The 53,791-nt window shown below is 50.2% G+C and carries 55 protein-coding genes and 2 pseudogenes (1 of these 57 only partly in view); 22 read left to right on the top strand and 35 right to left on the bottom strand.

Going from position 1 to position 53,791, the window contains the following annotated elements; translation table 11 throughout:
- Positions 1-1,172 precede the first annotated feature (1,172 nt).
- Complete coding sequence (locus BLW34_RS02440) at positions 1,173-1,964, top strand: carbonic anhydrase family protein (RefSeq protein WP_090575112.1); 792 nt, start codon at positions 1,173-1,175, stop codon at positions 1,962-1,964.
- A gap of 83 nt (positions 1,965-2,047) precedes the next feature.
- On the opposite strand, the gene BLW34_RS02435 is transcribed toward BLW34_RS02440, so the two are convergent.
- Both BLW34_RS02435 and BLW34_RS02430 read right to left on the bottom strand, forming a co-directional pair.
- Positions 2,048-3,184 carry a PilT/PilU family type 4a pilus ATPase gene (locus BLW34_RS02435; RefSeq protein WP_090575109.1) on the bottom strand — a complete coding sequence of 379 codons (1,137 nt, stop codon included), beginning with the start codon at positions 3,182-3,184 and terminating at the stop codon, positions 2,048-2,050.
- A gap of 33 nt (positions 3,185-3,217) precedes the next feature.
- A pseudogene (locus BLW34_RS02430) lies at positions 3,218-4,260 on the bottom strand (type IV pilus twitching motility protein PilT).
- Positions 4,261-4,467: 207 nt separating this feature from the next.
- On the opposite strand from BLW34_RS02430, the gene BLW34_RS02425 reads away from it, so the two are divergent.
- Positions 4,468-5,184, top strand: coding sequence for a YggS family pyridoxal phosphate-dependent enzyme (locus tag BLW34_RS02425; RefSeq protein WP_090544131.1), 717 nt, complete (start codon positions 4,468-4,470; stop codon positions 5,182-5,184).
- On the opposite strand, the gene BLW34_RS02420 is transcribed toward BLW34_RS02425, so the two are convergent.
- The 3 genes from BLW34_RS02420 to rsmD are packed head-to-tail and all read right to left on the bottom strand — an operon-like array spanning position 5,153 to position 6,461.
- A complete protein-coding gene (locus tag BLW34_RS02420) occupies positions 5,153-5,422 on the bottom strand; it encodes a YfhL family 4Fe-4S dicluster ferredoxin (RefSeq protein ID WP_090544129.1) in 270 nt (89 codons plus the stop codon). The two genes, BLW34_RS02425 and BLW34_RS02420, sit on opposite strands and share 32 nt — an antisense overlap.
- A 15-nt stretch (positions 5,423-5,437) precedes the next feature.
- Positions 5,438-5,917: a pantetheine-phosphate adenylyltransferase gene (gene coaD / locus BLW34_RS02415; RefSeq protein WP_090544127.1), complete on the bottom strand. Its 480-nt coding sequence runs from the start codon at positions 5,915-5,917 to the stop codon at positions 5,438-5,440.
- Entirely contained in the window at positions 5,910-6,461 is a 552-nt protein-coding gene (gene rsmD / locus BLW34_RS02410) for a 16S rRNA (guanine(966)-N(2))-methyltransferase RsmD (protein WP_090575106.1), read from the bottom strand. The genes coaD and rsmD overlap by 8 nt, the downstream gene beginning before the upstream one ends.
- Before the next feature lie 179 nt (positions 6,462-6,640).
- Here rsmD and BLW34_RS02405 point away from each other — a divergent pair, with 179 nt between their 5' ends.
- Both BLW34_RS02405 and lolD read left to right on the top strand, forming a co-directional pair.
- Positions 6,641-7,888, top strand: coding sequence for a lipoprotein-releasing ABC transporter permease subunit (locus BLW34_RS02405; protein ID WP_090575103.1), 1,248 nt, complete (start codon positions 6,641-6,643; stop codon positions 7,886-7,888).
- Positions 7,881-8,555: a lipoprotein-releasing ABC transporter ATP-binding protein LolD gene (lolD, locus tag BLW34_RS02400; protein WP_090544120.1), complete on the top strand. Its 675-nt coding sequence runs from the start codon at positions 7,881-7,883 to the stop codon at positions 8,553-8,555. Before BLW34_RS02405 ends, lolD begins: the two co-directional genes overlap by 8 nt.
- 133 nt (positions 8,556-8,688) lie before the next feature.
- On the opposite strand, the gene BLW34_RS02395 is transcribed toward lolD, so the two are convergent.
- Positions 8,689-10,323 carry an FAD-binding oxidoreductase gene (locus BLW34_RS02395; RefSeq protein WP_090575100.1) on the bottom strand — a complete coding sequence of 545 codons (1,635 nt, stop codon included), beginning with the start codon at positions 10,321-10,323 and terminating at the stop codon, positions 8,689-8,691.
- A 154-nt stretch (positions 10,324-10,477) separates the two neighbouring features.
- On the opposite strand from BLW34_RS02395, the gene BLW34_RS15995 reads away from it, so the two are divergent.
- Positions 10,478-10,627 carry a hypothetical protein gene (locus BLW34_RS15995; protein WP_177165932.1) on the top strand — a complete coding sequence of 50 codons (150 nt, stop codon included), beginning with the start codon at positions 10,478-10,480 and terminating at the stop codon, positions 10,625-10,627.
- Between the two features lie 324 nt (positions 10,628-10,951).
- Positions 10,952-12,400: a porin gene (locus tag BLW34_RS02390; protein ID WP_090575145.1), complete on the top strand. Its 1,449-nt coding sequence runs from the start codon at positions 10,952-10,954 to the stop codon at positions 12,398-12,400.
- A gap of 215 nt (positions 12,401-12,615) precedes the next feature.
- On the opposite strand, the gene BLW34_RS15430 is transcribed toward BLW34_RS02390, so the two are convergent.
- The 5 genes from BLW34_RS15430 to BLW34_RS02365 all read right to left on the bottom strand — a co-directional run bounded on the left by BLW34_RS15430 (position 12,616) and on the right by BLW34_RS02365 (position 18,677).
- Entirely contained in the window at positions 12,616-12,837 is a 222-nt protein-coding gene (locus BLW34_RS15430; protein WP_143037844.1) for a hypothetical protein, read from the bottom strand.
- 37 nt (positions 12,838-12,874) lie between these two features.
- Positions 12,875-13,045, bottom strand: a complete 171-nt coding sequence (locus tag BLW34_RS15990) for a hypothetical protein (RefSeq protein WP_177165931.1) — start codon at positions 13,043-13,045, stop codon at positions 12,875-12,877.
- A 414-nt stretch (positions 13,046-13,459) separates the two neighbouring features.
- Positions 13,460-14,212: an N-formylglutamate amidohydrolase gene (locus tag BLW34_RS02380; RefSeq protein WP_256203537.1), complete on the bottom strand. Its 753-nt coding sequence runs from the start codon at positions 14,210-14,212 to the stop codon at positions 13,460-13,462.
- Between the two features lie 181 nt (positions 14,213-14,393).
- Positions 14,394-16,610, bottom strand: a complete 2,217-nt coding sequence (locus BLW34_RS02375) for a RelA/SpoT family protein (protein WP_090575094.1) — start codon at positions 16,608-16,610, stop codon at positions 14,394-14,396.
- A gap of 495 nt (positions 16,611-17,105) precedes the next feature.
- Entirely contained in the window at positions 17,106-18,677 is a 1,572-nt protein-coding gene (locus BLW34_RS02365; protein WP_090575088.1) for a lipase family protein, read from the bottom strand.
- 276 nt (positions 18,678-18,953) lie between these two features.
- Between BLW34_RS02365 and BLW34_RS15985 the strand changes: the two genes are divergently transcribed.
- From BLW34_RS15985 to BLW34_RS15965, 5 genes are all read left to right on the top strand, one after another.
- The gene (locus BLW34_RS15985; RefSeq protein ID WP_177165930.1) at positions 18,954-19,130 is read left to right on the top strand and encodes a hypothetical protein; all 177 of its coding nucleotides are present in this window, start codon (positions 18,954-18,956) and stop codon (positions 19,128-19,130) included.
- 12 nt (positions 19,131-19,142) lie between these two features.
- Entirely contained in the window at positions 19,143-19,340 is a 198-nt protein-coding gene (locus BLW34_RS15980; protein ID WP_177165929.1) for a hypothetical protein, read from the top strand.
- Positions 19,340-19,549, top strand: a complete 210-nt coding sequence (locus BLW34_RS17310) for a hypothetical protein (RefSeq protein ID WP_177165928.1) — start codon at positions 19,340-19,342, stop codon at positions 19,547-19,549. The genes BLW34_RS15980 and BLW34_RS17310 overlap by 1 nt, the downstream gene beginning before the upstream one ends.
- Positions 19,542-19,787, top strand: coding sequence for a hypothetical protein (locus BLW34_RS15970; protein WP_177165927.1), 246 nt, complete (start codon positions 19,542-19,544; stop codon positions 19,785-19,787). The genes BLW34_RS17310 and BLW34_RS15970 overlap by 8 nt, the downstream gene beginning before the upstream one ends.
- Before the next feature lie 71 nt (positions 19,788-19,858).
- Complete coding sequence (locus BLW34_RS15965; protein ID WP_177165926.1) at positions 19,859-20,023, top strand: hypothetical protein; 165 nt, start codon at positions 19,859-19,861, stop codon at positions 20,021-20,023.
- On the opposite strand, the gene BLW34_RS17305 is transcribed toward BLW34_RS15965, so the two are convergent.
- A complete protein-coding gene (locus BLW34_RS17305) occupies positions 20,014-20,202 on the bottom strand; it encodes a transposase (protein ID WP_371263904.1) in 189 nt (62 codons plus the stop codon). The two genes, BLW34_RS15965 and BLW34_RS17305, sit on opposite strands and share 10 nt — an antisense overlap.
- A gap of 696 nt (positions 20,203-20,898) precedes the next feature.
- Here BLW34_RS17305 and BLW34_RS02350 point away from each other — a divergent pair.
- From BLW34_RS02350 to BLW34_RS02330, 4 genes are all read left to right on the top strand, one after another.
- Positions 20,899-21,426 (top strand): peroxiredoxin, encoded by a 528-nt coding sequence (locus BLW34_RS02350; protein ID WP_090575085.1) that lies wholly within the window; start codon positions 20,899-20,901, stop codon positions 21,424-21,426.
- A gap of 51 nt (positions 21,427-21,477) precedes the next feature.
- Complete coding sequence (gene gorA, locus BLW34_RS02345) at positions 21,478-22,830, top strand: glutathione-disulfide reductase (protein WP_090575082.1); 1,353 nt, start codon at positions 21,478-21,480, stop codon at positions 22,828-22,830.
- A gap of 505 nt (positions 22,831-23,335) precedes the next feature.
- Entirely contained in the window at positions 23,336-23,473 is a 138-nt protein-coding gene (locus BLW34_RS02335) for a DUF1840 family protein (RefSeq protein ID WP_371263903.1), read from the top strand.
- A 45-nt stretch (positions 23,474-23,518) separates the two neighbouring features.
- A complete protein-coding gene (locus BLW34_RS02330; protein WP_177165925.1) occupies positions 23,519-23,839 on the top strand; it encodes a transposase in 321 nt (106 codons plus the stop codon).
- 43 nt (positions 23,840-23,882) lie between these two features.
- On the opposite strand, the gene BLW34_RS02325 is transcribed toward BLW34_RS02330, so the two are convergent.
- From BLW34_RS02325 to BLW34_RS02305, 4 genes are all read right to left on the bottom strand, one after another.
- Positions 23,883-25,187, bottom strand: a complete 1,305-nt coding sequence (locus BLW34_RS02325; protein WP_090575073.1) for a M18 family aminopeptidase — start codon at positions 25,185-25,187, stop codon at positions 23,883-23,885.
- A 401-nt stretch (positions 25,188-25,588) separates the two neighbouring features.
- The gene (locus BLW34_RS02320; protein WP_090575070.1) at positions 25,589-25,942 is read right to left on the bottom strand and encodes a DUF488 domain-containing protein; all 354 of its coding nucleotides are present in this window, start codon (positions 25,940-25,942) and stop codon (positions 25,589-25,591) included.
- Between the two features lie 217 nt (positions 25,943-26,159).
- Positions 26,160-26,396 carry a hypothetical protein gene (locus BLW34_RS16325; RefSeq protein ID WP_218138740.1) on the bottom strand — a complete coding sequence of 79 codons (237 nt, stop codon included), beginning with the start codon at positions 26,394-26,396 and terminating at the stop codon, positions 26,160-26,162.
- 245 nt (positions 26,397-26,641) lie between these two features.
- The gene (locus BLW34_RS02305; protein ID WP_090575065.1) at positions 26,642-26,980 is read right to left on the bottom strand and encodes a Rieske (2Fe-2S) protein; all 339 of its coding nucleotides are present in this window, start codon (positions 26,978-26,980) and stop codon (positions 26,642-26,644) included.
- A 713-nt stretch (positions 26,981-27,693) separates the two neighbouring features.
- Between BLW34_RS02305 and BLW34_RS02300 the strand changes: the two genes are divergently transcribed.
- Complete coding sequence (locus BLW34_RS02300) at positions 27,694-28,017, top strand: DUF4156 domain-containing protein (RefSeq protein WP_090540056.1); 324 nt, start codon at positions 27,694-27,696, stop codon at positions 28,015-28,017.
- Here the strand turns inward: BLW34_RS02300 and BLW34_RS02295 are convergent.
- Entirely contained in the window at positions 28,007-28,303 is a 297-nt protein-coding gene (locus BLW34_RS02295) for a hypothetical protein (RefSeq protein WP_090575062.1), read from the bottom strand. The genes BLW34_RS02300 and BLW34_RS02295 overlap by 11 nt on opposite strands.
- A 220-nt stretch (positions 28,304-28,523) precedes the next feature.
- On the opposite strand from BLW34_RS02295, the gene BLW34_RS02290 reads away from it, so the two are divergent.
- Positions 28,524-28,856: a hypothetical protein gene (locus BLW34_RS02290; protein ID WP_090575059.1), complete on the top strand. Its 333-nt coding sequence runs from the start codon at positions 28,524-28,526 to the stop codon at positions 28,854-28,856.
- Between the two features lie 140 nt (positions 28,857-28,996).
- Here BLW34_RS02290 and BLW34_RS02285 read toward each other — a convergent pair whose 3' ends face one another.
- The 3 genes from BLW34_RS02285 to BLW34_RS02275 all read right to left on the bottom strand — a co-directional run bounded on the left by BLW34_RS02285 (position 28,997) and on the right by BLW34_RS02275 (position 32,326).
- A complete protein-coding gene (locus tag BLW34_RS02285; protein WP_090575057.1) occupies positions 28,997-29,221 on the bottom strand; it encodes a hypothetical protein in 225 nt (74 codons plus the stop codon).
- Positions 29,222-29,486: 265 nt separating this feature from the next.
- On the bottom strand, positions 29,487-31,415 hold the full coding sequence (locus tag BLW34_RS02280; RefSeq protein ID WP_090575054.1) for a S9 family peptidase: 1,929 nt from the start codon (positions 31,413-31,415) through the stop codon (positions 29,487-29,489).
- 116 nt (positions 31,416-31,531) lie between these two features.
- Positions 31,532-32,326 carry a nucleotidyltransferase family protein gene (locus BLW34_RS02275; protein WP_256203536.1) on the bottom strand — a complete coding sequence of 265 codons (795 nt, stop codon included), beginning with the start codon at positions 32,324-32,326 and terminating at the stop codon, positions 31,532-31,534.
- Positions 32,327-32,657: 331 nt separating this feature from the next.
- Here BLW34_RS02275 and BLW34_RS02270 point away from each other — a divergent pair, with 331 nt between their 5' ends.
- Positions 32,658-34,373, top strand: a complete 1,716-nt coding sequence (locus BLW34_RS02270; protein ID WP_090575048.1) for an ABC transporter ATP-binding protein — start codon at positions 32,658-32,660, stop codon at positions 34,371-34,373.
- Here the strand turns inward: BLW34_RS02270 and BLW34_RS02265 are convergent.
- The 5 genes from BLW34_RS02265 to BLW34_RS02245 form a co-directional block, all read right to left on the bottom strand.
- Positions 34,325-35,521 (bottom strand): glycosyltransferase, encoded by a 1,197-nt coding sequence (locus BLW34_RS02265; RefSeq protein WP_218138739.1) that lies wholly within the window; start codon positions 35,519-35,521, stop codon positions 34,325-34,327. The two genes, BLW34_RS02270 and BLW34_RS02265, sit on opposite strands and share 49 nt — an antisense overlap.
- A gap of 1 nt (position 35,522) precedes the next feature.
- Positions 35,523-36,701: a glycosyltransferase gene (locus BLW34_RS02260; RefSeq protein ID WP_218138738.1), complete on the bottom strand. Its 1,179-nt coding sequence runs from the start codon at positions 36,699-36,701 to the stop codon at positions 35,523-35,525.
- A 92-nt stretch (positions 36,702-36,793) separates the two neighbouring features.
- Positions 36,794-37,783 (bottom strand): NAD-dependent epimerase/dehydratase family protein, encoded by a 990-nt coding sequence (locus BLW34_RS02255; RefSeq protein WP_090575040.1) that lies wholly within the window; start codon positions 37,781-37,783, stop codon positions 36,794-36,796.
- A 10-nt stretch (positions 37,784-37,793) separates the two neighbouring features.
- The gene (locus tag BLW34_RS02250) at positions 37,794-39,125 is read right to left on the bottom strand and encodes a UDP-glucose dehydrogenase family protein (RefSeq protein WP_090575037.1); all 1,332 of its coding nucleotides are present in this window, start codon (positions 39,123-39,125) and stop codon (positions 37,794-37,796) included.
- Between the two features lie 170 nt (positions 39,126-39,295).
- Positions 39,296-42,181 carry an alpha-mannosidase gene (locus tag BLW34_RS02245; protein WP_256203539.1) on the bottom strand — a complete coding sequence of 962 codons (2,886 nt, stop codon included), beginning with the start codon at positions 42,179-42,181 and terminating at the stop codon, positions 39,296-39,298.
- Positions 42,182-42,390: 209 nt separating this feature from the next.
- Between BLW34_RS02245 and BLW34_RS02240 the strand changes: the two genes are divergently transcribed.
- A complete protein-coding gene (locus tag BLW34_RS02240) occupies positions 42,391-43,659 on the top strand; it encodes a glucose-1-phosphate adenylyltransferase (protein WP_090575031.1) in 1,269 nt (422 codons plus the stop codon).
- Here the strand turns inward: BLW34_RS02240 and BLW34_RS02235 are convergent.
- The gene (locus BLW34_RS02235; RefSeq protein ID WP_090575028.1) at positions 43,647-43,868 is read right to left on the bottom strand and encodes a hypothetical protein; all 222 of its coding nucleotides are present in this window, start codon (positions 43,866-43,868) and stop codon (positions 43,647-43,649) included. The two genes, BLW34_RS02240 and BLW34_RS02235, sit on opposite strands and share 13 nt — an antisense overlap.
- 6 nt (positions 43,869-43,874) lie before the next feature.
- Positions 43,875-44,413, bottom strand: a pseudogene (locus tag BLW34_RS02230) (phage protease); the annotation flags it as partial.
- 543 nt (positions 44,414-44,956) lie between these two features.
- Here BLW34_RS02230 and BLW34_RS02225 point away from each other — a divergent pair.
- The 3 genes from BLW34_RS02225 (at position 44,957) to BLW34_RS02220 (ending at position 47,532) form a co-directional block, all read left to right on the top strand.
- Entirely contained in the window at positions 44,957-45,946 is a 990-nt protein-coding gene (locus tag BLW34_RS02225; protein ID WP_218138737.1) for a restriction endonuclease, read from the top strand.
- A gap of 220 nt (positions 45,947-46,166) precedes the next feature.
- Positions 46,167-46,319: a hypothetical protein gene (locus tag BLW34_RS15960; RefSeq protein ID WP_177165924.1), complete on the top strand. Its 153-nt coding sequence runs from the start codon at positions 46,167-46,169 to the stop codon at positions 46,317-46,319.
- A gap of 325 nt (positions 46,320-46,644) precedes the next feature.
- Complete coding sequence (locus BLW34_RS02220; RefSeq protein ID WP_090575018.1) at positions 46,645-47,532, top strand: AbiJ-NTD4 domain-containing protein; 888 nt, start codon at positions 46,645-46,647, stop codon at positions 47,530-47,532.
- 335 nt (positions 47,533-47,867) lie between these two features.
- Here the strand turns inward: BLW34_RS02220 and BLW34_RS02215 are convergent, their stop codons facing one another.
- From BLW34_RS02215 to BLW34_RS02175, 8 genes are all read right to left on the bottom strand, one after another.
- Positions 47,868-48,587, bottom strand: a complete 720-nt coding sequence (locus tag BLW34_RS02215; protein ID WP_090575016.1) for a phage head morphogenesis protein — start codon at positions 48,585-48,587, stop codon at positions 47,868-47,870.
- Positions 48,588-48,747: 160 nt separating this feature from the next.
- Positions 48,748-49,467, bottom strand: coding sequence for a 2,3-bisphosphoglycerate-dependent phosphoglycerate mutase (locus BLW34_RS02205; RefSeq protein WP_090575010.1), 720 nt, complete (start codon positions 49,465-49,467; stop codon positions 48,748-48,750).
- Between the two features lie 22 nt (positions 49,468-49,489).
- A complete protein-coding gene (locus tag BLW34_RS02200) occupies positions 49,490-50,530 on the bottom strand; it encodes a fatty acid desaturase family protein (protein ID WP_090575007.1) in 1,041 nt (346 codons plus the stop codon).
- Positions 50,531-50,540: 10 nt separating this feature from the next.
- Positions 50,541-50,984, bottom strand: coding sequence for an HIT family protein (locus BLW34_RS02195; protein WP_090575004.1), 444 nt, complete (start codon positions 50,982-50,984; stop codon positions 50,541-50,543).
- Between the two features lie 3 nt (positions 50,985-50,987).
- Positions 50,988-51,812, bottom strand: coding sequence for a phosphocholine cytidylyltransferase family protein (locus BLW34_RS02190; protein WP_090575137.1), 825 nt, complete (start codon positions 51,810-51,812; stop codon positions 50,988-50,990).
- A gap of 152 nt (positions 51,813-51,964) precedes the next feature.
- Positions 51,965-53,119: a cysteine desulfurase family protein gene (locus tag BLW34_RS02185; RefSeq protein WP_090575001.1), complete on the bottom strand. Its 1,155-nt coding sequence runs from the start codon at positions 53,117-53,119 to the stop codon at positions 51,965-51,967.
- 70 nt (positions 53,120-53,189) lie between these two features.
- Positions 53,190-53,438: a hypothetical protein gene (locus tag BLW34_RS02180; protein ID WP_090540011.1), complete on the bottom strand. Its 249-nt coding sequence runs from the start codon at positions 53,436-53,438 to the stop codon at positions 53,190-53,192.
- Between the two features lie 341 nt (positions 53,439-53,779).
- Positions 53,780-53,791 carry the 3' portion of an alpha/beta hydrolase gene (locus tag BLW34_RS02175; protein ID WP_256203535.1) on the bottom strand. Its footprint extends 813 nt past the window's final position, so only the last 12 of its 825 coding nucleotides appear in the window; its start codon lies beyond the right edge, outside the window — the gene reads right to left on this strand; its stop codon occupies positions 53,780-53,782.

Raw genomic sequence — 53,791 nt, 5'->3', positions numbered from 1 at the left:
CTTACACTTTCCGCGAGAAGAAGCCTTCCCTTAATATTAGATTTTCTCAGGTTCTTCCAGCCGTGGTGTGATGATTTTAATGTCGAACTCACGTTCAATAAGTTTGGCATATCCATGTTGTTACCGTCGATGGTAACTTCAAGCTTCACTTCATATAGTCTGATCAATAAAATTTATCTTCACATTTTTTTTAGCTTATGTAATGTACTTTATATACATAAGATACTAAATAAGCAATAACAGAGACAGAGGGGAAGCTTGTTGATACTACGACTTTTACTTACTGGATTCATGTTGATATTTATTACTATCCGGCCTGACTTGACTGTCGTTAATCACTGACGGCAATGAAGATTACGCTATAGAACAAGTCATTATTAAGCTGATCCCCTCGTAGATAATGGACACATCGAAGTCAAGGAATACGCTATCGATGCAACAGTACGGCTCTTATCCAAAGATACGCTTTCCATGTTTTTAGATTCAGATGGTACACAAGAATTCGAATGACACTTAGCCTATGTCCTTGGAGAAAAACAAATGCAAATTAACAGTACTTCTCCTACTTTCTCATTTTTTATTTGTCACGTTTTTTTCACAACAGGGAAGTTCTATGTTTATTAGAAAATTGTTCTGCTAGTAAAAGCATTGCTGATCCGTTAGGACTAAAGGTTATGTATTCGTAACTCCTCGTGTTAGTTGAACGGAAAATTAATTACCCAGATTAATAAAAAGATAACTGGAGGACTTAGATCACTAAACTTTAATCAAATAAGCTTTTATTGTATTTACCTCAATAAAAGTTATTCACGATGCAAAACATTGGTTAAATGCAAATGAATTTTAGTATTTGAATAAGCATTTATTTTTATAAATTCTTCTGATACACAAGGACCTTATTATGCTTACTAAAGTTTTGTTAATTACTATATTAAGTTTCAGTATTTCGTGTTTCGCCGACTCGACAAAAAATAAATCAAATTCATCAACAGACGCAAATAAACTGATACTGCCAGTACAGTCTGATTCGTCAACTAAAAAACAAACCTCACAATCGACACAAGATATTAACTCAAGACAAGAATCCAGCCCTAAAAAGCAATCGCCAATGATTGAATACTGCAGAAAACATACTTGTTAGTCTAATAATAATTTCCAATCTGGAGTAATAAATGAAAAGAAGAATATTAGATAATTTACTATCAGTTGTTATTGCATCCTACGCAACAATTGCTTTTTCAGGCTCACCGCACTGGGGACATGAAGAGCAATCAACATGGTGGGCCATTGAAGACACATCTCAGCCATTTCCACCACTAAGATATCCCTTTGCAGAATGCGGTGTAGGGAAGCATCAATCTCCTGTCGATTTGGATTCTGCGGAAATTAATAAAATCCCACTTAATCCGATGGAGATTTTGTATGATGTTGATGCACCCGCTTTTTACAATAGCGGTCATGGGGTACAAGTCAATACATCGCTCGATTACACTGGTGCGCTGAAGATTGGAGATGAATCTTTCCCGTTAATCCAATTTCATTTTCATGAACCTAGCGAACATGTCTTGGGTAATACAAGATTTCCAGCTGAATTGCACTATGTTCATGTTCAAGATGATGGCAGAATTGTCGTTTTGGCGGTTGCAGTCAATGTAGGAGATGAAAACCCAACATTCCAAGCCATTCTAGATAATACACCCCATACTGCAGGAGAAAAAAACGAAAATTCTGGCTTGCAAATCAATCCCGCAGCATTACTTCCGCCACTTGATCATCCGATCAAATATTATACCCTAGCCGGATCTTTAACAACGCCGCCCTGCAGCGAAGGCGTTCAATGGTATATTCTGCCAAAAGCGATCACCATTTCAGGAGCGCAACTTGATCAACTTAAAAGTATCTACACTCACAATGCGCGTTTACCTCAAAATTTAAATGAACGATCCTTATTGACGATACAATAATCCTGAACCGGCAAATTGAGCAATGTTCGATTTGCCGGAAAAACCAGAATAAGCCAATGGAACGTGACCTCATTTTACCTAAATCAGGTAATCGTCAAGTGCTCAATCCCTGCATTGATGTCTGTGTGCTTCGCTTCTGAACCATGAAGCTTGATTTGCAAGCGCAGTTCATTCATGGAATCCGCATTTCTCAGCGCATCTTCATAACCGATCTGGCCGGCCTCGTAAAGCTCAAATAGCGCCATATCAAAAGTCTGCATGCCAAGCTCTCGCGATTTTTTCATGATTTCTTTGATTTCATGTACCTCACCCTTAAAAATCAGATCTGAGATCAACGGGGAATTCAGCATCACTTCAATCGCTGCCACCCGCCCCTTTCCTTCTTTCTTAGGAATCAATCGCTGCGCGATCAATGCTCGCAAATTTAATGATAAATCCATCAGAAGCTGCGCCCGCCGTTCTTCGGGGAAGAAATTGATAATACGGTCAAGCGCCTGATTGGCGCTATTGGCATGCAGTGTCCCCATGCATAAGTGGCCTGTCTCAGCAAACGCGATCGCATGCTCCATCGTTTCACGATCACGAATTTCACCAATCAGAATGAGATCGGGCGCCTGGCGCAGAGTATTCTTGAGCGCCGCCTCCCAGGAATCGGTATCCACGCCGACTTCCCGTTGCGTGATAACGCAATTGATGTGCTCATGCACGTATTCCACCGGGTCTTCAATGGTGATGATATGGCCATAGCTATTCTGGTTACGATGACCGATCAAGGCGGCAAGTGATGTTGATTTGCCTGACCCCGTGCCGCCTACGAAAATGACCAAACCACGCTTGCTCATCACCACATCTTTCAGTACTGTTGGTAGCCCCAAATCATCGAATTTTGGAATTTGTGTGGTAATCGTTCGGATCACCAGTCCGGCTCGCTGCTGTTGAACAAACGCATTGACACGGAATCGCCCAATCCCATGCGGATGAATGGCGAAATTGCACTCCTTGCTCGCCTCAAACTCTGCTGCCTGTTTGGCATTCATGATAGCGCGCGCAAGCTCAGCCGTATGCTGGGGTGAAAGCTGCTGCTGTGATACTGGCGTCATCTTCCCGTCAATTTTAAACGCGGGGGGGTAGCCTGCCGTGATAAACAAATCGGAAGCCTTTTTGCTGAGCATCAAACGCAGCAAATCGTGCATAAATTTTATTGCTTGCTCTTGTTCCATGATAGATTTCCCAATCCTTCTGAATCAGGGATATCAACCCCGAAAATTATCCTTGTTCATTGCTTTGGCCCTTGCCTCTGGTATAGAAATGATATTGCGCTTCACCAGATCAGCCAGGTTCTGATCGAGCGTCTGCATCCCTACATTCCCACTGGTCTGTATGGTTGAATACATCTGCGCCACCTTACCTTCCCGAATCAGATTACGGATGGCCGGTGTGCCAATCATGATTTCATGTGCCGCCACTCGGCCCGTCCCATCCTTTGTCTTCAGCAATGTCTGAGAAATGACCGCCCGGAGGGATTCAGACAACATGGCGCGCACCATTTCCTTTTCTTCGGCAGGGAAACATCGATGATACGATCGATCGTTTTGGCAGCCGAGCTGGTGTGCAGCGTGCCAAATACCAGATGGCCTGTTTCTGCAGCGGTCATCGCCAGACGAATCGTCTCCAGGTCTCGCATCTCACCGACCAGAATAATATCCGGATCTTCTCGCAAAGCTGCGCGCAACGCATTAGCGAAACTATGCGTATCTCTGCCGACCTCACGTTGATTGATAAGACATTTCTTACTTTCATGAACGAATTCGATCGGATCCTCCAGCGTTAGGATATGACCATACTGATTCTCATTGATATCATTGATCATCGCAGCCAATGTAGTTGACTTACCAGAGCCAGTCGGACCCGTCACTAGCACCACGCCACGTGGTTGCTGAGCAATTTCAGCAAAAATCTTGGGCGCTTTGATCTGTTCCAGCGTCAGCACTTTTGATGGAATCGTTCGCATGACAGTGGCTGCACCACGATGGGTATTGAATGCATTTACCCGGAAACGCGCAAGATTAGGAACAGCAAAAGAAAAGTCGCATTCCAGATGCTCTTCATAGAATTTACGCTGACTGTCATTCATGATGTCATAAACCATATCATGAACATCTTTATGCTCCATTGCGGGTAAATTGATGCGCCTGATATCGCCATGCGCGCGTATCATTGGCGGCATCCCGGCAGATAAATGCAAGTCAGAAGCGTTATTCTTGACCACGAAGGCAAGTAGTTCTACTATGTTCATCTTTGTTCCCTAGATTCTGAGTAGGTCATACTGGTCAACACAAATTGTTCTTGGTTTTCCAGCTCAAAGTAAAAACCTGTTTGTTTATCAACGGTAGGGATTAATAAAAATTAAGAAGATATTGAGTTGTCGACTGCCTATCTTGGCGAGCGCATTTTTTCCCAACGAGTGCCATTTCATTGTTTTTTTCATAGCCATTAGTAAATCATGACTACCATTGCCACACGCCTGCAAACAGTCAAATCCTGTATTGCAGAAGCTGCCAGGAATGCCGGACGAAAACCCGAAGACATTCTGTTATTGGCTGCCAGCAAGACCAATCCGCCCGAAAAATTAAGAGAAGCCTGGGAGGCAGGGCAAACTGTGTTTGGAGAAAACTATCTACAGGAAGGATTGATAAAAATTCGTGCCCTTGCCGATTTGCCTATTGAGTGGCATTTTATTGGTCCGATCCAAAGCAACAAAACAAAATCCATTGCAGAAAACTTTTCCTGGGTACACAGCGTCGACCGTGAGAAAATTGCTGTCCGCCTGTCTAATGCCAGGCCGGAATCACTCCCTCCACTGCAAGTCTGCGTACAAGTCAATGTCAGTGGAGAAGTCACCAAAAGTGGCATAGCTCCTGAGCAAGCAGCGGAGCTCGCTGCCTTTGTCAATCAGCTACCTCATCTAAAATTACGTGGCTTGATGGCGGTTCCCGAGCTTACTTCTGCGACGGCCCTCCAGCGGGAGCAATTCCAAATGATGCGGAAAATATTTGATCAGCTCAAAAAGGATGGATTCGATATCGACACGTTATCAATGGGAATGTCTGAAGATATGGATATTGCGATTGCAGAAGGCGCAACGATTGTACGCGTAGGCACCGCAATTTTCGGGCCAAGACGCTACGCTATTCCTGAGGAGCTTGCCCCGCGTCAGTAATCAGCGCATGGTATTTAGCGAGCAGCTGCTCGCGGCTCTCGATCACATCCGGATTGGTGATAATACAATTGACCGGGCAAACCTCAACGCATTGGGGCGTGTCATAATGCCCCACGCACTCCGTGCATAAATTGGGATTGATGACATAAATTTCCTCGCCTTGCGAAATGGCCCCATTAGGACATTCCGGCTCACACACATCACAATTGATACATTCATCGGTAATTATTAACGCCATATCAACCTCAACAAATCAGTTCTTCATTTTTTTACGTAACTGCTCCGCAACAATGGGATGCACAAATTTAGCCGCATCCCCCCCTAATCTGGCAATCTCTCGGACAATTGTTGCGGAAATAAACATGTATTGCTCGGAAGGGGTCAAGAAAACAGTTTCAACATCAGGATACAAGCTACGATTCATTCCTGCCAGTTGAAACTCATATTCAAAGTCAGATACTGCCCGCAAGCCGCGCAGGATGATCCGGGTATTTTGCTGCTGTAAGAACTCGGTTAACAGACCAGAAAACCCCATCACCTCAATATTTGGACAATCCTTCAGCACTTCCTGTGCCATTTTGATACGATCGTTCAACGAAAAAAAGGGCGCTTTACCACTATCGGCAGCAACGGCTACGACAACCCTATCAAATAATTTTGCCGCACGGCGCACCAGATCTTCATGACCGCGCGTCATGGGGTCGAAAGTACCGGGATAAACGGCTTTATCCATTTTTGTTCAATTTCAGTAATTGATAGTAAACCTTGCCTGCTCGTCCGCTTCGCCAGACGAGCCATTGTTTATCAAGCTCGGCGCCATGATCACTTTCGACATAAACCAGACCGTCTTTTGTAAGACGCGAAGGAAGGTAAGTGATCAATTCGGGCAACAGATCAAACTGGTAAGGAGGGTCTAAAAAAATGACATCATATTGCCTGGCATCAGAGGCAATAAACGCCATCGCATTCATCTGCACTAATTCCACTTGCGCTGCACCCAGTTTTTCCTGGGCACCATGTAGCCACCGCAAGATGCTTTTATTCAATTCCACCATCACGACATGCTCCGCTCCACGTGATGCGGCCTCAAAACCCATCGCCCCGCTTCCCGCAAACAAATCCAGGCAGCGCTTGCCGGTTAACTCCTGTCCCAGCCAGTTAAATACCGTTTCACGTACCCGGTCAGGCGTGGGCCTTAAATACGGGTCATCGGGAAAAGTAATCACCCGACTGCGCCACTTGCCGCCAATAATCCGAACTTTTCCCTCACGCAACATAAGTCAGCACACCCTATGCCAAATCCTGTTTTTCTAGAAATCAATTATACTGGAGACTTGAAGCGCTTTCTGTAATTTGGCAGTAATCCAGATTTCATCTGAAAATTTCCTGTCACTTACTCATGTAGGTTCATTAGAATATGACACACGCTAAAACTCATTTCTCCAGGAAAAAATTCGTGTCACCCTATGAACTGTTAATCGGCTTACGCTACACACGCGCAAAAAAGCGCAATCACTTTATCTCCTTTATTTCCCTGATTTCTTTACTGGGCATCACGCTGGGCATGACCGTGCTTATCACGGTCATGTCCGTAATGAATGGCTTTCACAAGGAAATTCGGTCACGGATACTCGGCGTGGCTTCACACGTTCAGATCAGCAGCATCAATGGCATTTTAACTAACTGGCAGCAAGTTGCTGACACGGCAAGCAAGCACCCCCAGGTAGTCGCGGCAGCCCCCTATGTCAACGCACAAGGTATGCTCTCGCATAATCAGGTCGTACGGGGTGTCATGGTGCGCGGGATTTTACCCGATACTGAAAATCACGTCGCCGATTTCGCACAAATGATGGTGATGGGCGAACTTACTCAGTTGGCCGCAGGGGAATTCGGTATCGTCATCGGTATCGAACTGGCGCGCAGCCTGGGTGCCTTCCCGGGTGACAAGATTGTTCTGATTTCACCGCAAGGCCAGGTGACGCCCGCCGGGATATTACCTCGTCTAAAACAATTCACCATCACGGGTGTTTTTGAAGCGGGTCATTATGAATATGATTCGGGTTTAGCATTGATTCACATGGCAGATGCCCAGAAACTCTATCGCATGGAACCCAACCAGGTTTCTGGGGTCCGACTGAAACTGCAGGATATGTTTCAGGCGCCACAAGTTGCACGAGACTTGTCATTGGTGATTTCAGCTGATAATTACATCAGTGACTGGACGCACCAGCACGCCAATTACTTCAGAGCCATCCAAATCGAGAAGCGCATGCTGTCACTGATTCTCGCATTAATCATCGCCGTCGCCGCCTTCAACATCGTCTCCACGCTGGTCATGGCCGTGACTGATAAACAATCGGATATCGCCATTCTCCGTACCCTGGGTGCCAGTCCTGGCAGCATTATGAAAATATTTATCGTCCAGGGAACGTTAATCGGCGTTCTTGGCACAGTGCTGGGCCTCATTGGCGGGATACTGCTGGCTTATAATGTCGGTGAAGTGGTCGCATTCATCGAGCAGCTATTTAACGTGCAGTTTCTCTCACAGGAAGTTTATTACATCAGTGAAATACCTTCTGATCCCCAGCTTGATGACATCGTGACGGTGGCAGCGGTATCCTTCATCTTGACACTGCTGGCCACGCTTTACCCAAGTTACCGGGCAGCAAAAGTTAATCCGGTGGAGGCGTTACGGTATGAATAATACGGTCATCTCATGTCAGAATCTCTATAAAAGCTACTTTCAGGGCAAGCTGGAAGTACCCGTATTACACGGCGTCAATCTAACGCTGAACAAGGGTGAAATGATTTCGATTGTCGGGGCCTCCGGTTCAGGAAAAAGCACGCTACTGCACCTGCTGGGCGGGTTGGATTCACCGAGCAAAGGACAAATTCTGCTGCTGGGGCAAGACATCACCAATATCAGCGAAGAAAAAAGATGTCAGTTGCGCAATCAATCACTCGGTTTTATTTATCAGTTCCACCATCTGCTGCCGGAGTTCAGCGCACAGGAAAACGTCGCCATGCCGCTGCTGATCCGGCGCTTGAATAAACGGGAAGCAATGGAGCGCGCAGCAGAAATGCTACAGCACGTTGGCCTGGGTCATCGCCTGACTCACACGCCAGGTGAACTCTCTGGCGGAGAACGTCAGCGGGCAGCCGTGGCGCGCGCGCTAGTAACCCAACCAGCCTGCGTGCTGGCTGACGAACCGACTGGCAATCTTGATCGCCATACTGCCGAAGGGGTGTTCAATTTAATGCTTGAGCTCAATCGCAAAGTCAATGCTACGCTTGTCATCGTCACGCATGATGCACAACTTGCCAACCAGGCGGAACGGGTTTTGCAACTGATTGATGGCGTGCTGGTGTAAGTATGGGGTCTTGTTAGCGCGGTAACCCACCCTTCGTTGCAGGAGGCAGCCTGCGGCTTATAGCCGTCTTGCCTCACACCCGGATCACCGCACGCCACATCTCGTCCAACTGCGGTTTCTGGGTTAAATCTCATCAGATAATCGTCTTACGCGAATTGAAATGATTGTAGGGATCTTTTACGTGGATATGCTTTATTTTTACCAGCTCGTTGTAGCTTTTATCAAAGTAAGTTTTGGTAGGCACCGAACTGTCTTTGAAACTGATGAAAGCGCCTGAGGTATGGGGAATATCGTAATCGCGGCAAATCTCCATCCAGTCAAGTGCACGGTTTACGCGGGTGTACACATGGTTGTTCTGGCCTTCCTCCTTTTCTTTTTCAGTTTCATTCCACCAAGTTTGGTACTGTATGGTGAATAGCTTGTCTTTGTAAGGGAAGGCGCTTTTTATTTTCTGCTCCGGGGTAATTACATGTTGGTAATAATTACCGGTAATGGCACCCAAGGTAATGTAGGTAAACAGTCCCAGGTCTTTGTTGCCGGGTAATACGAGCGGAGAAGTAAGGCTTTCCAGTAGCTTGTAGTGCCCTTGTTCGCCAAGGCCCTCTGCATTTACCAGGCGCGAGGTGATTTTATGGGGCGCTGGCTGGTCTTCATCAGGTGGAAATGGTATGCCTTGCAATCCCTGCTTCAGCAAGTTCATATTGTGAAACGAATAACGATCCCAGGAACTCATCAGGTGATCGCCATAGCGTAAATGTTTGTGGTTGCGTCCGGCCTTGCCCAGAATGGTAATGGTGTAGCTGCCGGTGTGTCCAAAGCGTTGATGTATAAACTCCCGCAAGCTGTTTTCGTCTCCCTCCCAGTAACCATACATCACGCAGTTGTGACTTACAGTATGGGGATTAAATGGCTCATTTTCACTGGCGTGTTTAGCAGATATTTTCAGATTGGTCCCCACCAACTGATTGGCCGCCGGACCAGTAGAAGCAATCACCTTTTCCCAGGTTTGCAGCACAGTGAGAGTGGGCGTGGCGTCGCGTATGGCAAACAGCCCGTTTTCAGGCACATACTGGAATTTGTTCCACTCGATCTGAAACTTGATCATCTCAAAGGGCAACTCAAAGGTTTCAATCACAAACTCGGTAACGATGCCGTAGCTAAAACCGCCTCCGCCTTTAATGGCCCACAGCAATTCTCTTTCATCATGGCCTCCGCCCATACTCAGTTTTCGTATGCTGCCATCGCCCAGTACCAACGTGGCGCCTACCACGCTTTCGCAGCACATGCCATGCTTGCGGGTCCAGGGACCCCAGCCTCCACCCATGGTGTAACCCGCTATGCCCACTGTGGCACAAGTGCCATGTGGAATCATCACATCCTTATCAGCCAGTTGCGTGGTAAGACTTTTAAACCGTATGCCAGGCTGTATGCGAGCAATCCGGCGTACAGGATCAATTTCCACCGTATTCATTTCTGAGAGATCAACCAGAATGGTATCAGTACCTGAGCACTCCCCTTCATGGTCGTGTCCGCCCGAGCGCACGCGTAAAGGCAGGGCATGTTGACTAGTAAATTTAACCGCCACACTTACCTGGTCGGCAGTAACACACAGCACAATAGCGGCGGGCATAAACTGAAACCAGCGATTAAAGATCTGGCGATATTGCTCATACTTTTTCTGATTCACCGAACAATTACAGAGAATTTCGGGGACTGGCACGCCATGTGAGCGATAAGCTTCTCTGAGTTTTTCAGCAATGGTGTTCATATGTTTGATAATAGGTTAAAAATTTCTATAAATAAGCAGAATTATCCCCGACCGGGCTAATGGCTCATTAGCGATTAACCGTACACAAACTGGTTATTTTGATTCTTTAAGTTTGAACAAGAGCCCGCAGAATTGAATAAGAGATTATCAAGGCTTGATGCATATAGCATGGAATTGTGAATTTCATATAGTCATCATCCCCAAAAAAGAAGAACACAATTTTCGAGATGACACGGAAGCGCATATTGGACAAGCTGGCGAAGCAGAAAGGCTGACAGATAGCGGAAAAATACCTGATGCCTGATTATGTGCCCATGTGTATTGGCCCACAACAGTGGTTATCAGTGCCCACCTTCCAAAAGAACAAATTTTCATCCGAATATTAGGGAACAGGTCTAGATAAATTCTTCGGTCATCATCGGTAAAGAATACATTTTTTCGCCGATTTACTCACCGAATGATGTGTGCGATATTTCGACAAATACGGTTCTGCTTAGCCCTGGCATGCATTAACTATAGGCTGAGTTCAAGGAAGGGTATAGCGTCCCCTTCTCTCGAAGGCTGTTTGTTGACACTGACTGAAGCTGACATAATTAGCCTCCTTGATAGTAAAGAAAGTGTGCAATCCATGAGCAAGCAATTTCCCTTCCAACGGGTGTCTCACGCAGCTAAATGGGTGTTGTCTGGTCTGATTCTGATCGGCCCCGTTTCAGCGGAAGAATTGAAAGATCCCGAACTTTATAAGCAGGAGCTTCTGGCCATTGAAAAGCGCTTGGATGCAAAACTGAAGGCGCTGGATGAGAAACTGGAACGACTCGAAAAATTGGAATCGGCAACGACTACCGTTACCGCGCCAGTGGCGCCTGACAGTGCAACGCAGGTAAAAACTGAAGAAATTAAGCCTGTCCAAGCTGCAGAGGAAAAAAAATCTGACAAGGCGGAATCTAAATCACAGGACCACTTTGCCAATGTCAGTTATGGCAAGAACGGGTTTGAATTCAGAACCGATAATGACAAATTCTCGCTGGCCATCCAGAACCGGATTCAAGTCAGGTATGCCGATCCATTTGACAGCGATCCGCGCTCAGTCAGCGATCTGGAGCGCGATGAAAGTTCATTCATGATCCGCCGGGCGCGGACCAAACTCAAAGGGCACGCCTACTGGCCATGGCTGCAATATTATTTGCAGTATGACTGGTCTCAGCCGGTGTTGCGTGATTTAAGCTTGACCATGGATAAATTCAAATGGGCTAAATTGTGGGTAGGCCGCGGCAAGGTCTTCTATAACGACGAGCGGGTCAGCTCCTCCGGCAATCAGCAGTTCGCCAACCGCTCTATCATCAACGATATTTTCACGGTAGACCGGCAGCAGGGAGCGCAGATATTCGGCAATCTGTTTCCCGGCAGCTGGCACGATATTAGCTATTATACCGGCGTCTTTACTGGTCTGGGTGTAGGCGAACGCAGCAATGACGATGATCGTATGATGTACTCTGGCAGACTGCAGTGGAATGCGCTGGGCGGGGAAATGCCCTTTTCCCAGTCTGATATTGAATTTCATGAAAAGCCAGCGCTCAATTTCGCATTCGCAGCCGCCACTAACCGCAGCAAATGCACGGCATTCGAGACCGACAGCAGGAGTTGCCGGGATTTACCTGGCTTCAGCCCAGGACAAGATGGGCAGTACCGCATCAATCAGATGCTGGAGGAAGTCCGTTTCAAATGGCAGGGTTTTTCTGTTCAACACGAAATGCACTGGAAAGAAGTCGTCGATACCCGTAAAGAGCGAAGCGATCCTGCGCGAAAAACCAACCTTATGGGTGGTTTGGTTCAAGCTGGATACTTTCCCCACTACATTTTCCCGATCATACCCAAGAATCTAGAGCTCGCCGGACGGTATGCATTCGTTGATCCTAATGTCAATTTCAATAACGACGATCTGCAACAGGAAGCCAGCGGAATAATGACTTATTTCTTTAATGGCCATTTAAACAAGGTGAATTTTCAAGTCAGCCATCTAACCGTTGGCGACAAATCGAATCAGCGATACTGGCTACAATGGGATTTCTCGTTTTAAATCGCATTCATGAACAAAAAGGCTGCCAGTATGGTGCATTCACTGCAGCAAATGGATCTGCATACTTAAAAGACTGCAAACACTTTGGTTGTTTTTTGCAAATCTATTTTTACCAAAGACGCTCATTTTTTGATCAGTTTCTGTCCAAAATTCCTGTAAATCCTGATCCTTTGTTCTTATCTGCTTGTTTTAGGCGGATTTTGGACGTACCGTCCCTATGTGCGCGAAGCCGTCCACCCGCCGGTCAGACTTCCGATGCGCACCAGATCGTAATTCGCGGTAACAAACCGAAGCTGTCCGCTGACTTTCTTGCGCTCGGCCAACTTCAGCTTACGCATCCCGCCTACCGTTTTCATCCAGCCCAATACTTCCTCGATCCGTTTGCGAATCTTCAGACTGATCGCATAGCCCTCGCTCTGGCAAATATCATCCGGCACATGGCGCTGCCTTTGCGTTTGGCCGCCACATGCGGGATCATGCCCAGCGATCGCGCTGCTTTGATGTGCTCATCCACATCGTAGCCGCGATCTTCCCCCACTGTGGCTCCCGGTTTGACAAATGTTTGTCACTGCTCAGTTCCGCCCACTCCGGCGGTATCGAAGGACAGCCTTTCCTCGAGTAAACAGCACCAAACTGCTGATCCATTTGCTTGAGTATCCTATCCACCAGCACCTTTGGACGCCACAGCGCATGATTCAGTATAGTAAGGCTTATGCAAAATTTTACCGGAGCAAATCCGTTTTCCAATGACCTGCTAGTGATGAAGCTCTTTCCCAAAATCGTTTCATCATAAGAAATTCAGATTCCTTTTACAGCTTTTCTTACATCGAACTCACGTTAACCCGAATATTTCATAAATTCGCGTGATGATCACGCAGGATTTTGATTAATAGGGAAGTTTTGAGAAGGAGGGGTGTAGTGATTCATACACTCGACCGAGCAAAATCTTTCTTATTAATCAAAAGACAAGTGAGGGCACGTGCCAATTTATGAAATATTCGGGTTTAACCAGATAGTTCTTTATTTGCATTCGTGAAAATGCATATGCAACTCAATACTTCACCCAACGACGTCATGGAGCGCTGCTAGCACTAAATGACGCAGTGCCTGCCAGTGCCGCCTACCGCTGACCACATGTTTCTGGTTGATTTCCAGTTCGAGCCCCAGATATGCTTCTGCTGGAAACTGACGGCGCAAGGCGGTGGTCAAGCCATCTGCCTTACCAGCATAGGGATAATTACGTCGAATAGTTAAATCGGGCGCCATTGTTTTGAGGCTTGCCTGCCAGCGATGGCATAACGCCCGTTCGCCCGGTCTCGCGGGATCATAAAGCAAGCCGATATCAGCATGACGCATCTGCCCCTTGAGCACCGGTGTGAAACTATGCGATGAAATATGAATCACCCGGCTTCCACTACGGATTGCTTCAGCGATGGTTTGCTCAACTTGATGGCGATAAGGCAGATAATAATGCGTCAGAATCTCGCGCCGAATGGTAACCGGCACATGTTTTGTTACTTGGGAAAATAATCGTGGATGCCCGATAGAACGATTGAGATCGACCAGTAGACGGCTCGTGGTCGTCACAAACAAGGAAGCGCTCAGCGCCAAAGCGAGCTCTTTCGCCATGCGCAATGCACCCCGGTCATAACCACGATGGCTACGCAACAAGGGTTCGTAACCGCAAAAAAGGGTTTGATACTGACACGGGATGCGATTGCCGCCGTGTTCACAGGTAATAACAAAATGAGTCGTCGAGATCAAATTTTCTCCCTGTCTGATCTTTAACCCGAATATTTCATAAATTGGCACGTGCCCTCACTTGTCTTTTGATTAATAAGAAAGATTTTGCTCAGTCGGGTGTATGAATCACTACACCCCTCTTTCTCAAAACTTCCCTATTAATCAAAATCCTGCGTGATCATCACGCGAACTTATGAAATATTCGGGTTAACAGCTATTCTGAAACAGCCGTCATTTCACAGATAGGCTGTTACTCCCGCCGCCGCGCTGCGATAACGCCAGGCACTTGCTGAATCAGCGCCAGCAGGCGCTGCAGCTGATCCAGATCGGTGATCTCAAGCGAAAACTGCATCATCGCCAGGTTACCGCGGCTTAGCGTGTTGGCCTTGGTGGCGTTCACCTTCTCGCGCACGAACAGGTCGCTGATGTCGCGCAGCAAGCCTTGGCGATCATGGGCTTCTACTTCGATATCGACGCTGGCGACGAGATTTGTGCCGGCACCCCAGCGCGCCTGCAGTAGGCGACTGCGCCGCTCTTCTGGCAGGCGAGTGACGAAGGTGCAAGTCTGACGGTGGATGGTCACCCCGCGCTCACGCGTGACGTAGCCAACGATAACATCCTGCGGTGCTGGTTTGCAGCACTTGGCCAGGTTGGTGAGCAGATTGCCGATGCCCTCGACCACGATGCCCGACGGCGCCTTGGGTGCGTGCGTGCGCCTGGCGGTGAAGGCTGGGAGTGCTTCTGCAGGCTTGGGCGGCATAGTCTCTTGAATGGCAAGGGCAATCTGGTGCTCGCTGACATCGCCACGGCCGATGGCAGCGAGCAGGTCTTCAAGACGGTTGTAGTGTAACTTCTGCGCAAGTTTCTCCTGATTGACACTGCCAGCGCCGGCCCGATGGAATTCGCGGTCCAGCTTGGCACGACCGATTGCCACATTTTCCTCGAAATTCTGGTACTTGAACCAGTGGCGCACCTTGGCGCGCGCGCGTGGACTCTGCAGATAACCGAGTATCGGATTGAGCCAGTCGCGGCTGGGTGCGCCCATCTTGGAGGTGAGGATTTCCACGCGCTGGCCATTCTGCAACCGGGTGTTGAGCGGTACGATGCTGCCGTCCACCTTGGCGCCGCGCGTGCGGTGACCGAGATCAGTGTGTAGGGCGTAGGCAAAATCGATGGGCGTCGAGCCTTTGGGCAGGTCGATCACCTTTCCTTGTGGCGTGAGCACGAAAACCTTGTCCTGGAACAGCTCGCTCTTGAACTGCTCGAGCAAATCGCCGCTATCGCTGACCTCATCTTTCCACGCCAAGATCTGGCGTAACCAGGCGATTTTCTCTTCGAATTTGCTATCCGGCTTGCCGCCTTCCTTATAGCGCCAGTGGGCGGCTACGCCCAGTTCGGAATTGAGATGCATGTCGTAGGTACGGATCTGCACTTCAAGCGCCAGACCGCGCGGGCCGATCACGGCGGTGTGCAGTGAGCGGTAACCGTTGCTCTTGGGACGCGCAATATAGTCGTCAAATTCGCCGGGAATCGGCTGCCACAGATGATGCACCAAGCCCAGTGCAGCGTAGCAGTCCTTGACGTCATCCACCAGGATACGCACTGCGCGTATGTCGTAGAGCTCGCTAAACTCCAGATGCTTCCGGCGCATCTTATTGATAATGCTGTAGATGTGCTTGGGCCGCCCGCTGATTTCTCCCTTGATATCGGCTTGCAGCAGTTCCTGCCTGAGGTGGGCGAGTACGTCGTCAATGTACTGCTCACGATCTACGCGCCGCTCGTCCAGTAGGCGGGCAATTTCCTTATAGAGCTGCGGTTCTAGGTAGCGCAACGCGAGGTCTTCCAGCTCCCATTTGATCTGCCATACGCCCAGCCGGTTGGCAAGCGGCGCGAAGATACCGCGCGTTTCGCGGGCGATTCGCTGCTGTTGTTCGCGACTCGCGCCAGAGAGATGACGCAGGGTCTGCGTGCGCTCAGCCAGCTTGATCAGCACCACGCGGATATCTTGCACCATGGCCAGCAGCATCTGGCGCAGGCTCTCGATCTGCTGCGCTTGATCACCCGTGTTGCCTGGCGCGTGCAGCTGCTCAATTTCGCTGAACTGGTGGATCTGCTCCATGCGTGCGATGCCTTCCACCAGGCTGGCGACGTTGGCGCCGAATTGGCTTTCCACCAGTGCATGCCAGTCATCCAGATACTCAGCTACCGCATGCAGCAGGGTGGCGGCGACGGTCTCGGCATCCATGCGCATGCCGATGAGGATGGATGCCGCACCTATCGCATGCTGCAGCAATGGCGTTCCGGTCAGCGTATGCTGCTCGCTATACAGCGGTGCGGCCATCGTGCATGCCTGGCGCAGCAGCCCGATTTCGTTTGGCGTAAACTGTGCGGCCAGTTCATTCAGCCAGGCTTCGGTGTCGGTGTAGTCTGCGGCGGACGGGAAGGACTTGCTGCGTATTGAAACCATGAAATGCTTACTGACCCTCCAAATAGAAGCATTCTTGCCTGCCGGGCGCAAAGCGTGCAAGGGAAATAGTCAGCTCAATCATCAAGAGAACTGAAAGGACGAGACCGGAATCAATAAGCTGGAAAGATCGCAGACTTTTCCAGAGTTGATCGAATCGGTGTCCGGAAGGTTGAATCTTGGCCGAGAAACTAAAACGGCTAAGCACTCCATGAATTCCAGCGGAAACATAACAAATAAATTGTACCATCTTGACAAGATATCTTCAGCGCCAAAGCGAGCCCTTTTGCCATGCACAATGCACCCCGGTCATAACCACGATGGCTACGCAGCAGGATTCGGAACCGCAAAAGAGGGGATGGGTACTGACGCGGGATGCGATTGCCGCCGTGTTCACAGGTAATACCATACACCATACAAGCCTGTCGAAGGCCGATCAGTTGCTTAGCGGTTCGATAAACTCACCGCGAACGGTAAAGGTTTTACTGGAACGATCGACTAGACAACAAAACCCAGCGGATCAAAAACGATCCCGGTTTCTCTCAATTCGGTCAGCGCTATATTGGCTTGATTGATCGGGTGTTCTGCCGCGAACACACCTAGTTCTCCAATGGATGTGCCTGAATTCAGCATGTCAATGTAGGGCTGTGCCTGGTCCGCTGTTGGAGGCGAGCCGACGACATTGCTCCATAATAACGAGGTCACTTGCTCGGGTGTATTTGCACCGGTTGCGGCGATTGCGAAGGCAGCGAGATCCTCATAGCCTGTACCTTTATCCAGCTCGGAGAGTCCGATTGCCACGTAATGGGTATTCGAGACGCCTCCAGCCCCAAAAACAGCTCCAATCAATTTTGCAACCCTGCCAGCCGAACCATCCACATCGAGCGCAAAAGCCATATCAGTGAGAATGATCCGCTCAATATCTTTAAGCGTATCAGTTCCTTCATTATTCGGCGTTGTTCGTTGATCAATCACGATGAACTCACCGGCAGGCGAGATTTGGTGTGTAAAATCAGATCGGGCTCCACTGTATAGGGCATAATCAATTCCTCCGCCACCATGAATGGTGTCGTTACCCAAACCACCTTTGAATATCTGAACATGTTGCTCGCCTGACACCTCACCTGTCATGCTGTCAGCGCCATTACCACCCAGCAAAACTTCAACATTCTGGCCTTCTTTTGCATTCAAATTGTCATCCCCATTGGTGCCAGGAACAATATTCATGTCCCGGAACAAAGTTTCCGCATCCAATTGAGAGGTTATAAATTCAACGCTTCTGCGGTAGCTGATTTTCGAGTCATCCAGTGGAATAAATAATATGTGCTCTAATAGTCCGTCTATCCCAGAATCTTCCACCCGTATATTGATAATCGAGCCACTGACTTCATATCCCCGCGCATCTCCTGCGATCACTGCTTCATCGTCATTATGACGAATATTGGCAAAGCGTTCTTCCGGTAATGTTTGAAAACGATTCGTTCCGGGCGATCCAAAAGTTACACCGATATATCTGGCATCTGTGACACCATAGTCTTGCATGAAGAACTGCGCCGCTGCTCCCCCCAGGCTATGGCCGGTGACGAGCACCTGTTCTATACCATTAGCGTTAATATAGTTCACTATCGATTGAAGAAAACCGATTTCGTTATCGTTGTCAGCATCATTTAGAAGATCATAGTATCCCTTAATACTGAAAACATTATGATTCCAGTCCTTCAGGCCGTTTTCTGTAGAAATGTCATTGGAACCCTCAAATGAAATGCCTAATGTGCGTTTGCCGTCCAGTATGGTTAAACCAACGGTTGCCGAAGCATTTTCATTGACATATCGCAACAAACTCCCGCCTATAATGCTAAATCCAGGATCATTTCCTGCAAAACCCAAGGTTGGGGCTTCTAAGGGCGTCCAGCTTTGAATACGTGCATTCACCGCGTCGATGACCGGCTGATCATCAAGATGCTTGTCGGAATAGGCTCGTGCGGAAAGATTGAGCGCAGCAAGCATAATGTTGTCGGGAGTTGTTTCAAGCTCAGGAATGGAATGGGCAGTTCCTACTGTCATTGGCATCTTTTATTCTCCTTTATATAGAATTTCGATAACGGTTACCTAAGAGTATATAACCTACCTATAAAAAGTCGGTGAACTTAAAGTTTAGAATTCATCCTATTTTCCTCAATTGAGCCTATAAAAACAGCCGTAAACGTAGTACTGTAAAGGTTTTACAGTTGAAAGAAGGAGTCACCCAATGGGTGAAAAGGATTTTGATGAAAAAGAAGAAGAAGTAGTAAAGGTGGTAGAAAGTGCCGTGCAGGAGATGGAGCGAGCTGCACACAGGAGATGTGTTTGTTGACTCCTGGTGGTCGATTTCACGTACGCTGGGACGAAAACGGAAGTGCTACGGCTTTGGGTCAGTTGGCATTTTTTGCTGAGTTTTTGGAAGTTAGTGGTTTATTTAGCCGCCGGGTAGAGGGGTGCCCGCTCCCTTACACGAGTCCTAATTCGCCTGCGGTGGTTGATTGACTGGGCACTTGGTTGCTCTCCATTCTTGATGGGCAGCGACGTTACGCGCACATAGCCGGACTACGAGGAGACGAAGTTGCGCCTGAGATACTCGGCATGGGCAAGATCATGAGCGATGAGAGCTTACGTCGCGCGCTGAGCGCGCTTGCGCCAAGTTTGCCCAAACGTTGTGTGATGACGCGCAACGTGCTGCCTGCCTGGCTCAGCTGATGAAGAGTACGATCTGGATGGACACAGCGCTAAGTGAGAGTACTCGTGAGGCCTTGAATACTGCTTGGATTCTCGATGCTGATAGCAGCGTCAAGCTGTTGTATGGCCGTCAAATAGGTGCTGAGATCGGCTACAATCCCAGGAAGCCAGGGCGACCAAGCCACACCCTGCATACTTTACTTAATCGGCAATGTTCGCCTGGTGCTTGATGTCGAAGTGCAAAGCGGTAAATCCCATGCCGCCAAACATAGCCTACCCCGTCTGCGGCAGCTGATCGAAGGGCTTGCTCCTGAGAAGCGGCCTGCTCTGGTGCGCGGCGACAATGCTTTTGGCAATGAAGGAGTGATGGCTGAAATGGAAGAGATTAATCAGCGTTATCTGTCCAAGCTTCGTCAGACTGCTGGGATACTCAGTTTAATATGTCATGGAATGCCTGACTTGATCTGACCCGTGCTGGGATTGGCGAAGTAGAAGATCAAATCCGGCTGGCAGGCTGGCGTCACGCGCGGCGGATAGGGGTGCTGCGACGTCAGGCTAAAGGTAATCTGGCAGCCGAGGCGAGCTCCGATGCTCAACAGGGAACGCTGCACTTTGTTGACCATTCAGACAAGATCAAAGTGTGGGAATATGTGGTTCTGGTGACCAATGCTGATTATTCACTGGAAGCCCTGGGTCAATTGTAGAAAAGTGAAAAAGTTTCATAGTAGCGACCATACAGGATTTTCTTCTTGAAAAACTTCCAATAACGCTCAATTAAGTTCAGATTGAGTGCATACGGTGGCAAAAATACGAGTTTTATTTTTGAGTCGTTGAGATAGTCACTGATCAGTTGGGATGGATAATAACGCGCATTGTCACAAATAATGTAAATCTATGCTGCTGTTGGATGGTGATGTGGTGCTGATCTTGCTCATTCTGATGCTGTTGGGTCGAATCTAGTACCCTCATTTGATTGCGTAGCAAGCATAGAATCAAAGTAGTGATATGGATCGCACATCGGGGTTCTGTATTTTAATGCCCATAAGAAAAGAAGCAACTTGACGTATGAACAAGGTTGCGAAATGCCCTGTTGAATCAGATGGATCACGTAGCGATCATGTTGGGAAGCGATCGAGGCATAACAACATAGCCGGCAGCAGAACTGCTGTTGCACCTAATGATATCCGCTATGTCGGCAGAAAGGCGTAATTGAATTCCTGCTTCAGCAACTGCAACTTCAGTCGATAATCATGGCCCGCGCTCTGCACCACGATCAGCGTTCGAGAGGTACTAGAAAAAGCGCCAAGATTTATCAGCAAGAATTGCTATGATATTGTTCTATATGAGTAATTTATTTTTAATCTGTTAATAACAAATGCTAAAGGTGGTAAATTTTGAACGCTGATTAACAGTCATGTAGACCTAATCCCATATGTTCGTTGCCGCACCGACTGTGTTTAGTTTTGCGTGTGATAATTAAAAATGACGAGGTGAATATCATTTCATGTTTTGGTCATGACTAAATTAATTCTCAGGTGATATTCATTAACAAAGTTATAGTTAAACAAGGAGTTCCAATATGATTGTAACTGTGCCTGATGTAATTTTTAAAACACGTATTCGTGACGAAAGTATCGGTGGCGACAACCCCTTTCGCTGGCAGGATGTCAGCACTGATGACATCTTTAAAGGGAAAAAAATTGTTGTTTTGGCTCTTCCTGGCGCCTATACACCTACCTGCTCAAGCAAGCATTTGCCTGGATATGACGCAAAATATCAGGAACTCATTGCTCAGGGTGTTGATGAAGTTTATTGTCTGAGTGTAAATGATGCTTTTGTGATGTTTCAATGGGGCAAGCATCTGGGCATCAAGCATGTAAAAATGCTTCCTGACGGAAATGGCGATTTTACCCGAGTAATGGGCATGCTGGTGAAAAAAGAGAACTTTGGTTTTGGCAGTCGTTCATGGCGCTATTCAATGGTTGTCGAGGATAAAAAGATTATCAAATTATTCAGCGAACCCGGCAAAGTTGATAATTGCCCTGATGATCCATTTACTGTAAGCAATGTTGATACCATGCTGGATTATTTAAAGCATAACAAATGAGCCTGTATTGTTCTTAATCCCATACCTTTTATTTATAAATGAGAAACTTCAATGACTCAATATGACTATGACCTGTTTGTAATTGGTGCAGGTTCAGGAGGCGTGCGTGCAGCACGTATGGCATCGGGTCATGGCGTAAGGGTAGCCATTGCTGAACAGCGTTATATAGGCGGCACCTGTGTCAATGTGGGTTGTGTGCCCAAAAAACTGTTTGTCTATGCCTCCCAATTCAGAGATCAATTCGACGCGGCAGCAGGTTTTGGCTGGACGGTGGGCAAATCAACTTTCAACTGGCCAAGCTTGATCGCAAACAAAAATCAGGAGATTGAGCGGCTACATGCTGTCTACAACAACCTGCTGCTAAAATCGGGTGTCAGTATTATCACTGGCAGGGCAAATTTACTTGATGTTCATACTGTCGCTGTTGATGGCACAGAATATAGCGCCGAACGCATACTTGTTGCAACAGGGGGCTGGCCGTTTGTTCCTGATATACCCGGCAAGCAACACATCGTCACATCGAATGAAATGTTTTTCCTCGATCAATTGCCCAAACGTATCATTATTGCCGGTGGTGGTTACATTGCGGTGGAATTTGCCAGCATTCTTCATGGCCTTGGTGTGAATACCACAATTTGTCATCGTGGACACAAACTACTTAATGGTTTTGATGAGGATATACGTGATTTTCTGGCACATGAAATGACCAGGAAAGGTATTAATATTCTTTTCAATACCGATATTGAAGCAATAGAAAGCGCAGACGATTGCTTCGCAGCACAGCTTGTTGATGGCAGCAAAATAAGTACAGACCTGGTTATGTATGCCACTGGCAGAATACCGAATTCAACCGGATTTGGACTAGAAAAGCTTGGTGTTGAACTGGACAGCAAACGGGCGATTAAAGTCAACAGTGACTATCAAACCAATGTGCCATCAATCTATGCACTGGGTGATGTGACTAACCGTGTCAACCTGACCCCGGTAGCCATAGCAGAAGGCATGGCTCTGACAAATAAATGGTATGCCAATCAACCGATATCGGTGGATTACGACAATATTCCCACTGCTGTTTTTTGCCAACCCGCTATTGGAACTGTAGGTCTAACCGAAGCGCAAGCGCGTGAAAAATACTCGGACATCGACATTTACAAAACCAGTTTCACACCGATGAAAAATACCCTCTCCGGTGTGGATGAAAAAAACCTGATAAAGATGGTCCTAATACGCAGTACTGACCGCATCATAGGTGTGCATATGGTAGGGTCTGACGCTCCAGAAATTATTCAGGGCATGGCAATTGCCATTCGAGCCGGTGCAACCAAGGCGATCTTTGACTCTACTATCGGCATACACCCTACTACTGCCGAAGAATTTGTTACTCTGCGTGAGATAGAGACATGATCTGTCTTTCTCGCGATGGCAAATTGCATAACAAGGGATGCATCCAAAATAAGGTCAAGGGTCGAGAAACATTGTTCAGTTTAAGCAATATCGAGTGAGATTATCACTGTTACTTTTTTTACTACCAGCCGAAGAGGCTGAAATTAAAAAGGAGACCGCAATGCTAAAAACCAATTATTTTAGGCGCCTCGCGAAAGGCGTCGGTTCGTTGCGAATCACAACAGATCTGAAGAGGTGGCAAGAGGGAAAAATGGGTTACATTCTACTGTGGCTTTTAGGCGTCCCCTTACCGATCCTATTTGTCATCTATCTTTTGCGTGGCTGTGATTAGTTCACTCAATCAGGAAAGTAGATTTTGCAAAAGGTACTTTCAGAAACTACTTTAACCGGCATGTGGGTTTTTTGTCCCCGACACTTAATGACCAAACGGTAGCTATGCTGATTTCGATATCATAGCGATGACCACGTAGGCTTTCTCACTCTTGATTCATTCGAGGAGGATTATATGCTCGTGACATTTACAACTGATACTTATGCCGACATAACCATGTTTGGAGACGTTGCGCATACCATGCTTAAAATGATGGGACACAGTAAGATGCACCCGGCGCTATTCTGGCAGAAGATGTTCCTATGGCGCTGACACATCATTGTCGACCTTTATCCCAAAGCGACGGTGATCCGTGCGGTGCTCGACAACCTCAACACGCATAAGATGGCTTCCCTATACGAGGCTTTTCCTGCCGAACAAGCACGCGAGCTGGCGCGGAAATTGGAATTCCACTACACGCCGAAGCACGGCAGTTGGCCGAACATCGCCGGAATCGAACTGGCCGTGCTGTCGAATACGTGCCTGTCGCGACGGATACCGGACAAGGATCGCCTGCGCCGCGAGGTCGAAGCCAATGTCCAGGCACGCAATGTGAAGGCCATGCCGGTCAAATGGCGTTTTACCACGCAAGACGCACGACGTAAATTGGCTCGCCTTTATCCTTATGTTTCAGCATGACTGACTACTAGGAGGTAGCGGACAATAGAGAAAATTGTGGCACTTAATCGATAAAAAACCGCTTCAGTACCTTAATCATATGCTCATGGTCCCGCACGCCGGCGCTTTCCCTGATGCTGTGCATTGCCCACATCGGGCAGCCGATATCGACACTGCGTATGCCAAGCTTCGCCGAGACGATCGGCCCGATCGTGCTGCCGCAGGGCAGATCTGAGCGATGCGAGTAGCGTTGATAGGGAACACCGGCTTCTTCGCACCAATGGATGAAGCGCGCGGTGGAGAGGCTTTCGGAGCTGTAGCGGCGGTTGGCATTGGATTTGATTACCGGACCTTGGTTCACGAAGACTTTATGACCCGTGTCATACGCCGAGGGGAAGTTGGGGTGATAGGCGTGCGCCATGTCCACGCTGATCAGAAAGCTCTGAGCCAGCGCGCGCGCCGTGTCTTCACGCTCCGATGAGGTCGCGATGCTGATTCGCTGCAATACATCGGTTAAAAAACTGCCGGCAGCGCCGATATGGCTTTCGCTGCCGATTTCCTCATGATCGAAAAACGCGCAGACCAGCGTGCTGTCAGTGTGGTCTAGAACAGCATCGTCTAGCAAGGCTTGCAGTCCAGCGTGACAGGAAGCCAGGTTATCGATCTGGCTGTTGGCGTAAAATTCCTGATTCGCGCCCCAGAATGCACCTTTTTGGGTGTCGTAAACCGCCAGATCCCAGGACAGTGCTCGCGAGGCGCCGATGCCTGCCGCCTGTTCCAGCAGCGTCAGAAAATAAGGCTGCGGCAGTTGGTTATTGGTCAATTGTGCGAGCAGCAGCGGCAATTCGTTCTGTTTATGCAGCTTCAGGCCGTCTTCATTGACGCCCCGGTTCATGTGAATCGCCAGATTCGGCAAACGCAGCAGTGGCCGATCGAAGTGAACCAGTTTGTGCGCGAGGCGTTCCCGCTCATCGACATAGCTGACCCGCCCGGCCAGACTCAGGTCGCGGTCGGTAAGGGTCGCAAGGATCGGTCCGCCGTAAATCTCGACGCCGAGCCGCGCGATGCCATCGCTCGTGGTCGCGGCGTTTGGCCTGATCCGCAACCCCGGTGAATCGGTATGCGCGCCGACAATCTTGAAGCCCGATTCGGCAGGTGTTTTGTGTCCCAGCGCGAACAGCACGATCGATGAGTCGTCGCGCATCACGTAATAGCGCCCACCTGCTTGCAATGGCCATTTGGCCGTTTCGTCGAGCCGGACAAACTGAAATGCCTTGATCGCGGTTTCGATCGAGGCAACCGCATGCCATGGGCTTGGGCTCTTGTCGATGAAGTCCAGTAAATGTTGCACATGCTGTTTAGCTGTCATGATTTATATATTAACGTGAGTTCGACGTAAGAAAAGCTGTAAAAGGAATCGGGATTTCTTATGATGAAACGATTTTGGGAAAGAGCTTTATCGCTAGAGGAGTCAGATTCTAATGGATACTATAGCGATTTTTTGTGCGATTGACGACTTTTGCCAGGAGTTTGAATCGTGGTGGGGTTTCATCTGTCGGGTTACCGGACTAAGGACTATCACCTGAATCAGGTATTGAGGAATGAGCGGCCTTATTTTCCAGGTTGGTGAGTTACAATCGCTTTATTGAGCTGTTGCCTGGTTCGCTGGCGTCTTTGAGCAACTCTGGGAGGAGGAGAAGAATCTAGCAATCTGTTTCTCACATAGCCAAAAACTGTGGTCTGTCCTCTGTTCTGTTGCGCGCTATCCAACTACGATAAAACCATGTCTATATATTCTTTTAGGGCAACAGCATTATTATGTAGCTGCTCTTTTGTCGAATATAGGAATGTTACTTTGCCTTTTTTGATGTACTCAAATAGCTCACTTAAAGCTTCCTTTTCAGCATCAAGCTCAGAAAAATACCTTTTTTTGAACTCTGGCCACTTTTGAACATCGTGCTGGTACCATTTGCGAAGATCATTTGATGGGGCTACTGATTTTAACCAAACATCAATCTTCGCATCTTCCTTTGACAGCCCTCTCGGCCAAAGCCGATCAACCAGCACCCTCAACCCATCTCCTGGTTCTGGTTCTTCATATACTCGCTTTATTGAAATATTCATAGTTTGACTTAAGCGTACAACGGTTGTACTCAGCACCGCATGGAGCGTAGCGAAGCGGTCGGATGCAGCACATTGCTAGCAATCATTCACATCTATGGACTGCAAGGGAAATGAATTTTCATAAATAATCACGCCTCTCTCTACCTTAAATGGACCATGTGCCTCTCCAAGCAGCCTAGAAGCATAATAACCGGCCTCTAATCACATATCAAACGCTTCATCGTACAACCGGACCCGAAATCACAAATATTTCTTCCGGGCAGGCGTGCGCTTCGCCGCCAAAGACACCCGTATAATAACCGTCTTTAAACCATGTTAATCTGGTGTAATCACCGCTTTCATGGTCTATGGCCAACGTGATTTGCTTCAAATTCCCATGCGAACCCTCAACTTCTTCCCACATCTCCGAGTTGATCGGATCCAAGGGATTCCAGTAGGTCATAGTTGTTTTCATAGGTCGCTACAATCTCGTTCAGTGGCTAACGTTTGAGCTCAAGCCACGCACTTCGCGTATTCCCGGAGAATAGCGTGTTACCAAGAGAAATAATGAATTTTCCCTTTTCTGCCAATGTCGCGTCTCTTCGAAGATAGCTTCCGGCATATACCTCGGCTCCGGCATCCTTCTTAAAGTAGACAATGACATACTCGAAGGATCTTTCTGAGGTGCCCAGGTGGTTTTTTTTCACAGCCTCTGAGGACTCAATCGCTGACCGTTATTTCATCTCCTTCCACCGAGACCTGATACACGGGTTCATTCTTTTTCATGAAAGAGGTGATCGCGCCTATAATCGGGTGCCCACCTACCCAGGCCACCACCTTGCCGTCTGTGATGTCAAACTTTGAACCGTGGCAGGCGCAGGTCACTATCGTGCCCTCTAAGGTGCCATTGCAAAGAGAACACCCCATGTGGGTACACTTATCCCCAATCGCATAGAAATTCCCGCCCACCATGGCGACCAGAACACCTTTTCCTGCTATCTCCACCCGCTTGGGCTGACCCTCGCGGAATTCTGCTATTTTCAATGTTGTCTTTGGCATCACTACCTCCGATCTTTCGCAAAAGATTGTCTTGTCTTCGACGCGTATAGGAAAAATCAACACCTTCCTGCCAGAAATAAATACATGTGAAACATGAATCCAAGGGATCAATCTCGATTGTTTCAGGAAAATTAATCGGCAACGTCACCGGCGCCCTGATAAATCTCTCTTCCCTCATTCTTAAAAATATCGAAAAATAGAGAGTAAATAAATACGTGCAAACACGTAGGGGCAATAATCCATAATAGGGGATAGACCACTGTTTTACTGACAGGCAGAGGGCTTACCGCGAGCTGTTCCGTTATGAGCTGGAATCGGGGCTGGTGGATGAGATCCGGCGGGCAACAAATAACCGTGGTCTGTCCTCTATTCTGTTATGGCATGTGATCATAAAAGTCTCATCTGTCAGCTATAATTCTTGTGTGGCCGCATTCAGCACCAGGAACACAAAGTCTGCTTCCCCCTACCACGCAAATTCACGCTACCTGTTTTGCTTCGGCCTGGCGGTGTAACCTGGGCCGCCTGGGGCAATCGTAAGAATGAAGGGTAGAGGCAATTTCCCAATAGTAGCTGGGCATATTTAGATTCTATCAAGACGAGCAAATAGAGCGGCTTTGATTCCTTTCATGGAAAAAGATCACAGTGAACACTTTCCTGGATTAAAACAAATAAACTATTAAATAAAATTTTTTACCAATGACTGAGATTATGTAATGAGAAAAATCCTTTTTGCTGTTTGTAGTTGTTTAATACTATCTTCCTGTACATGGGTTAAGGTTACTTCGAAAGGTGAAGGCGTGCGTTTGGTGCAATCAGCCAGAGCTGTCGAGCCATGCAAAAAACTAGGAAGAGTTGAAACTAAAGTAGTCAGTAAAATAGTTCTTAACCGTGATCCAGAAAAAGTTGCAGGTGAACTTGCGGATCTTGCGCGTAATGAGGCGGCTTTGATTAACGGCGATACGATTGTTCCTGTTTCGGGGATTAATGAGGGAAGACGCAGCTTCAATGTCTACCAATGTTTTCCAGCTAGAACGTAATGATTGACACATTAATATCGATAATGTGTGACGGTAACAATAAGAATAATAGGGGACAGACCATGGTTTTACTGGCAGACAAAGGGCTTGCCGCGAGCTGTGCCGTTATGAATTGGAGCCAGGTCTTTGGCAGATGAAATCCGGCGAGCGGCGAATGGCACAACACGCTGGGTAATGAACGTTTCGCAGCGCAGGTATCGGCGGCCTTGAGGCGACGGGCAGCGCCCGGCAAGTCTGGACGGCCACGCAAGGTTGTAGAACCAGAATCCAGCCATCTGTTTCTCACATAACCGAAAACCGTGGTCTGTCTCCTATTCTGCACTAACGCAGAGCTAAGCCGACCGCTGGAGCGTAGCGGAAGCGGGTCGGCTTGAGCGAAATGTTAGGCCGCAGAATCCCATGTATTTTCCCCGTCAGACTTGAAATTTTCGTATCCAACACCACAACTAAGCGGTGCTCCTCCAACAGAGCCACCATGACTGATTTTTTTACTATGAGGTTTCAACATGTCAAAGCCAGAAAATACTGCCCATATTGTCACTGATATTGCCAATAACTTGATCGAAAAAGTTTCAAGCCCTGCTTCCCGTGCGGGCTCGGTTATTGAACGTGCCGGGAGAATGTGTGAGAAAGGCGTTTATCCCGATGTCATTGCACTACAAATGACAAGAAACAGCCCAAATTCTCAAACATACACGACAAATGATGTCGAGGCTTATTCGAAACTCTACCAAGACTCAAAAACTAAAGTCGTAATCACCTCAAAGCAAGCCCGAACTTTGATTAAAGACCAACATGAAATCAACCCTGCCTGCGATAACCTAATTTCTCAGTCCTGATTCCAAATATACCGATTAACAGAAGCCCACTCAAAGTGGGCCTTTTTATACATGCCTAACGCCAGAATTAAGCCGAGCCGCGAAGCGGCTTCGGCTTGAATGACTTGTTAGGCGAGAAGCTTGATCCGTGAGCTGAGTGATTAATCCGGGTCGGGGCCATGATCATCACACACATAGTTTTCGCCGTAGACACGGGTGGCCTGCTTGTCACAAAACTCACAAGTCTGTTGCGCAACACTACACTTGTAGCACAAGGGGTTGTCTGGATTGATCTCGTGGTCTATGTGTTCGTACATTGACTCGGTTATTTCATCGCCGCAGCCAATGCACTCATAAGTTACTTCAAACTCTTCGTCGTCCTGCATGATCAATACCTCCTTAGGGTGATAAGTGGCCTAACTAGAATTAGACCTCCGAAATGACGCAATATATTACGTCAAAAATGAAATCTAACACGGCAATCTGCATTGCTATCTCCTTATGTTTTATAGAATTGCATTGATTTAGCTGCCATCATAGCAAACCTTGTTAGATCCACAAATATGCTGAATAAATTACAATTTTTGGACTAGGCACAAGACCGACTCATTCTCAAGCATTATTATCGCTCCTTTATTCTGCCACCCGGCATCACAGGTTCTCAATCTGCACAGGCGCCATCTCTTCCGCCAGTTCAAACTTGAAGATGCGCGAGTAGAAATAGAGCTCTGCCTCCAGCGCACACTTGTTGTTCTCTGCCTTGACGAAACCATGCTGTTCTCCTGCAAAAGTGACATAAGCCACCGGCAATCCGCGGGTGCGCAGGGCGTCAAACATCATCTGTGATTGATTGGGCGGCACAATGGGATCATCGAGCCCCTGGATGAGGATCAGCGGGCAAGCGAGTTGCTCGATGTGATGAATGGGCGAGCGGGCGAGATAAAGGTCGCGTCGTTCTGGATAAGGGCCAACCAGACCATCCAGGTAGCGCGACTCGAACTTGTGCGTGTCTCGCGCCAGCGCCTCCAGATCGCTGACCCCATAGTAACTGGCTCCAGCCCTGAACAGTTTAAAGAAGGTGAGCGCGCATAGGGTCGCATAGCCGCCCGCACTGCCGCCGGTGATGGCCAGCCGGCTGCCATCCACCACCCCTTGGCTCACCAGATGGCGCGCGCCGTTGACACAATCAGCGACATCTGCGATGCCCCATTGACCTTTGAGCCGCTCACGATAGGCGCGGCCATACCCGGTGCTGCCTGCATAATTCACGTCCAGTACGGCAAAGCCGCGCGTCGTCCAATACTGAATGCTGTAACGAAAAATCGGTAGAGTAGCGCCCGTTGGTCCGCCATGACTCATGACCAATAGCGGTGGCAGCTCCTCCGGCATGCCGATAAAGTCTCGATTTTTTGGTGGATAGAAGAATCCATGCGCGGTAAAGCCCTCATCTGTCGGAAACTCAAGGGGCTGAGCAATCGAGCAATAGCTGGGATCGAGCGTGATCTCCTGCACACGCCGCACAACCTTGATTTGTTCGGTCACAAAATCAAACTGTACCAAAGCGACAGGTTCAGTTGCAGAGCCGGCGATGAAAAAGACCTGTCCGGGTACGACGCGTACATTGCTGATGACGGTGCAGGGAAGATCAAACGGCTGAAAATTCAGGGTGCGCGTATCGAGGGAGGCCAGATGGTAATAGCCCTTTTGGGAATACGCGCAGATTAACTTGTCGGCTGATGCAAACCCAAAGGTAGACATCCCGAATTTCCACTGCGACTCACCAAATTCAGCCTCCATCGGACACAGCGCTTCCACAGATCCGTTCTGTTCTTGCCAGCGATAGAGATTCCACCAACCTGTTCGGTCCGAGATAAAATACAGCATGCCATCGGGCGACCACTGCGGCTGGAATATCGATTCGGCTTTTCCCCCGGCCACCAAAGTGCGCCGACCCAGTGAACCATCCGCCAGCCATTCCGCGACCCACAGCTCAGTGCCATCCCATGGCATGTTGGGGTGGTTCCATGCCAGCCAGGCTAGCCGGGTGCCTTCCGGATTGAGGCGCGGCGTGGCGTAAAAGTCATTGCCAGAAACCAGAAGCTGCCCTTCGTCGTTACCTGTTGTGCGGATACTCACCAGTGCATTGACCGGCTGGGAAGCACCGGTGGTATGATCTTCGCGCACCACGATGATCCTGCCATGAACCTCATCCAGGATCGCATCGGCGTAGCGCATGCCTGGCAGGCGGGTAAACAGCTCTGGTTCGGCGCCCGGCACTTGCCGATACATCTGTTGATCCGCGAAGTTGGAAAAATAGATCCCCCCACCCGCAGCGAGGTAGTCACCCCCACCGTACTCATGTACTCGAGTACGCACATTGTAGCCAGCAGGCGTTAGATCCATTGCCTGCTGATCGGATGAGCGGCAGACTATCACAGTGCGCCCGTCTGGGCGAGATTCGCTCCAATACAGCCTATCTCCATCCAGTTGGATGCCTCTAAGGCCAACAGATTTGGCAAACACATCATCCGCTGTGATAGGGGATTTCCAGGAACCATAAGTAGCCATCTGAGATGCCATTGTTGTTTCCTCTCACTCAAGTGTGCATCGTTACGTTTATGGGGTGGCTGTCCGAGAAAGGGGGCGCTACCCTAAATTATTTTTTATTCTTTGGGCGTCCTGAGGGGCAGGATGCTTCATTGTTTATTTAAATGGGATTCCACCAGCAGTAAATCATCGGCCTTATCGACATCAATACCCGCTTCTGCAAAGGGGAGCCTGATCGCTTGTATCCTCACCCCGGTTCTTGCCGAAATATTTTTCAGCGCTTGCGTCAGCGTTAAATACCCAAACAGGTAACTCAATACGGCTCGCCAGCCAAGGACCCGGGCAATCAGTCGCCAAGGCCGCTTGCGTTGATCTTCAGCCCTTCGCCAAAATGAAATCAGCTCGCGGCCTTGATGATTAAAGGTATACAGGTTACAACCACAAAAATCCCCATCGCGTAAGCGTATGACTGTTTTCTTGCGATTGGGGAAAGCGGCTTTGATAATTTCATGATCGATCACACCCACCGTCACATCGCAATCAGCCGCACTCGATGCGCGCAGAAAATACCGCACAATTTCTGGCGTGAGTAACGCGTGGTCGGCTGTGGTCAGCAAAACGCGGGTCTGCTCATCCACTCTCGCCAGACCTTTTTCAGCACTGCGGCTAGGCGACGGCTCATTGGCGATCCAGGCGACCTGTCCGCTTTCGATACGCCTGACGAGCTCCGGGCATTGAGGCAGAAGCGCTTTAGGCGGGCCGCATAATAGGGTCGGTTGACTCATATGCGTCGCTGCCAATGCATCCAGCACACGAATAATCATCGGCGTGCCGCTAACAGGGGCAAATGCTTTACAGGTAACGCCTGCTTTGCTGGCAACCGCATCGTTTGTCGTGCGATCTGCAGCGAGCACTACAGCAGCATAGGATGTCTCTTGATTCACGCTCTCCCTCCAGTAATGAAGTGTTTTTTCATAAAGCCGGCATCGCTCATATTCCATGCTGCCATTTAAGCTGAATATTTCATCAAGTGTTTCATGGCAACAAGTTTTTATAAGGACCTACCCGATAATTAAGGTAGGGTATATGCTTGAAGCCATGTTATCAACTGTTACACAGCGGGGTCTACATGGAACGGTACCCTGAAGCACATACCACCCTGAAATGGCGCGACTGCAGGATCGCGCTTGCGGCCGAGTATAACAGCTCCTTTCGCTGGACTGCTCGCATGTACGGAAAGATGCAGGGCCGACGGCCATCTAATCGGCTGCACGCATGAAACTGCTGCTCATCTTTTCCCGTAGCGATCCGTGGCGCAGCGTGCTGGTGCTCGCAGCATTGGTCCTGGCTGCAGCGGTGGAAGGTTTTGGGTTTTCCACGCTGCTTCCGCTGCTGAGCCTCGCCAGTAACCAGCCGACCACCGAACACTCAGCGCTCGGCCAGATAATGGGACCCTTGTTGTCGTACGCAGGGCTCCATCCGTCCACACCCGTTCTGCTGCTGGTCATTCTCGCAGCGTTGCTGATCAAGTCAGCGCTGTTGCTCGTCGCCAACCGCCAGGTCGGCTACACCGTCGCTCAAGTTGCTACCGACCTTCGCCTGCGTCTGCTGCACTCCCTGCTCAGCACGCGCTGGGCGTACTTCACGAGTCAGCCCGTCGGGGCGCTCGCCAACGCCTTCGCTGCAGAGGCCGCGCGCGCATCGCAAGCCTATTTGGCGGGCGTCACGATGGTATCGCAACTGATCATCGTCGCTGCCTACGCGATTGTCGCTGCCATGACTTCCTCGTCAGCGACTGCGGTGGCGATTTCGCTCGGCATCATCACCGTCTTGATCCTCAGTCACCTCGTCCGCATAACACGGACTGCAGGCGCCCAGCAAACGGCACTACAGAAGGATGTCATCACCCGTCTCATCGACGTCTTTCGCGGCGTCAAGTTCGTCAAGGTCATGGGACGCGAACCGATCGTCGCACCGATGCTCATAAGCGAAACCGAACAGCTGAATGCCGCCCTGCGCCGTCAGGTGATCACCAAAGAAGCTGTCGCAGCGCTCCAGGATATGGCGCTCATGTCCTACGTCGCTGTCAGTGTGTATGTGTGCATCGTCGTGCTCGGCCTCGACATTTCGCTGGTGTTCATGCTCGCGCTGGTGTTCATTCGCATGCTGACGAGCCTCAACAAAGCGCAGCGGCAGTACCAGGACATGGCCGAGAAAGAGAGCGCATACTGGTCACTGCTCTCAACCGTCGAAGCAGCCGAGGCCGAGCGCGAGATGATCACGGGCAACAAGACGCCGCACCTTTCACGTGGCATAGTATTGCGCGATGTGCTCTTCGCTCACGGCACGCACAAAGTCCTCGATGGCGTATCCCTTAACATTCCGGCCGGCAAACTCACCGTGCTCGTCGGCCCATCCGGCTCCGGCAAGACCACGATCATCGACCTGCTCGCCCGCCTGGCCAACCCGCAGTCAGGCGAGATCTCTGTGGACGACGTGCCACTCAGCGAGCTGGATGCAACCGCATGGCGGCGCATGATCGGTTATGTCCCGCAGGAAACGGTGTTGTTCAATGAGAGCATCGCGTTGAACGTATCGCTCGGTGATCCCGAAATCCGTCGCGCGGACATCGAAGAAGCGTTGCAGCGCTGCGGCGCGTGGCCATTCATCGAGTGCCTGCCGCAAGGCATCGACAGCAGCGTCGGTGAGCTTGGCGCCAAATTCTCGGGGGGCGAGCGCCAGCGCATCACGATCGCACGCGCGCTGGTGCGTCGTCCACAGCTCCTTATTCTCGACGAGCCAACTTCGATGCTGGATACCGCCAGCGAGAAAGCGATATGGCAGATGGTGGCGGGGCTGCGCGGCCCGGTGACAATTCTCGCGGTGTCGCACCAGCACACCCCGCTCGCCCTGGCTGACCACGCCTACCAGCTCGAGCACGGTCATGCCGTGGTGCTCCGTCCCGGCGAAGCGCTACGAGCCGCGACTTGAGCTGCGAGCACACGCAGGTACGCATCGACGCCGGTATCGATGCGGAAATACTCAGCCCGGCGCAGAAGCTTCGCACGATCCGGTGGCGCCGCGAGAACCGTGAGAATTGCTGAGGCCAGCACGTGGTCGTCATGAACCGGTACCAAGGGGCCGATCACGCCATCTTCGAGAATCTCGCGCGGTCCGCTCGGACAGTCTGTCGACACCACCGGACAACCGCATGCTAGCGCCTCGATCAATACGCCAGGCAATCCCTCCCACGCCGAGGACAAAACGAGCATCGTTGCCTTCGACATCCACGCGAACGGATTGTCGGTATGACCCAGAAAAGCGACATCAGCATCGAGGCCGAGCTCGCGCACGAGTTTCTCGAGCTTGCCGCGTTGACGTCCTTCTCCGAGGATCACCAGATGCGCTGCACGTCCTGCGTGGATCCGCGCAAAGGCACGGATCAACGTCGGGTAGTCTTTCTGTACGGTCAGACGCCCCACAGCAAGGATAAGCGGCACGTGAGCATCGGCGGCCCACGCATGATCAACCGGCTGCGCGGCAAGGCGTGCAATATAAGGGCCAACCACGGGGTTGTAGATCGTGGTCACGCGCTCGTCAGGCAGGCCGGTAAGACGCTGCACGTCGCGCGCGACGCCTTTGGATACCGCGATAATGTGGTCTGCCCACGGATAAACGACACCCAGCGTGTACCGCAGTAACCGACGGCTCACTTGCTGGAACAAGGGCCATTCATGGAGGTTAGCCGAGGGATAATTGCTCGCGCGCAGAACAAGGGGCACGTTCGTCTTGGAGAAACGGCGTGCAAAGAGGGCGACCAGATTGACATGACTCGCTCCCGACAGCAGCACATCCGGCCGCTCGTTCCGGAGATAGCGCGCCAACGCCGGAATGGCGCTGGCGGTGAGCAGTCCACGCAGGTTGATACGGCGATTGAGCCGCTCGAACAGGTGATGCCAACCTTGCTCGAGCGTAATCACGCGCACGCCGGAGTGCAAAGCAACCCCGTCACTCCCGTTGGTGGAGACAACCACGAGATCCGCCGCATGCCCCCTTGCGGCGAAGCCGTTGGCGAGCGTGAGGGTGCGATGTTGTGCGCCGCCACCACGCAGGGAGTAGATGAACAGGGCGATCCTCACCTCAGTCTCCCTGCCTGAGCGCACTGACGCGGCGGAGAACTGCGAGATAGCGTTCTACGGCGGCATCGAAGCCGAACTCCGCTGCGCGTGCGGCGGATCGCTCACGCTGCGCGGGTGCTGATAATGCCGCTGCGATCGCAGCGGCCAGCGCCGCGTCGTCTCCTACCGGAACCAGATGCCCGAATGCGCCGTCGGCGAGAATTTCGCGCGGACCGCTCGGGCAGTCCGTGCTCACGATCGTGCAGCCACAGGCGAGCGCCTCGAGCAGCACGTTGCTTAGGCCCTCCCAAGCCGATGCCAATACGAAGACCGACACGCGCGCCATCCACGCGAAGGGATTCTCGACGAAGCCGGGCAGGTAGACATCGGCTTCGACACCCAGAATTTTAACGAGACGCTCGATGCGCGCACGCTCTTCGCCTTCGCCCAAGATCACCAGACGTGCTTCACGATGCGCACGCACGCGCGCGAAGGCCTGCACGAGCGTAGGATAGTCCTTCTGCCGTTTAAGCTTGCCGACCGCGAGCACGACGGGAGGCGCGCCAACGGCCAGCCATGGGTGCTCGACCGTCTCACGCGACTGGCGAGTCACTCGCTCGAGATCGAGTGGATTATAGATGGAGAATACGCGTTTCTCGGGAATGCCGGTCACCGTTATGAGGTCATCGGCCACGCCCCGTGAGATGGCGATGACTGCCTGCGCCCCGCCATAGGCACGCGCGATCAGCCAGCGCAGCCGTTTCGCGACGAGCGCGCCCCACTTTGCGGTCGCCTTCGTGAGGTTAAGATTGGCGGTGATCACGGTGGGCGTGTGGGTGCGCGACAGCGTACGCCCCCACAGCGCTGCCAGGTTGGCGGGAATCGACGTGGCGAGCAAGACGTCAGGACGTGTCGTCGCAAGATAGCGGGCCAGGGCAAACAAACTACTTATCACCCACAGTCCCTTGATGCGCCGGATTACCGGCAAGCGGGAGGCACAGGGTTCGAGCGCGAGCAATCGTATGCCGGGTGCGACCGCAGTACGGAACGGGCCTTCAGCATGCACGACGATGAGGTCGACCGCGCAACCGCGTGCCACGAAGCCCCGCGCAAGCAGCAAGCTGCGCCGTTGCGCGCCCCCGCCAGTCAGGCCGGATAAAAATACCGCGACGTGCAGAGATTCACCTGTGCCCATGACCATGAGTCCCTCTTATCTCCCCGGTGCTGGCGCGTTGAACGTGCGTGGCGAAGCAGCGCATGGGCTTGAAGCTATCGCTGGGCGATTCCTGGAAATCAAATCCCATAGTGTCTCCGGTACCAGGCCACGAAACGGGGTAACCCTTGATCAATCGTTGTCGTTGAACGCCAGCCAAAGTCACGCTCTAGGGGCGTGGTGTCAGCGTAAGAAGTCAGCACATCGCCCGGTTGCATCGGCAACAGATTAATCGTCGGGGTACGACCCAATGCCTGAGCCAACACCTCAATAAAGTGCAGGAGTGGCTCGGGCCGGTGGTTGCCAATGTTGTAGAGCGCATGAGGCACGCCCTCCACAGCAAGCGCAGGATGATCCAGCACAGCCAGCACACCAGCAACGGCATCGTCGATGTAAGTGAAATCGCGCTGCAACTGACCGTGGTTGTAGACGTCAATCGACTCACCCGCCAGGATCGCGCGGGTGAATTTGAAGGCCGCCATGTCGGGCCGTCCCCACGGGCCATACACCGTAAAAAAACGCAAACCCGTCGCCGCCACGCCAAACTGACGCGCGTAAACCAGCGCCATCAATTCGTTGGCGCGCTTGGAAGCCGCATACAGGCTCACGGGTGTATCCACCCGGTCTTCGACCGAGAACGGCGTCTTGCTGTTGGCCCCATACACGCTGGAGCTCGAAGCATACACCAAATGCGTGAACGCCCCTTCGCGCTGCAGATAGCGTGCCCCTTCCAGCACGTTGAGAAAACCGCTCAAGTTAGCATCGATGTAAGCGTGCGGATGTGTCATCGAACAGCGCACGCCTACTTGCGCCGCCAGATGAACGATGCGTGCGGGGCGCAGCCGTGCGAGCAACGCAGGGAATACCTCTTGATCGGTAATGTCCACACGCTCAAACGCAAAGCCTGGATGGCCCTGTAACTGCGCGAGCCGCGCTTGTTTAAGCGCGGGATCGTAATAGTCATTGAGATTGTCCACCCCCACGATCCGCTCGCCGCGCCCCAGCAGCGCCTGGGCCAGGTGCATACCAATAAAACCTGCAGCGCCGGTGACGATGATGGGGGCGGACATGATACCGTGACTAGGGGCTACGCCCCCGCCCCATACCGAAATATTGCAACCCGCTCGCACGCACGAAAGCGGGATTGTAAAGGTTGCGACCGTCAAACAAGGCTTTGTTTTTCAGCGTGGCGGCAAGCCACTCAAAGTCTGGACTGCGAAATTCCAGCCATTCTGTGATGACAGCAAGCACATCGGCGCCATGACAGGCTTCGCGCGCTGAAGCGGTGAATGCTATGTCCTGAGTGGTCTTGAATATCCGGCGGGCGTTGTCGGTAGCGGCTGGGTCGTAGGCGCGCACGCGCGCGCCAGATCGGGTGAGTCGATCGATCAGCGCGAGGCTGGGGGCTTCGCGCATGTCGTCCGTGTTGGCTTTGAAAGCCAGACCCCACAGCGCAATGGTTTTCCCTTGCACATCGCCGCCAAAAAACGTTTTGATTTTTTCAAATAGCATGCCGCGCTGCCGTTCGTTGACTTTGATCGCTGAACGCAGCAAAAGAGCAGGTTCTGCGATGTCATCGGCGATGCGCACCAGCGCGCGCAGATCTTTGGGAAAACACGAACCGCCAAAACCCACGCCGGCGTACAGAAAGTGCGGGCCGATGCGTGGATCGGCGCCTATACCATAGCGCACTTCTTCGATATCCACCCCCAGCCGGTCGGCCATATTGGCCATCTCGTTCATGAATGAGATGCGCAGAGCCAGCATGGCGTTAGCGGCGTATTTGGTGAACTCGGCCGAGCGCACGTCCATCACCAGCAGCCGGTCGCGGTTACGGTTGAAAGGGGTGTAGAGCGCACTCAGCGTTTCAGCGGATGTTGCATCCTTGGCGCCCACCACGATACGATCGGGGCGCATGAAATCGTCGACGGCAGCGCCTTCTTTAAGAAATTCAGGATTTGAGGCGGTACTCACCTTGGCGTTTGAACCACGCAATTCGAGTTCCTTTTGCAAGGCGGCCAGCACTTGGTCATTGGTACCCACGGGCACGGTAGACTTGACCACCACCAGCGTGTCGCGCTCGATTTTCTGACCCAGGGTGCGCGCACAGGACAGTACACTCGACAAATCGGCCGAGCCGTCTTCACTAGAGGGCGTGCCCACGGCGATGAAGATGAGCGACGCATGGGCCGCTGCCTCGTCATAGCTCATTGAAAATTGCAGACGCCCCGCAGTGCTATTGCGCGCGACGATGGCGTCAAGTCCCGGTTCGCGTAGGGAAATTTCACCGCGGCGGAGACACTCGATTTTTTTGGAATCGACATCGATACACAACACATCGTTGCCCACATCGGCGAAACAAGCGCCCGTGACCAGTCCGACATAACCTGCACCTATGACGGTAACTCTCATGAGCTTTCCTCGTTTAAGGTCTCAATTCCGGCGCCTTCTGAATTGGCGCGGGAATTCAATTATCAGCAAATTGGCATGGCAACCGACTTCAATAATATACCCAACCAAGTGAAATATTCGTAAAGCTGGCTATATTGTCCAAAACGCTTTTAAATGATTCACCCAGCCTGCTATTTCACAAACATGACCGTCGCCACTTCATGCCCGCGCACAGCCATTTTGATCTCCCCCTTTTGCCCTGTTTTGAGTGGGCTGATTGTTTGCTCCGCCATATTCACGCGCTCAGCTTTTTTGAATTCGCGCCATGGCGTGATGGTAACTTCAATCTCTTCGTCACAAAGGTTATACCCACGCACGAGCCAGCCCCGACCGTCATCGGTCTCTTTCACCGCGCTGACTAGAAAAGAGGGATGGTCTATATCGACAAAGGATCCTGTGGAAGGAAGTACTCCGCCGTGTATGCCTGTTGAGACAGCACGTAAAGGTGTGTCAAAACTCCATGCCTGCTGAAAATGGTTCTGATGCAAAATGATCGAATAATGGAAATCCCATTCACCCAGCATTTGCGCCTTGGGGGTTTCGAGGAAGGGGCCAGCGTGTCCAATGCGTGTGGAAAAATCATCGCGTGACAGCCAGCCGACGCAGCGCAGCAGGGTAATAGCGATTTCATGGCGTGATGTCACTTCCACTTCGGGCAGGCCGCGGTTGACGATGATCATATCAGCGACAGAAGTAAATGCGCGTTGATGTGTTTCAGGGCGCGGCTCTTCCACCCACGTTGAATCATGAACAGGAATGCCCATTTTTCGTTTGACGATCTCAAAGTGACCATCATATTGGGCAAATTTAATATTTTCTGCGTTTTCTGCGCAGGCAGGAAAATGAACCCGCAAGCGGTGATCTTTGGCACGGTTATCCAGCCGCGTATGGATATCCACACGTGGAACGCCAGTGGTAAGCGTGAGGGTCGTCGCGATGGGAAGCTCCACTCTCTCGCTCGAGCGGGATTGCCTGTCTGCGCTTAGACCTGAGGGAATGTTCAGCACAAGAGAGACCGTCATGGTCTGCTGAAGAGAGCCACTTACGATACTGACATTGCGCAAGGCAGGCAGATTCTGTATATCGTCTACCACGGGCGAAGAGAAATTGTATTCGTCGCCGCAGTCGCCGCCGTCTACAAAACGGTTCAAACCACGATAAATTTTTCCTGCTGCCTTGTCAGTAACAGTAAATGTCCGGTCGCTCAATTCCAACTCAACGGAAAAGAGGGCGTTTGCGATCACGTAGGGCGGGCGGCATTTTGGCTCGAAATGGCGCGCTATGCGTTTCTGCACGAAAGGTAAAGAAACCAGCGGCGCAAGCAGACGCATGACCAGCGGAACCTTGATTTCAGCGGGAACCCTCTCCTTTGCGCGAAGGTAGAAAGTCTTCCATCCCAAAGCAGGGACAGCGTTCGCGATAAAGGTGACATTTGCAGATCCGGCAGCACGCGCATGGATGTGGAAGGTCTCGATGCTGGAATCATGAATGTATTCATGAAGCGCCTTCACGCTGCTATTCCATATACCTGCTTTAGGGAGCGCGTTTTCGGCACAGATGGCTTCGATACGCACGGTTGCACCGTCGCGCTCAAGGTGGATATCCTGTATGGCCAGATTACCGACGCGTCCTTCATGCACCATTCCAAGCAGGCTGCCGAACTTTTCACGCGGCACACGAACATTGATCAAATCAGTAGTGTTTGCGCTGGCTGATTGGTGTGGCGCGATATTCCCCGCTTCGTCAGCAATCTCGAAATCAGAGATGCTTGCTGGCAGGATAATGCTTACACTTACGACGTCGGTACGGGAAAAAGAGAGCGGATTAAAGACCACGAGGGAAGGTAGATCAGGGTTAAGGGATGAGGATTCATGGTCGGTTTTGATTACAGATGCCAGCGCTTCGAGACTCTGTTGTGTGATCTCTTCACCGATCTGTTCCACCTGATCGAAGCGCGCTTTCATCTCTTCGTGCACCTGGTCAATGGAACAGCCGCAAATCGAATCGTGAGGATGACACGCCATCAGCAGTTGCCATGCTTGACGGACAATGGGCGCGGGTTTGCTAACCATGGTCATGAGTGAAGCGAACAAACTCAATGGCTCGGCCCATTTCTCCAGTAAATGCTCACAGGCGTGATTGCGTTGTTTGATCCACATCCGCGTGGACAACACGCCAGGCAATAGCGGGGAACGTTTGGAAGAGCGTAATTCGCCGATGATGACAGGGATTTCTGATTTCCGATCTGCGATTTCAGTCTGAATTTCTTTGAAATAAGCAGGCAAAGTTGAATGCATCACGCCGTATTCTTCGAGATGTGCATTTGCAGCTTGAATGGCTTGGGCTGTTTCGCCCTGTGGTTCCATGTGATCCGTGCCATACATAACCAGCAAATGCGAGGTAACGGAGTGCGGCGCAAGCGAATCTGCGGCCTGTTTGATTTGCTCAGTAAACTGCATGGGATGATCCGCGTTAAGGCCTGCGCCATTGCTGTAAGAGTCGCGAAGGTACATCATCAGCACACGCGAACCATCCGGAGATTCCCACCAGAACTCGGCAGGCTGATCATCCAGTCCGCGCCACAGGCAGGCGTTATTTATCCCAAATCCGCGCAAGATTTGCGGCATTTGTCCGATGTGGCCGAAGGAATCCGGCATGTAACCGATCATCATTTTCTGGCCAAACTTGCGCGCTTCGCGCTCGCCCGCCAGCAGGTTGCGAATATGCGCTTCGGGGCTTACGAGAAACATATCGGGGAGGATGTGCCAGGGGCCGATCAAAACGCGCCCCTTGCGGATATGCTCCCTCAGGGTATCTTCCGCTTCGGGTCGCATGAGCAGGTAATCGTCAAGCGCGATCGTCTGCCCATCGAGCATGAAGTATTTGTAATTGCCATCTTTGGCAAGGATGTCGAGCAAGCCGTCCACGAGGTGAACGAGTCTGAGGCGGAACTGCTGAAAGGTGCGATACCATTCGCGGTCCCAGTGGGTATGGCAAATGACATGAATCGTTTTCATTGCAACCTTACCTTTTGTTTGACCAAACTTTGAGCTTGTCCCATGATGACGGGAGAAAGGGGGATCGGCAAGCGATTCTGCAGCGGCTTCGCGGAACGCATCAATCAAGTATGACCCTATATGAAATTAAAGTGCGCTTTAGCTCACATATAGACTAATATTTTTATAGGATAATAATCTCAAAGAAACGTCATCGCAGGGAGAAGAAAATGAAGGACAGAAGGCATCCGGATAAAATCATCGCGTTTGTGATGGCGGGAGGAGAAGGTAAACGTTTGAACCCACTCTCCGCGGACCGTTGCAAACCTGCTGTCCCGTTTGGTGCGCGCTATCGGATTGTGGATTTCGTTTTAAGCAACCTGATCAATTCAGGAATAAATTCTGTTTACCTTTTAGTCCAGTACAAATCACAAGAACTCATTGAACACATCCGTAAGGCCTGGGTGATTTCTCCCTTGCTTCCGAGCCAGTTTGTCACGGTGGTGCCACCGGAAATGCACACGGAAACCCTGCAATTTAAAGGTACCGCGGACGCTGTTTATCAGAGCCTCAGGCTCATCGAACTCCATCAACCCGATATTGTCGCCGTGTTTGGCGCTGATCACATCTATCGGATGGATATCAACCAGATGGTATGGTTCCATAAAGAACATCACGCTGATGTCACTATCGCGGCCTTACCGGTACCCCTTGAGCAGGCCTCGAGCTTCGGCATTATTGGCACGGAAACGGATGGAAAAGTAAACGCGTTTCAAGAAAAACCCCAGCTGCCCAAACCTATGCCCTCTGATCCCGGCCGGGCCTATGCCTCCATGGGAAATTATTTATTCAATACCGGAGTGTTGGTAGAAGCCTTACGCGAAGCCCACCGCCTTGGCGAGACCGATTTCGGCAACCATGTGTTACCGCGTTTGATGACCAGCCGGCGTTTATATGCGTATGACTTTTCCAGTAATGAAATACCCGGTATCAAGCCTTACGAGGAAGTGGGTTATTGGCGTGATGTCGGGACTATTGACGCTTATTTTGACGCACATAAGGACGTAATGGGAGAACATCCCCGTTTCGATGCATTTAATCCCCAATGGCCCATCTTTTCCAGTAATTATCAAGGACCGGTGTCAAGGATTCTGGGTGGTGAAATTGAAAATAGCTTGTTTGGGGCAGCCTGCATCGTCCACAAAAACACGCGCATTCGTAATTGTATCGTACGCCGCGAAGCCGTGGTGGAAGAGGGTGCCGAACTGGAGGATTGCATCATCATGGACTATGTCCGGATAGGACGCAATGCCCGGCTGCGGCGTGTCATCGTCGACCGTCATAACACCATCGAAGCCAACACACAACTTGGCTACGATCGTGAAGCGGATCGCCAGAAGTACGTTGTCACATCCGGCGGAACCGTGGTGGTGCCCATGGGCAAGATCAGCTTTTTTGCACGTGATTCACGTGGCCGGGGGCCGGGTTATGCTGAATGATATTCTAAATTCAACCGGCAGGGCGCCAGCTGTTCTTCCGTTAACCCTTCGCCATCGTTTCCTTCCGGGGTTTCCCGCCGGTCTGGGTTTGGGTTTGGGTCAGGGCAGTGATCGGCTGCATTGAAGCCAGGTATTGCTTGAGCGATTCCAGGTTTTCGCTTCCCAGCTTGCGCGCGCAGGCTGGTGACCTCGATCTGAAGCGCTTTCATGGTGGCGACCGGCACAAATTTGGCGGGATCGGGATGATTGGCAGCCGTTTTGAGGGAGGCAATTTCGCTGTTGAGGTTTGCACCCGCGCCACCAGATTAAAATCGGCCTTGGTGGCAATCGCAGGATTGCTGCCTTTCAACTGGTCGATGGCTTTCTGCAGCTCGGTGACCACTTCATCGACCGTCACCGGCATGTTGCGCAGCCAGCGCAATTGCTCGAGCAATTCGTTCATAGATAATTTCTCCGTATTAAGAAGTTGATATTGGGAAGCGGCAACGGCATCCATGCCATCGAGCGCCGGGTTGTTGGTCAATGCGGCATGCAGCAGCCGCAAGACCTTCCCGGTCTTCTTGTCGTAAGCAAAAACAGGGGAAATGTAACGGTACTCACCGCCCTCGATCATTTGAGTGGCGCGTTCCGTCCATTCCACATCGATGGCAAAGAGGCCGGATTCACGCCATTCCAGCTTGCTGAACCAGCCCGCAGCCGGGGCAGGGTGGCCGTTCTGGGCAGCGAGCAGGGTTTGGTGCTCATAGTCCACCACCGTGCGGTTCGCGCGTGCTTCAAACTCAGCAATGATTTGCGCTGTCAGGGCGGCATCGATAAATTAATGCGGCACGTCATGCGGGCGGCCGTCGGTCGCGCGGAATTTCCCAGCGGGAAATAACTGGATTTCATTCGCGGCAGTGACCGAGATGGCGCACGCAGCGATGCCGTGAGAGGGATTAAGGAGGTAGTGTTTCCTCCTTAGAACAAGAAGTTAACTAAAAACAGATTAGCACTTCATCGATAAGTCAGTCAAATGGGAGACAGTAAGGGGTTATTCGTCGTGCATATTTCTAGAGAGTGTGATAGTTATTCGTGTATTAGACCTAATATTCATGGTTTATTCATTAAATTGCGGATCTAACGAAGTTTGTATGATGAAAATTAAACGATGCAATTCGATGAAACATAAGGAGATAGCACGCAGCTTGCCATGATAGATTTCATTTTTGACGTAATATATTGCGTCATTTCGTACGCCTAATTTTAGTTATGTTTGACTGAGAGGAACGTGGGTGCACTAATTTTCGGAGGTGGGTGCTTGGCCGATCATCTCCATGAAATCGTTGGCTATAAGGCAGGTGTTGCGGCTTCGATTGAGCACCTATGCGATCTATTGGGCGGAACTTGCTACTCGGATCTAGTTCTGGAAGCTGAAGGCGGATTTGTTCGAATCAGGTCGGAAGATTATGAAGAACTTTATTTCACGCTACTTCACAAGGTAGGTTTAACCGAGAATGTCCATAACCCCATTCATGAGATGTTTACATTTCACAATAAACTGAAGGATATCGGTGGAGATGAGTTTGCATTAGATATTCTAAATATTTACAACGAAGAGTCAAAAATTGCTGCTGCTGAAGCAAGAGTTTCTGGAAAAGACATGATCAGCCCGGAAGGAATCATTCGGCGTGCTTACAACAAGTACGGGAAAAGAGGCTTAGACGCCGTTATGCTGGCAATCGAGTACTATGAAAGCGCTAGGGTTCTTAATCCGCATAGCTCAGGACGCTATGTTGAATGGGGTAACATACAGAATCTTGCAGAGATATTCATTCGTAGCGGACAGAGGCCGGTTTATGGAACTTTCTTCGATCAACGGCTAATTAATTACCTGTCAGTAAACTCCCATCAGCTTGGCTCGATACATTGGCGAAAGTTCGAAGAACTGATTGCCGAATGCTTTCAGCGAGAAGGCTTCGATGTCGAAATCGGGCCTGGAACGAATGATGATGGCGTTGATATTCGAGTATGGATACCGGGCCAAAGAGAGGGGAAGCCACCCGAGTATCTGATTCAATGCAAGCGTCAGAAAGATAAGATTGACAAGGTAACCGTTAAGGGGCTCTATGCTGACGTTGCCCATGAAGAAGCAGGCATGGGTCTCTTAGTCACAACGTCAGAATTTAGCCCTGGTGCAAGATCTGTTGTATCCGCTAGAGGATATCCTGTGTCAGAGGTGAATGGAGAGATGCTCTCGCATTGGCTGATAGCACTGCGTAAGCCTGGCACGGGCATTGTACGCGTGTGAAACATAACAACGCATTCAACGAAAGAAGGCTAAAAGTATATAAAGCTGTACAAAAACACCTATCTATCATTCTAATGGATGGCAAAACAACATATCCACAATGCTCAGAGTTTTACTCAGAGGCATCTGAAGCAGCGTTCCTTTTTGATAATTCAGTACAAGAAAAAATCGATGATATATATATAAAAAATCGATAGATATGGTTTACTTACATGAGCGAATGTACCCATCAGATGGCTCGCCAGGCTTGCCAGTTGGTGAAGAGCGAAGCAAGGTAGCATCTGATAATTCAAAATTACTTAAGTGGCATACAGACCAGTTAACATCATCAAAAGAGTTTTTTGCTAAGAAACTTGGACTTAAAAATGCATAACAATGCGCTGTATTGATAGTATTACTTGAACGAAAGGATGAGATTCTTGTAAGGGATGGCAAAAACAGAAGAAAAGAAGAGGAAGTGAAAAGTCGTGAAAGGTGCTAAAAGAATGGTGGTTACAAACGGGTGGAGTAGGACTCGCTACGTTGGTGTTTCGAGCTGTTTCCGCTCACCTCTAATATGGAGTGTTAGAGGCCACTAGTGTTTAATTGCAAAAATAAGATATGTTATCATTGAGATTAACTATTTGTTTTATATGAATATATATTTCTGAAAGTTTGCATCGAATTAATGCAATTAAACACTAGCTGGTAAAATTGCCATGCCGAAATTCTCGAGCCGTTACGGATACAATCCTAAAGATGCTAAAGCGCCAATTCTTGAAGAAGCGCCAGAATGGCTGAGGATCGGATACATCAATGGTATTCTAGAAAAACTCCTTTACGTCGATAATGATTCTAGATATACAAACAAAGGCGACCGCCCCCTTGGCACAAAAGAACTTCTTGAGAATTATTGCTTGCTCTTGCGACAAGAACCAGGGGAGGCATACTACGATTCCTGGTTCTGCATAGACTCTTTGAAAGAGCTACTAAAGGAGGCTCCGTGGTATAGTTTCTATGACTTTGTTGAGTTAGCCGCAAAGAAGATTCGTGAACAAGAGCAGTATCGCATGGATGACGCCTGGATTTCACAGTTTGGGGTAGCTCGCTATATAAAACAGGTCAACAATCTGTTTGAGGAAGAAAGGATCGCTTGGCGACTAAACAGTAACTGCGAGTTAATCCGTGAAATCCCAAGCGCCTATGCGACAGCTCTGGAAGGTGCAGAGAAGGTACTTTCCAAGAACGAGTTCGAACCAGCCCGCAAACACTATCGGAAGGCAATTCGCTACGTTTATCAGCACCCCCTAGACCCAGAAAACGGTATCAAAGAAATTGTGTCCTCTGTGGAGAGCATAGGGAAGACGCTTTATCCTGGTGCTGCAACACTTGGGGACGTCGTTAAGGCCCTGCGGAAAGATGATAGATTTCCTCAAACGCTGGTATCTGTCATCGATAAGTTCTACACGTTTGCGAATGCTGAACCAGCCATACGTCACGGTGGGGTAGTACCGTCGAAGGTTTCTCTTGACGACGCTGAGTTTTCCCTTCATGTTGGTGTGGCACTTATTCGTTTCCTCTTAAGCAAGAACAACCGTGGCCTTTAACCATCAATTCTCGGTCCCCTTGCTTCGCTCGGCAGCTCCCCAAGCTAAACGTGAAAAATAAATTTTGTGCCATATCCAGTCTGTTTCAATTCGATTTCTATCGATGAATCATGTACTGATATATCACCCACTGCCAAATCAAGCTCAACCCTCTACAAAAGAATAGCAATTAGACGCGATTTAACGCCTAGTTAACGCGAGTAAAATTTTCAAGTAAGTATAAAAGTAGCCAGTAACACAGAAAACCGCTTAAATCCCCGCTTTTTTGCTTTGCTCATTTGCCGCAGTTTTGAAGTCATCCGGCAGGCGATCAATTTTATCAGCGAGCATCTTATTCAGATTTCCCAATCGCCCCCTGGCGGATAGTTGAAGCTGGGATCAACCCCCTTCGGGATGCGCTGCACTTCACCGGTGCGCTTGTTGATATAGGTGTAGGTTTCCTCCTGCGGTGGTTCGGCAGGTTTCAAGCCCAGTTCATCCAGCGTGTCTTCATCCAGTTGTATCACACCGCATTTGCAGCCCCATGCCTTGACCGGGTAATGCGCCTGCCAGAAAGGATCATCCACTGGCAACACCAGCCCATCCCAGGCGGAATGCTCTAAGCGCGGATGCTCTGAGTTGTTGGCGTCATACTTGAGATAAGGAAAGGTGTCCTTATTGCGCTGGATGCGCGCCCATTGTCCCTCGCTGTGGGCAGTGCGCAGGTTGGTGTCATAAATCACCTTCAGGCGGCGCGTGCTGCCAAGTTGAACGTTCTTTACTTCTCCAGTAACAGGATCGGCTATGTTAGCGCGGCCCCACCAGCCTTTTTCCATGAGCAGTTGAGCCAGGTCTTTGCGGAACTGCTCAAAGGTTGTCCCTTCAGCCAATGCAGCATCAACTACCTCGCGGATATCGCGCAGGATGTCGATCTGCATGGCCTTGGCGACGGTGAACGCAGCCTGGTGCTCCTGCTGCCAGACGTCTTCCCAACTGAATCCGATCAGGAAGCCTTTCTGGCGGAAGAATTCGATGGCCTCCGCTGGGGGCAGCAGTTTGAATTCAAAGGCTGGCATGATTTAACGTGCGATGTCAAGCAGCGGATCTAGGTGCGCAAGCGCGGCTATGGCACGTTGTAGCAGCGACGCCACCCTGGTTTCCTCAGCGATTAAACTAATGCACTGCGTTGCAGGACCAATTACCCAATTGAACGCATCTGAATTGGGGATAGTTGATTCACCCTTTTTCTCGATGCACATAATAGTACCTGACCAGATTTAGCTTGTTGTCGAGCTCAAAACACAGCGGCTGGGCGGTCGCGATAGAGAGCTTCATGACTTGCCTTTGCGAGAGGTTGGCGAGTTGCATCATCAGGGCGCGTAATAGATTTTTGTGCGAAACAATCAGTACCCGTTTCCCTTGCTGAATCTCCGGTAAAATCGTTTGTTGCCAGAGGGGCAACACGCGCTGCACGGTTTGTTCTATGCTTTCTGCCAGGGGCAGCAGCGATTTATCGATCTCTGCATAGCGTGCCTGATTGCCGGGAAAACGCGCATCACTCAGCTCAAGGGAAGGCGGCGCGGCGGCAAAGCAGACCTGAGTGCCCAGTACCGGCCAGATGCCAAATTGCCTGATCGCCTGCCAGCGGCGCAACCCTTCCAACGCGCCATAATGACGCTCATTCAATCGCCAGTCTTGTCGAATGGGTATTCCCTTCAGTCCCATTGCCGCCAGCACGATCTTGAGGGTATCCGTCGCACGCTGCAGCTCCGAAGTAAAACAGATATCAAAGGTATAACCCGCTTCCTTCAGCAAACGGCCTGATCGCTCCGCTTCCTGTTCACCTTTTGGGCTCAGCGCCACATCACTCCAACCGGTAAAATGCTTATCCTTATTCCAGATACTCTGCCCATGGCGCAAGAGGATAAGTCGTGTTATCGCCCGTTGCTCACTCATGGAGGATATTCCTTGATCGTTTCTAACGGGTTGATGCGGCAGCTTCTTTCCAGATGCGTGCCAGGGCATCCCACAGTCCCTTGCGCACCGTTTGCAGATACAGGGTATTGTCGTTCAGCCCGCGCACAAGGCGTTGCTGCGCCTTGCCCAGGTTGTGATAGGGCAGGCTCATGAAGAGATGATGCGTGGCGTGATAACGCAATCCCACCGGCGCCCAAAGGCCCGTGATGAAATTTCCAGGGATATTGACTGAATCCAGGTACTGCTCAGCCAGTCCCAGGGTACGATCGCCCGGATTGCGATAAGCATGCGCCGCCAAGGTGCGCAATGAATTCAGGATGAAAATCAACACAGCAATGACATACCACAGCACCAACGCCTGGTAAGACAGAACGCCGAGGGCAACACTGGTAACAACCATCAGTGCAAACATAAACGTGGCGAATTCCTGTAAGCGCCAGTTGTGATCATTACGCACAGCGTTGGCTGCTCGCTTGTAATTGGGGTTAATCGTCAGAGAAGAAGCCCGTTCCCAGACCAGCTTACGCAACGGAGGAATCAAATAGGATAGCGGTGTCAACAGCAGGAAACGAGCGACCAGCAACAGCGGCAGGATGAATGACAGCAGCACATAACGTACCATCTCACCGGGCCGTTGCGTTGCGAACGGCAGATATTCACCATCCTTGCTGGTGCCGTACACATCGCGTTTGTGATGATCGTTATGGACACCATCATAAGTAAACGATGGAATCATCAGGGGAATACCGCAGATTAGATTCCACGCCAGACGAAATACTGTGAACGTTCCTTTCTTGAGATGAGCCAGTTCATGGACAAAGATTGCCGACCGATAAAAAGCCAATACTGCGACACTACATGCGAGAAGCTGCCAAATGGAGAAAAATGAGCTATGTAGCGCGATTACGAACGCAGTCCAACTCAGCGTAATATGAAACAGAAAATCCAGCCAGTATATCCATGGATTGGGCGTCATCAGATCGCGCACGAGCGCATGGGCCTCGTGCAATGGAAAATCAACAGGCAAATTGCTATCAGACATCTTATCTTGTTTATTCCCAGCAGGCCTTAATGTATTCAATGATCAGTTGGTTAGTCGCGCTATCAGTGTTATTGATTTGCCCGAAGTTAGGAACACCTGGCCAGCCGGCATCCATAAATGTTTGACCACTGAACTGCTTTGGATGAGCATAACGCGGAACTACGTGGAAGTGCACATCTGGATCAACCATCATCAACATCAGGTAGTTCAGCTTGTCGTAATTAAACGCTTTTTTCAGCGCAGACTCGATCTGCCCGGTCATCTGGTGCAACGCCATAAAACTCGCCGGGCTCAATTCAGAAAATGCCTGCACTGGTTCATGGGCGACGAGTACTAATGCGCCCAAGGTAAGTTGCGCAGGACGCAGCAGGACGCTCCAATGCGGGCACTGGTGAATGATGGTCGCCGGGGCGCCAAATTTCTGCATGGTGCCATTAAAAACGGTTATCGCCATAAGCTAGATTGCGGTAGATGATACATTATCGGATACAGCGCTCTCCGCCTGGTTCGCTTTCTTCGATACCCCGCCCTGCAACGCAAACAACGTTTCACTTCTGCGCAAATCATCAATGAAATCAATTTCACACCATTTGAATCCCTGCACGGAGCAAGCATTCACCAATCGTTGCTGAGCTAGCATATCAATGATGGTGAGATACCAGGATTTAAGCTTGGCCGGATCCCGCAAGGCGCGTTCAACGGCATCCTGGAAAAGCTGAGCGCCCTGTTCATGAAAATGGATCAACCCGATGGATTCAGCATTCGTTTGCTCTGCTGTCAGCACTTTACTGACATGCCTAACCCATCCATCAGCATCCAGCTGCACTTTCATGTCATCTTCATCGTATGCTTCCTTGAAGTCTACACAAAGCGTAATAGGCGCCCTCTCAGCTTCCAGCACACGCGACAATAAGCCCGCGTCAAAAAGGGTATCGCCATTCAGCAACAGAAAATTATCGGTCATCTCATCACGCGCAATCCAGCAACTGGCCAGATTATCCGCCACCTCAAAAAAAGGATTGAACCGTGTTTTGACTTGAGGATAATCGGCATAACGCTCCGCTAGTAATGCTTCCACCTTTCCAACCTGGAAACCGACCACCACTGTCACGTCCTCAATTCCTGCCTGCAACAAAGCATCGATCTGCCATGCGATCACGGGCTTGCCAAAAACGGGTAACAAGCACTTGGGGGTATTTTCAGTCAGGGGAAGTAATCGCCGCCCCTGTCCCGCACTCAAAACAATGGCTTTAACAGGACCTAAGCTTTTATTGTCAGTCATAGCATCATTTGCCGCATTGTTCACCTTCTGATGATTTTTGCTGCGTAAAAATATTAATATCGGGAAGTTATTCTACTTGAAAACATCGGATTTTCCTTAATTTGATAGCAGTCTCGACCACTCAACACAACAGCATTTTTCACAGGAACGAATCAAATCATCATCCCGTTCAAACGCTTCAGCTCTTCGGCGATTTTGCCAATGGCCTTCAGAAAATCATCGACTTGAGTCATGGTATTGTCATCGCCCAGGCTTACTCTTACCGCGCAACGCGCAAGCATGGGCTCAACCCCCATCGCTTCCAGCACGTGGCTCTGTCCCGGAGTCACACTGGAACAGGCCGCCCCGCTGGCTACCGCAAAACCCGCCTTGTCCAGGCGCACAACCAAAGTATCACCTTCGATCTCCGGCAGCGCAAAATAGCAGGTATTCGGTAAGCGCGGCGCACCCCATCCGAAAATCGTCGCACCCATTTCTATTAACCCGCGTTCGAGGTAGTCACGCAACCCAGTCAAGCGTACGGAAAGATCGTGCATGCGTGACCCGGCCAGCTCACAGGCAACACCGAAACCAACGATCGCCGGCACATTCTCAGTACCTGAACGCAAGCCGTTTTCATGCCCTCCGCCATAAATAAGTGGCTTAAGTAGCAATCGCTTGTCAATGATCAATGCGGCTGCGCCCTTGGGCCCATAAATTTTATGAGCGGAAATGGTCATCGCATGCACTTTCAGTTCGGTGAAATCAACTGGAATTTTGCCGAACGCCTGAACTGCGTCGGTATGCATCCAGGCGCCTTGTGATCGGGCCATGTCCGCGATGGCAGCCACCTCCTGAATCACGCCGGTTTCATTGTTTGCCAGCATCACCGATACCATCGCTGGCTGGTCAGCCAAGGCGCTTGCTGCATCATCCAATCTCACCTGACCCAATTCATTCACTGCCAACTGGCGCAATTGCCATCGTTCGCTCGTTCTTCGCGCCAACTCCTGTGCTGGCCGCCTGATACAGGGATGCTCGATCGCGCTGACGGCCACGCGCGAAGGCTTCAAATAATCTGCCACCCCGCGGATGAAAAGATTGTTTGCCTCCGATCCGCCGCTCGTAAAGATGATCTGTGACGGCTGCACCCCGACAGCCTGCGCGACTTGCTCGCGTGCCTGATTGATCGCACGGCGCGCGACCATTCCATACGCATGACGGCTGGACGCATTGCCATAAGCCAGCCGGAAATACGGCAGCATGGCTTCCAATACGGTTTCATCGACTGCGGTGGTCGCATTATGATCAAAATAAGTTTGCGTCATTGATTTTCACTTTTTCCCAGAATGTTAGGCACTTTCATTCAGTGCCATTATTTCCCCGTTCATCAGATTTTTACTGAACACCCAATATTTCCATTGCTTTATGCAGGGTTTCCAGTGCTTCTTGATGTTTTCCCTTTTCATGTAAGGTTTCACCTTCAGCGCGCAACTTCCTGACCTCAGTTTCTTGAGCTTCAGTGATTGCCGGTTTTTTTGCCAAAGCCTCATCAATTTTTCTCATATCGATCGAACAACGATACGCAAACGCCCCGCTACTAAATATGAGCAGGCATACCATAGCTATGAAATGACGCAATTTCATCTGAACCTCCTTTTATTCGGACTAACTGAACTGAATAAGACCGCCTCAATGAATAAAAGTTAATCTTGCAAGCATTACTTTAGATGCTGAATGCTGGAGAACCAACACACATTAACCCGAATATTTCATAAATTCGCGTGATGATCACGCAGGATTTTGATTAATAGGGAAGTTTTGAGAAGGAGGGGTGTAGTGATTCATACACCCGACTGAGCAAAATCTTTCTTATTAATCAAAAGACAAGTGAGGGCACGTGCCAATCTATGAAATATTCGGGTTAAGAGAAGATTCCAAAAAATAAGCAAAAATCCGCTAAAAATATATTCGTTGATCTGCCCTTGTTAGGGCGCCCC

Source organism: Nitrosomonas sp. Nm58 (assembly GCF_900107335.1).
In the GTDB taxonomy this organism is placed as follows: domain Bacteria; phylum Pseudomonadota; class Gammaproteobacteria; order Burkholderiales; family Nitrosomonadaceae; genus Nitrosomonas.
This window is presented reverse-complemented; position numbering and strand designations above follow the sequence as displayed.

What these genes read in the sequence shown, in the direction of transcription:
- BLW34_RS15960 (WP_177165924.1), top strand. Translation starts at nt 46,167, where the DNA reads ATGTACCCATCAGATGGCTCGCCAGGCTTGCCAGTTGGTGAAGAGCGA.
- BLW34_RS02200 (WP_090575007.1), bottom strand. Translation starts at nt 50,530, where the DNA reads ATGTCTGATAGCAATTTGCCTGTTGATTTTCCATTGCACGAGGCCCAT.
- BLW34_RS02195 (WP_090575004.1), bottom strand. Translation starts at nt 50,984, where the DNA reads ATGGCGATAACCGTTTTTAATGGCACCATGCAGAAATTTGGCGCCCCG.
- BLW34_RS02190 (WP_090575137.1), bottom strand. Translation starts at nt 51,812, where the DNA reads ATGACTGACAATAAAAGCTTAGGTCCTGTTAAAGCCATTGTTTTGAGT.
- BLW34_RS02390 (WP_090575145.1), top strand. Translation starts at nt 10,952, where the DNA reads ATGAGCAAGCAATTTCCCTTCCAACGGGTGTCTCACGCAGCTAAATGG.
- BLW34_RS02290 (WP_090575059.1), top strand. Translation starts at nt 28,524, where the DNA reads ATGTCAAAGCCAGAAAATACTGCCCATATTGTCACTGATATTGCCAAT.
- gorA (WP_090575082.1), top strand. Translation starts at nt 21,478, where the DNA reads ATGACTCAATATGACTATGACCTGTTTGTAATTGGTGCAGGTTCAGGA.
- BLW34_RS02220 (WP_090575018.1), top strand. Translation starts at nt 46,645, where the DNA reads ATGCCGAAATTCTCGAGCCGTTACGGATACAATCCTAAAGATGCTAAA.
- BLW34_RS02235 (WP_090575028.1), bottom strand. Translation starts at nt 43,868, where the DNA reads ATGAAAGCGCTTCAGATCGAGGTCACCAGCCTGCGCGCGCAAGCTGGG.
- BLW34_RS02300 (WP_090540056.1), top strand. Translation starts at nt 27,694, where the DNA reads ATGAGAAAAATCCTTTTTGCTGTTTGTAGTTGTTTAATACTATCTTCC.
- coaD (WP_090544127.1), bottom strand. Translation starts at nt 5,917, where the DNA reads ATGGATAAAGCCGTTTATCCCGGTACTTTCGACCCCATGACGCGCGGT.
- BLW34_RS02270 (WP_090575048.1), top strand. Translation starts at nt 32,658, where the DNA reads ATGAAACTGCTGCTCATCTTTTCCCGTAGCGATCCGTGGCGCAGCGTG.
- BLW34_RS02350 (WP_090575085.1), top strand. Translation starts at nt 20,899, where the DNA reads ATGATTGTAACTGTGCCTGATGTAATTTTTAAAACACGTATTCGTGAC.
- BLW34_RS02440 (WP_090575112.1), top strand. Translation starts at nt 1,173, where the DNA reads ATGAAAAGAAGAATATTAGATAATTTACTATCAGTTGTTATTGCATCC.
- rsmD (WP_090575106.1), bottom strand. Translation starts at nt 6,461, where the DNA reads ATGTTGCGTGAGGGAAAAGTTCGGATTATTGGCGGCAAGTGGCGCAGT.
- BLW34_RS02325 (WP_090575073.1), bottom strand. Translation starts at nt 25,187, where the DNA reads ATGACAGCTAAACAGCATGTGCAACATTTACTGGACTTCATCGACAAG.
- BLW34_RS02305 (WP_090575065.1), bottom strand. Translation starts at nt 26,980, where the DNA reads ATGCCAAAGACAACATTGAAAATAGCAGAATTCCGCGAGGGTCAGCCC.
- BLW34_RS02260 (WP_218138738.1), bottom strand. Translation starts at nt 36,701, where the DNA reads ATGGTCATGGGCACAGGTGAATCTCTGCACGTCGCGGTATTTTTATCC.
- BLW34_RS02280 (WP_090575054.1), bottom strand. Translation starts at nt 31,415, where the DNA reads ATGGCATCTCAGATGGCTACTTATGGTTCCTGGAAATCCCCTATCACA.
- BLW34_RS02205 (WP_090575010.1), bottom strand. Translation starts at nt 49,467, where the DNA reads ATGAGTGAGCAACGGGCGATAACACGACTTATCCTCTTGCGCCATGGG.
- BLW34_RS02185 (WP_090575001.1), bottom strand. Translation starts at nt 53,119, where the DNA reads ATGACGCAAACTTATTTTGATCATAATGCGACCACCGCAGTCGATGAA.
- lolD (WP_090544120.1), top strand. Translation starts at nt 7,881, where the DNA reads ATGAATAATACGGTCATCTCATGTCAGAATCTCTATAAAAGCTACTTT.
- BLW34_RS16325 (WP_218138740.1), bottom strand. Translation starts at nt 26,396, where the DNA reads ATGAAAACAACTATGACCTACTGGAATCCCTTGGATCCGATCAACTCG.
- BLW34_RS02375 (WP_090575094.1), bottom strand. Translation starts at nt 16,610, where the DNA reads ATGGTTTCAATACGCAGCAAGTCCTTCCCGTCCGCCGCAGACTACACC.
- BLW34_RS02335 (WP_371263903.1), top strand. Translation starts at nt 23,336, where the DNA reads ATGCTCGTGACATTTACAACTGATACTTATGCCGACATAACCATGTTT.
- BLW34_RS02435 (WP_090575109.1), bottom strand. Translation starts at nt 3,184, where the DNA reads ATGGAACAAGAGCAAGCAATAAAATTTATGCACGATTTGCTGCGTTTG.
- BLW34_RS02215 (WP_090575016.1), bottom strand. Translation starts at nt 48,587, where the DNA reads ATGCCAGCCTTTGAATTCAAACTGCTGCCCCCAGCGGAGGCCATCGAA.
- BLW34_RS02320 (WP_090575070.1), bottom strand. Translation starts at nt 25,942, where the DNA reads ATGAATATTTCAATAAAGCGAGTATATGAAGAACCAGAACCAGGAGAT.
- BLW34_RS02240 (WP_090575031.1), top strand. Translation starts at nt 42,391, where the DNA reads ATGAAGGACAGAAGGCATCCGGATAAAATCATCGCGTTTGTGATGGCG.
- BLW34_RS17310 (WP_177165928.1), top strand. Translation starts at nt 19,340, where the DNA reads ATGAAGAGTACGATCTGGATGGACACAGCGCTAAGTGAGAGTACTCGT.
- BLW34_RS02250 (WP_090575037.1), bottom strand. Translation starts at nt 39,125, where the DNA reads ATGAGAGTTACCGTCATAGGTGCAGGTTATGTCGGACTGGTCACGGGC.
- BLW34_RS02425 (WP_090544131.1), top strand. Translation starts at nt 4,468, where the DNA reads ATGACTACCATTGCCACACGCCTGCAAACAGTCAAATCCTGTATTGCA.
- BLW34_RS02365 (WP_090575088.1), bottom strand. Translation starts at nt 18,677, where the DNA reads ATGCCAATGACAGTAGGAACTGCCCATTCCATTCCTGAGCTTGAAACA.
- BLW34_RS02180 (WP_090540011.1), bottom strand. Translation starts at nt 53,438, where the DNA reads ATGAAATTGCGTCATTTCATAGCTATGGTATGCCTGCTCATATTTAGT.
- BLW34_RS02420 (WP_090544129.1), bottom strand. Translation starts at nt 5,422, where the DNA reads ATGGCGTTAATAATTACCGATGAATGTATCAATTGTGATGTGTGTGAG.
- BLW34_RS02255 (WP_090575040.1), bottom strand. Translation starts at nt 37,783, where the DNA reads ATGTCCGCCCCCATCATCGTCACCGGCGCTGCAGGTTTTATTGGTATG.
- BLW34_RS15990 (WP_177165931.1), bottom strand. Translation starts at nt 13,045, where the DNA reads ATGGATCAGCAGTTTGGTGCTGTTTACTCGAGGAAAGGCTGTCCTTCG.
- BLW34_RS02395 (WP_090575100.1), bottom strand. Translation starts at nt 10,323, where the DNA reads ATGAACACCATTGCTGAAAAACTCAGAGAAGCTTATCGCTCACATGGC.
- BLW34_RS02285 (WP_090575057.1), bottom strand. Translation starts at nt 29,221, where the DNA reads ATGCAGGACGACGAAGAGTTTGAAGTAACTTATGAGTGCATTGGCTGC.
- BLW34_RS02245 (WP_256203539.1), bottom strand. Translation starts at nt 42,181, where the DNA reads ATGAAAACGATTCATGTCATTTGCCATACCCACTGGGACCGCGAATGG.